49 protein-coding genes, 1 tRNA gene and 1 pseudogene (2 of these 51 running past the window's edge) are annotated in these 57,033 nt (G+C 62.3%); 23 read left to right on the top strand and 28 right to left on the bottom strand.

Going from position 1 to position 57,033, the window contains the following annotated elements; translation table 11 throughout:
• Both HV822_RS11025 and HV822_RS11030 read left to right on the top strand, forming a co-directional pair.
• On the top strand, positions 1–130 hold the 3' end of the coding sequence (locus tag HV822_RS11025; protein ID WP_238870035.1) for an FAD-binding oxidoreductase. The gene continues 1,034 nt to the left of window position 1, outside the view; only the last 130 of its 1,164 coding nucleotides appear in the window; the start codon falls outside the window, past its left edge; it ends in the stop codon at positions 128–130.
• A 62-nt stretch (positions 131–192) separates the two neighbouring features.
• Positions 193–1,863 (top strand): AMP-binding protein, encoded by a 1,671-nt coding sequence (locus tag HV822_RS11030; RefSeq protein ID WP_238870036.1) that lies wholly within the window; start codon positions 193–195, stop codon positions 1,861–1,863.
• A gap of 414 nt (positions 1,864–2,277) precedes the next feature.
• Here HV822_RS11030 and HV822_RS11035 read toward each other — a convergent pair whose 3' ends face one another.
• The 4 genes from HV822_RS11035 to HV822_RS11050 are packed head-to-tail and all read right to left on the bottom strand — an operon-like array spanning position 2,278 to position 5,546.
• Entirely contained in the window at positions 2,278–3,030 is a 753-nt protein-coding gene (locus tag HV822_RS11035; protein ID WP_238870037.1) for an SDR family oxidoreductase, read from the bottom strand.
• Positions 3,031–3,053: 23 nt separating this feature from the next.
• Positions 3,054–3,227 carry a hypothetical protein gene (locus tag HV822_RS11040; protein WP_238870038.1) on the bottom strand — a complete coding sequence of 58 codons (174 nt, stop codon included), beginning with the start codon at positions 3,225–3,227 and terminating at the stop codon, positions 3,054–3,056.
• A 1-nt stretch (position 3,228) separates the two neighbouring features.
• On the bottom strand, positions 3,229–4,296 hold the full coding sequence (locus tag HV822_RS11045; RefSeq protein ID WP_238870039.1) for a phosphotransferase family protein: 1,068 nt from the start codon (positions 4,294–4,296) through the stop codon (positions 3,229–3,231).
• The gene (locus HV822_RS11050; protein ID WP_238870040.1) at positions 4,293–5,546 is read right to left on the bottom strand and encodes an acyl-CoA dehydrogenase family protein; all 1,254 of its coding nucleotides are present in this window, start codon (positions 5,544–5,546) and stop codon (positions 4,293–4,295) included. The genes HV822_RS11045 and HV822_RS11050 overlap by 4 nt, the downstream gene beginning before the upstream one ends.
• A gap of 90 nt (positions 5,547–5,636) precedes the next feature.
• On the opposite strand from HV822_RS11050, the gene HV822_RS11055 reads away from it, so the two are divergent.
• Together HV822_RS11055 and HV822_RS11060 are read left to right on the top strand one after the other, a co-directional pair.
• Complete coding sequence (locus HV822_RS11055) at positions 5,637–6,557, top strand: LysR family transcriptional regulator (RefSeq protein ID WP_238870041.1); 921 nt, start codon at positions 5,637–5,639, stop codon at positions 6,555–6,557.
• A 12-nt stretch (positions 6,558–6,569) separates the two neighbouring features.
• Positions 6,570–6,910, top strand: a pseudogene (locus tag HV822_RS11060) (IS3 family transposase); the annotation flags it as partial.
• Between the two features lie 167 nt (positions 6,911–7,077).
• Here HV822_RS11060 and HV822_RS11065 read toward each other — a convergent pair.
• The 7 genes from HV822_RS11065 to rpsU form a co-directional block, all read right to left on the bottom strand.
• Positions 7,078–7,154 (bottom strand) — tRNA-Ile (locus tag HV822_RS11065).
• Positions 7,155–7,175: 21 nt separating this feature from the next.
• Positions 7,176–10,202, bottom strand: a complete 3,027-nt coding sequence (locus HV822_RS11070) for a bifunctional diguanylate cyclase/phosphodiesterase (protein ID WP_238870042.1) — start codon at positions 10,200–10,202, stop codon at positions 7,176–7,178.
• Between the two features lie 158 nt (positions 10,203–10,360).
• The gene (locus tag HV822_RS11075) at positions 10,361–12,712 is read right to left on the bottom strand and encodes a penicillin acylase family protein (RefSeq protein ID WP_238870043.1); all 2,352 of its coding nucleotides are present in this window, start codon (positions 12,710–12,712) and stop codon (positions 10,361–10,363) included.
• A 139-nt stretch (positions 12,713–12,851) separates the two neighbouring features.
• Positions 12,852–13,643 (bottom strand): helix-turn-helix transcriptional regulator, encoded by a 792-nt coding sequence (locus tag HV822_RS11080; RefSeq protein ID WP_238870044.1) that lies wholly within the window; start codon positions 13,641–13,643, stop codon positions 12,852–12,854.
• A gap of 86 nt (positions 13,644–13,729) precedes the next feature.
• Positions 13,730–15,589, bottom strand: a complete 1,860-nt coding sequence (gene rpoD, locus HV822_RS11085; RefSeq protein WP_238870045.1) for an RNA polymerase sigma factor RpoD — start codon at positions 15,587–15,589, stop codon at positions 13,730–13,732.
• Positions 15,590–15,677: 88 nt separating this feature from the next.
• Entirely contained in the window at positions 15,678–17,660 is a 1,983-nt protein-coding gene (gene dnaG / locus HV822_RS11090) for a DNA primase (protein WP_238870046.1), read from the bottom strand.
• Positions 17,661–17,856: 196 nt separating this feature from the next.
• On the bottom strand, positions 17,857–18,072 hold the full coding sequence (rpsU, locus tag HV822_RS11095) for a 30S ribosomal protein S21 (RefSeq protein WP_083725792.1): 216 nt from the start codon (positions 18,070–18,072) through the stop codon (positions 17,857–17,859).
• Positions 18,073–18,279: 207 nt separating this feature from the next.
• Between rpsU and tsaD the strand changes: the two genes are divergently transcribed.
• Positions 18,280–19,317 (top strand): tRNA (adenosine(37)-N6)-threonylcarbamoyltransferase complex transferase subunit TsaD, encoded by a 1,038-nt coding sequence (gene tsaD / locus HV822_RS11100; protein WP_238870047.1) that lies wholly within the window; start codon positions 18,280–18,282, stop codon positions 19,315–19,317.
• Here tsaD and plsY read toward each other — a convergent pair.
• A complete protein-coding gene (plsY, locus tag HV822_RS11105; protein WP_238870048.1) occupies positions 19,307–19,891 on the bottom strand; it encodes a glycerol-3-phosphate 1-O-acyltransferase PlsY in 585 nt (194 codons plus the stop codon). The genes tsaD and plsY overlap by 11 nt on opposite strands.
• A gap of 53 nt (positions 19,892–19,944) precedes the next feature.
• Here plsY and folB point away from each other — a divergent pair, with 53 nt between their 5' ends.
• Together folB and folK are read left to right on the top strand one after the other, a co-directional pair.
• Positions 19,945–20,307, top strand: a complete 363-nt coding sequence (folB, locus tag HV822_RS11110) for a dihydroneopterin aldolase (RefSeq protein WP_238870049.1) — start codon at positions 19,945–19,947, stop codon at positions 20,305–20,307.
• Positions 20,304–20,846 carry a 2-amino-4-hydroxy-6-hydroxymethyldihydropteridine diphosphokinase gene (gene folK, locus HV822_RS11115; RefSeq protein ID WP_238870050.1) on the top strand — a complete coding sequence of 181 codons (543 nt, stop codon included), beginning with the start codon at positions 20,304–20,306 and terminating at the stop codon, positions 20,844–20,846. Before folB ends, folK begins: the two co-directional genes overlap by 4 nt.
• Here the strand turns inward: folK and HV822_RS11120 are convergent.
• The 11 genes from HV822_RS11120 to HV822_RS11170 form a co-directional block, all read right to left on the bottom strand.
• Positions 20,825–22,063 carry a multifunctional CCA addition/repair protein gene (locus tag HV822_RS11120; protein ID WP_238870051.1) on the bottom strand — a complete coding sequence of 413 codons (1,239 nt, stop codon included), beginning with the start codon at positions 22,061–22,063 and terminating at the stop codon, positions 20,825–20,827. The two genes, folK and HV822_RS11120, sit on opposite strands and share 22 nt — an antisense overlap.
• Positions 22,064–22,384: 321 nt before the next feature.
• Entirely contained in the window at positions 22,385–23,938 is a 1,554-nt protein-coding gene (locus tag HV822_RS11125) for a SpoVR family protein (protein ID WP_238870052.1), read from the bottom strand.
• Positions 23,935–25,206: a YeaH/YhbH family protein gene (locus tag HV822_RS11130; protein ID WP_238870053.1), complete on the bottom strand. Its 1,272-nt coding sequence runs from the start codon at positions 25,204–25,206 to the stop codon at positions 23,935–23,937. Before HV822_RS11130 ends, HV822_RS11125 begins: the two co-directional genes overlap by 4 nt.
• A 186-nt stretch (positions 25,207–25,392) precedes the next feature.
• Positions 25,393–27,315, bottom strand: a complete 1,923-nt coding sequence (locus HV822_RS11135) for a PrkA family serine protein kinase (protein ID WP_238870054.1) — start codon at positions 27,313–27,315, stop codon at positions 25,393–25,395.
• Between the two features lie 782 nt (positions 27,316–28,097).
• Entirely contained in the window at positions 28,098–28,418 is a 321-nt protein-coding gene (glpE, locus tag HV822_RS11140) for a thiosulfate sulfurtransferase GlpE (RefSeq protein ID WP_238870055.1), read from the bottom strand.
• Between the two features lie 15 nt (positions 28,419–28,433).
• Complete coding sequence (locus HV822_RS11145) at positions 28,434–29,246, bottom strand: symmetrical bis(5'-nucleosyl)-tetraphosphatase (protein WP_238870056.1); 813 nt, start codon at positions 29,244–29,246, stop codon at positions 28,434–28,436.
• A 9-nt stretch (positions 29,247–29,255) separates the two neighbouring features.
• Positions 29,256–29,630: a Co2+/Mg2+ efflux protein ApaG gene (gene apaG / locus HV822_RS11150; protein ID WP_238870057.1), complete on the bottom strand. Its 375-nt coding sequence runs from the start codon at positions 29,628–29,630 to the stop codon at positions 29,256–29,258.
• Entirely contained in the window at positions 29,627–30,436 is an 810-nt protein-coding gene (gene rsmA / locus HV822_RS11155; protein WP_238870058.1) for a 16S rRNA (adenine(1518)-N(6)/adenine(1519)-N(6))-dimethyltransferase RsmA, read from the bottom strand. The genes apaG and rsmA overlap by 4 nt, the downstream gene beginning before the upstream one ends.
• On the bottom strand, positions 30,433–31,428 hold the full coding sequence (pdxA, locus tag HV822_RS11160; protein WP_238870059.1) for a 4-hydroxythreonine-4-phosphate dehydrogenase PdxA: 996 nt from the start codon (positions 31,426–31,428) through the stop codon (positions 30,433–30,435). Before pdxA ends, rsmA begins: the two co-directional genes overlap by 4 nt.
• Complete coding sequence (surA, locus tag HV822_RS11165) at positions 31,425–32,714, bottom strand: peptidylprolyl isomerase SurA (protein WP_238870060.1); 1,290 nt, start codon at positions 32,712–32,714, stop codon at positions 31,425–31,427. The genes pdxA and surA overlap by 4 nt, the downstream gene beginning before the upstream one ends.
• Positions 32,704–35,382, bottom strand: a complete 2,679-nt coding sequence (locus HV822_RS11170; RefSeq protein WP_238870061.1) for an LPS-assembly protein LptD — start codon at positions 35,380–35,382, stop codon at positions 32,704–32,706. The genes surA and HV822_RS11170 overlap by 11 nt, the downstream gene beginning before the upstream one ends.
• 114 nt (positions 35,383–35,496) lie before the next feature.
• Here HV822_RS11170 and HV822_RS11175 point away from each other — a divergent pair, with 114 nt between their 5' ends.
• The 3 genes from HV822_RS11175 to HV822_RS11185 are packed head-to-tail and all read left to right on the top strand — an operon-like array spanning position 35,497 to position 38,020.
• Complete coding sequence (locus tag HV822_RS11175; RefSeq protein WP_396264854.1) at positions 35,497–36,567, top strand: aminoglycoside phosphotransferase family protein; 1,071 nt, start codon at positions 35,497–35,499, stop codon at positions 36,565–36,567.
• Positions 36,564–37,229, top strand: coding sequence for an N-acetylmuramate alpha-1-phosphate uridylyltransferase MurU (gene murU, locus HV822_RS11180; protein ID WP_238870062.1), 666 nt, complete (start codon positions 36,564–36,566; stop codon positions 37,227–37,229). The genes HV822_RS11175 and murU overlap by 4 nt, the downstream gene beginning before the upstream one ends.
• A 2-nt stretch (positions 37,230–37,231) precedes the next feature.
• Entirely contained in the window at positions 37,232–38,020 is a 789-nt protein-coding gene (locus HV822_RS11185; protein ID WP_238870063.1) for a DnaJ domain-containing protein, read from the top strand.
• Between the two features lie 21 nt (positions 38,021–38,041).
• Here the strand turns inward: HV822_RS11185 and HV822_RS11190 are convergent, their stop codons facing one another.
• The gene (locus HV822_RS11190; protein ID WP_238870064.1) at positions 38,042–39,004 is read right to left on the bottom strand and encodes a DUF3530 family protein; all 963 of its coding nucleotides are present in this window, start codon (positions 39,002–39,004) and stop codon (positions 38,042–38,044) included.
• A 137-nt stretch (positions 39,005–39,141) separates the two neighbouring features.
• Between HV822_RS11190 and rpe the strand changes: the two genes are divergently transcribed.
• The 8 genes from rpe (at position 39,142) to HV822_RS11230 (ending at position 45,966) form a co-directional block, all read left to right on the top strand.
• The gene (gene rpe / locus HV822_RS11195) at positions 39,142–39,816 is read left to right on the top strand and encodes a ribulose-phosphate 3-epimerase (protein ID WP_238870065.1); all 675 of its coding nucleotides are present in this window, start codon (positions 39,142–39,144) and stop codon (positions 39,814–39,816) included.
• A 1-nt stretch (position 39,817) separates the two neighbouring features.
• Positions 39,818–40,498 carry a phosphoglycolate phosphatase gene (locus HV822_RS11200; RefSeq protein ID WP_238870066.1) on the top strand — a complete coding sequence of 227 codons (681 nt, stop codon included), beginning with the start codon at positions 39,818–39,820 and terminating at the stop codon, positions 40,496–40,498.
• A gap of 175 nt (positions 40,499–40,673) precedes the next feature.
• Positions 40,674–42,152, top strand: coding sequence for an anthranilate synthase component I (gene trpE, locus HV822_RS11205; protein WP_238870067.1), 1,479 nt, complete (start codon positions 40,674–40,676; stop codon positions 42,150–42,152).
• A 12-nt stretch (positions 42,153–42,164) separates the two neighbouring features.
• The gene (locus HV822_RS11210; RefSeq protein WP_238870068.1) at positions 42,165–42,761 is read left to right on the top strand and encodes an aminodeoxychorismate/anthranilate synthase component II; all 597 of its coding nucleotides are present in this window, start codon (positions 42,165–42,167) and stop codon (positions 42,759–42,761) included.
• An 18-nt stretch (positions 42,762–42,779) separates the two neighbouring features.
• Positions 42,780–43,826 (top strand): anthranilate phosphoribosyltransferase, encoded by a 1,047-nt coding sequence (gene trpD / locus HV822_RS11215; protein WP_238870069.1) that lies wholly within the window; start codon positions 42,780–42,782, stop codon positions 43,824–43,826.
• Positions 43,823–44,617, top strand: coding sequence for an indole-3-glycerol phosphate synthase TrpC (gene trpC, locus HV822_RS11220; protein WP_238870070.1), 795 nt, complete (start codon positions 43,823–43,825; stop codon positions 44,615–44,617). The genes trpD and trpC overlap by 4 nt, the downstream gene beginning before the upstream one ends.
• 201 nt (positions 44,618–44,818) lie before the next feature.
• A complete protein-coding gene (locus tag HV822_RS11225) occupies positions 44,819–45,394 on the top strand; it encodes a cytochrome b (protein ID WP_238870071.1) in 576 nt (191 codons plus the stop codon).
• The gene (locus HV822_RS11230) at positions 45,391–45,966 is read left to right on the top strand and encodes a YceI family protein (RefSeq protein WP_238870072.1); all 576 of its coding nucleotides are present in this window, start codon (positions 45,391–45,393) and stop codon (positions 45,964–45,966) included. The genes HV822_RS11225 and HV822_RS11230 overlap by 4 nt, the downstream gene beginning before the upstream one ends.
• 195 nt (positions 45,967–46,161) lie before the next feature.
• On the opposite strand, the gene HV822_RS11235 is transcribed toward HV822_RS11230, so the two are convergent.
• Positions 46,162–47,070 carry a LysR family transcriptional regulator gene (locus tag HV822_RS11235; RefSeq protein ID WP_238870073.1) on the bottom strand — a complete coding sequence of 303 codons (909 nt, stop codon included), beginning with the start codon at positions 47,068–47,070 and terminating at the stop codon, positions 46,162–46,164.
• Between the two features lie 307 nt (positions 47,071–47,377).
• Between HV822_RS11235 and HV822_RS11240 the strand changes: the two genes are divergently transcribed.
• Positions 47,378–48,562, top strand: coding sequence for an acyl-CoA dehydrogenase (locus HV822_RS11240; protein WP_083725755.1), 1,185 nt, complete (start codon positions 47,378–47,380; stop codon positions 48,560–48,562).
• Between the two features lie 207 nt (positions 48,563–48,769).
• On the top strand, positions 48,770–49,948 hold the full coding sequence (locus HV822_RS11245) for a CaiB/BaiF CoA transferase family protein (RefSeq protein WP_238870074.1): 1,179 nt from the start codon (positions 48,770–48,772) through the stop codon (positions 49,946–49,948).
• On the opposite strand, the gene HV822_RS11250 is transcribed toward HV822_RS11245, so the two are convergent.
• Complete coding sequence (locus HV822_RS11250) at positions 49,938–50,714, bottom strand: GntR family transcriptional regulator (protein ID WP_238870075.1); 777 nt, start codon at positions 50,712–50,714, stop codon at positions 49,938–49,940. The genes HV822_RS11245 and HV822_RS11250 overlap by 11 nt on opposite strands.
• Positions 50,715–50,918: 204 nt before the next feature.
• Here HV822_RS11250 and HV822_RS11255 point away from each other — a divergent pair, with 204 nt between their 5' ends.
• The 3 genes from HV822_RS11255 (at position 50,919) to dld (ending at position 55,555) form a co-directional block, all read left to right on the top strand.
• Positions 50,919–52,613, top strand: a complete 1,695-nt coding sequence (locus HV822_RS11255; RefSeq protein ID WP_238870076.1) for an L-lactate permease — start codon at positions 50,919–50,921, stop codon at positions 52,611–52,613.
• A gap of 69 nt (positions 52,614–52,682) precedes the next feature.
• On the top strand, positions 52,683–53,822 hold the full coding sequence (lldD, locus tag HV822_RS11260; protein WP_238870077.1) for an FMN-dependent L-lactate dehydrogenase LldD: 1,140 nt from the start codon (positions 52,683–52,685) through the stop codon (positions 53,820–53,822).
• The gene (gene dld / locus HV822_RS11265) at positions 53,819–55,555 is read left to right on the top strand and encodes a D-lactate dehydrogenase (RefSeq protein ID WP_238870078.1); all 1,737 of its coding nucleotides are present in this window, start codon (positions 53,819–53,821) and stop codon (positions 55,553–55,555) included. The genes lldD and dld overlap by 4 nt, the downstream gene beginning before the upstream one ends.
• Positions 55,556–55,578: 23 nt before the next feature.
• Here the strand turns inward: dld and HV822_RS11270 are convergent, their stop codons facing one another.
• Together HV822_RS11270 and HV822_RS11275 are read right to left on the bottom strand one after the other, a co-directional pair.
• Positions 55,579–56,241, bottom strand: coding sequence for a lysophospholipid acyltransferase family protein (locus HV822_RS11270; RefSeq protein WP_238870079.1), 663 nt, complete (start codon positions 56,239–56,241; stop codon positions 55,579–55,581).
• 7 nt (positions 56,242–56,248) lie between these two features.
• A protein-coding gene (locus HV822_RS11275) for a phosphatidate cytidylyltransferase (RefSeq protein WP_238870080.1) crosses the window boundary here: on the bottom strand, positions 56,249–57,033 show its 3' portion. 172 nt of this gene lie beyond the right edge of the window; the window shows 785 of its 957 coding nt (coding positions 173–957); the start codon falls outside the window, past its right edge; its stop codon occupies positions 56,249–56,251.

Consider the following 57,033-nt stretch of genomic DNA (forward strand, 5'->3'; position numbering starts at 1 on the left):
TCGGGTCAAGCTGGTGACGGGCTCTGTGTTCAACCCGCAAGAGGCGCACCTGCGCAAATCCGACCGCGACTTCGGCTGGATCTATTCCTGCGTGGCGTTTCCCACCGGCGATATCGAAGTCCTGCTCTGAGCAGGCGCGGGCGGTGTTTATTCCGCCCGGCGTTCCCTACTACAACAATCAGGAGAATGAGCATGAGCACTGCCCACCGTTGGGAAAAACACTATCCGCCGCACCTGCATGGCTACCAAATCAACACTGAGTCGCTGCCAGACAGTCTCGCGGTTTTTGCTCGGGAGAGTGCGGAGCGTTTTGCTGGCGCGCCAGCATTTACCCAAGTGCTGCCCGACGGGCTGCATGCCGATCTGTCCTTTGTCGACATTGACCGGCTGTCCAGCGCCTTTGCCGCCTACCTGTTGCATGAGCAGGGGCTGCAGGTCGGCGAGGTGGTGGCCTTGCAGTTGCCGAACAGCTTGCATTACCCAATCGCTGTTTTAGGGGCCTGGAAGGCTGGTCTGATCGTCACCAACGTCAACCCGATGTACACCGAGCGTGAGCTCGATGCGCAGCTGGCCGACAGTGGTGCCAAGCTGCTGGTAGCGTGCGATCTCTTTGCCAAACGCGCTGAGCCCGTTGTCGCACAACGTGGTGTCGCGCTGGTGCTGACCAGCCTCAGTGACTTTTTCCCGGAGCCGATTGCCAAGGCCATTCAGCAGAAGCTCGCAGAACAGGCAGGTGATGATCTGACGCCTGAGGTGGCGTTTGCGCGTTTCGCGCAGGCTTTGGATATTGGCCAGCAACTTGATCTGGGTGAGGAGCGTTTCCACCCTGTTGCTTTGTATCAGTACACCGGTGGTACCACAGGGCGCAGCAAGGGGGCGGTACTGACCCATACCAACCTGTTGTCGGTGTTGCGCATGGCCGAGGATTACGTCAACGCTTTCGACGCCCACGTAGAGCCGGGCGATGTCATCGCCACCATCCCGCCGCTCTATCACATCTTCGCCTTCACCTTTAACTTTCTGCTGTTCTTCCGTAGTGGCGCGCGCAACTTGCTGATCCCCAATCCGCGGCCTCTGGCTAACGTATTCCCGGCTTTTGACAAGTTTCCGGTGCGCTGGATGAGCGGCGTAGACACGTTGTATGCCGGCCTGCTGGCCGAGCCCTGGTTCCAGGCCAACCCGCCCAAACTCAAGCTCGCCGTATCCGGCGGCACGTCCCTACGGCCGGTGACCGGCGAGCGCTGGCGCGCGACTGTTGGGCAGATTCTCGAAGGTTACGGTCTGACCGAGAGCTGCTGCTTTGTGGCATTCAATCCACCAGGCCCCAAGGAGCGAGCCGGCACTGTTGGCTTGCCGCTGCCCGGCAGCGAAGTGCGTATCGCGGATGCCGACGGGCGTGAACTGCCACCCGGTACTCCAGGCGAACTGCTGGTGCGTGGGCCGCACATCATCGAGCGCTATCTCAATCGTCCGGATGAAACCCGTGAGGCGTTCGTTGACGGCTGGCTCTGTACCGGCGATATCGCGGTGATGGACGAAGAGGGTTATGTCCGCATCGTCGACCGCAAGAAGGACATGGTTCTGGTTTCCGGCTTCAACGTCTATCCCAATGAGGTGGAAGACGCGATTGCCGAGCATCCGGATGTCAGCGAAGTGGCGGTGATCGGCATCGCCGACGATGTCACGGGCGAGGCGCTGTGTGCCTTTGTCGCACTGCACCGGCCGGGCCTCGACGGTGAGGCGATCATTCGTCACTGCCGCGAGCGGTTGACGGCCTATAAGGTGCCCAAGCGTATCGAGTTCCGCGAGCAGCTGCCCAAGTCGCCCATCGGCAAGATACTCAGGGCGCAACTGCGGGCGTAAAGTCCGCAGCTTGCCTCTTTCCGATTGCTCGGCTCGGGCCGGCCATATGCTGTCCTGCTGGATAGCGTATAGCCGCCTGGCGGATAGGGTCGGGGAGCATCGCTCGATTGGGCGTCAGCATCGATTATGCGATTTTCCGGCTTTGCGGGATGGTCGAGGCGACAGCCGACCATCCCGTTTTTTTTGTACTGGGAGGGCGCCATGGCCAAGCTGCAACCCGCTACCGGTGCTCAATGCCAAGGATGATCGGTCTGCGTACTGGGCAATGTGCGTGACCACCAGCAGGCCATGCCGCGCACGAGGCAGGCGGTCACTGCGCCTGCCTGTCCGGCCTCGGCGCCCCTTGCTGGGCGCGTCGACTGGCGGCCGACCACTCGCAGGCGCGGTATTGCGGTACTTAGCGGGAGTCCTAGTTTAGTTGAAGCGTGCCACCAAGCGCAGTGGCAGAACCTTCATCACCACACCCATCAGCGCCCAGGGCCAGCCCGGCACGCAGGCTTTGGCGGGCTGGCGCTCAATGGCCTTGACCAGGTACTGGCAGCCCAGCTCTTCGGGAATCTCGAAGGGCAGCTTTTTCGCTCCGGCGTTGAGTTCTGTGCGGATATAGCCAGGGTAGAGAGTGCTGACACGGATCGGCGTGTGCAGCAGCTCGGCGCGGATGCCCTCGGCCAAGTGGGCCACGGCGGCCTTGCTGGCGGCATAGGTGGTCAGGTGCTTGGGCAAGCCACGCATCGCACTCATGGAGGAGATAACCACCAGATGCCCACTGTTCTGTCGGCGGAAGATGGTCACGGCAGCTTCGCACTGGGCCAGGGCGGCGACGAAGTTGGTTTCGGCGGTGCGCTTGTTGGTGGCGAAATGGCCGCTGCCGATGCGCCGACCCTCACCGATGCCGGCATTCACGATGATCCGGTCGAGGTGGCCAAAGCGCTGGGCGAAGTCTTCAAATACGGCGAACACCTGCTCGTGGTCGTTGACGTCCAGCGCCAGCACTTCGACCTGTACGCCATAGGCTCCGCTCAGCTCCGCTTTCAGTTCCAGCAGCCGTTCGGTGCGTCGGGCGCAGAGGGCCAGGTGGTAGCCGCGTGCGGCGAACTGGCGGGCCATGCCGGCGCCCAGCCCGGAACTGGCGCCGGTGATCAGCACAGTCTTGCGTGATTGAGTCATGTAGGTCTCTTCGTATCCCGCGCTCAGCGCCAGGTCAGCAGATGGTGGTGGTGCCCGCGAAAGTGCGAGTGTTCATTGCGGCTCAGCAGGTGCTGCTTGCCGATGCGGCCGGCCTGCTCGTTTCCCGTGATCGACAGGCAGTCGTAGTCGACAGCGCCGAGCGACTGGGCACGGCGGGCCGGAATCAGGTGCGCCATGTCAGCCTCTCGCGCTTTGGCGTATCAACTGTCGGCAGCGCAGGTGTAAGGCATGCACCATCAGCCAGAAGCGTTTGAAAGCCGGATTGTCGGTTTGGCCATGGTGATAGCGATAGTAGATCTGCTGGACTATGACCGCCAGGCGGAACAGCCCAAAGACCTCGTAGAACACCCAGTTCTCGGCCTTCATCCCGGTTTTTTCAAGGTAGTAGTCGATTACCTCCTGGCGTGTCAGCATGCCAGGCAGGTGCGTGGGCTGACGCCTGGCCGAGCGCAGCACGACGTTGTCATCGGCCTGCACCCAGTAGGCCAGCATGGTGCCCAGGTCCATCAGCGGATCGCCCAGCGTCGCCAGCTCCCAATCCAGCACGCCGATCACCCGGGTCGGTTGCTGGGCAGACAGCACCACGTTATCGAAGCGCCAATCGTTGTGAATGAGGCAGGTGCGGCTGTCCTCTGGGATGTTGTCTTTTAGCCAGGCGCGCACCTTGCGAAATCGCGGTACGTTCCAGGTCAGGCTCTTCTGGTAGCGACCATCCCAGCCTTCGACCTGACGCCGGCAGTAGCCGTCGCCCTTACCTAGCGATTCGAGGCCGGCGGCGCGGTAGTCTGCCTGATGCAAGGCGATCAGTTGATCCAGTACGTTCAAACACAGCTCGCGCACGCGGGGCTCGGTGAAGGCTAGCTCGCGGGGTAAGTTGGCTCGCGGAATGATGCCGCTGATGCGCTCCATGACGTAGAAGTCGCATCCGATCACAGACGGATCCTGACACAGCGCGACCATGCTCGGCACCGTTGGGTAGACAGCCTTGAGACGCGCCTGGAGGTTGTATTCGCGTGCCATGTCGTGCGCCCCCGCCGCCTTGGTTCCGGCCGGAGGGCGACGTAGGATCAGGTCACGATTGTCGTATTCCAGGCGATAGGTCCAGTTGGAGGCACCGCCTGAATACTGGGTGATTCTGGGTGTGCCGACGAGCGAGCCCTCCTGCTGCTTCAACCAGTGATCCACGGCCGCGATGTCGAGTTCCTCACCGGGGCGCACCGCGCCCCCCTGATCGATGACTGTCATGCTGGTTTCTTGCCTTCTGAGCGGGTGTGGCTGCGTTTGGCCAGTTCCATCTTGGCGATGACGCTCTTGTGCACTTCGTCCGGGCCATCGGCAAGACGCAGGCTGCGGGCTTGGCAGAAGAAGGCTGTCAGCGGCACGTCGCGGCTGACACCAGCGCCACCATGAATCTGGATGGCAAAGTCGACCACCTGCTGCAGTACGTTGGGAGCAACCACCTTGATTGCGGATATCTCGGTCATGGCGGCGAAGGTGCCTACGCTGTCCATTTTCCAGGCGGCGTAGAGGGTCAGCAGGCGGGCCTGGTCAATGGCGATGCGCGCCTCGGCGATGCGCTCGCGGTTACCGCCCAGACTCATCAAGGGCTTGCCGAAGGCCACGCGCTGCATGCCACGGTCGATGGCTAGCTCAAGGGCCTTCTCCGCAGCACCGATGCAACGCATGCAATGGTGAATGCGGCCTGGGCCGAGGCGGCCCTGGGCAATCTCGAAGCCCTTACCGGGGCCGGCGATGAAGTGGTCAAGCGGCACCCTTACATTGTTGAAACTGACCTCGCCGTGACCGTGCGGCGCGTCGTAGTCGCCGAACACTGGCAACATGCGTTCGATCTGCACGCCTGGTGCATCCAGCGGTACCAGTACCATGGAGTGCTGGTGGTGGCGATCCTTGCTGGCATCCGGGGTGTGGGCCATGAAAATCGCCACCTTGGCATGTGGGTCACCGATGCCGCTGGACCACCACTTGCGTCCGTTCAGCACAATCTCGTCGCCTTCGACTATCGCGGTGGCCTGCATGTTGGTGGCATCGGAGGAGGCCACTTGCGGTTCTGTCATGCAGAACACCGAGCGGATCTCACCGGCCAGCAGCGGCATCAGCCAGCGCTGCTTCTGCGCTTCGCTGCCATAACGCCAGAGCACCTCCATGTTGCCGGAGTCCGGTGCGTTACAGTTGAACACGGTGGGGGCCAGCAGGCTGCGGCCGGTCTGCTCGGCGATCAGCGCGTAGTCCTTGATCGACAAGCCAGCACCCAGGGTTTCGTCGGGCAGGAACATATTCCACAAGCCTTGGGCACGCGCCTTGGTCTTGAGCTCTTCGAGGATCGCTGGTACCTGCCACTGGCGCCAGTCTCCGTCGGGGCAGGAGGCGGCCACTTCGCTCCAGAATTCGGCTTCGACGGGCTCGATTTCGTTTTTGATGAAAGCCCTGACGCGATTGAGATAATCCTGGCCCTTGGGGCTGAGATCAAAATGCATGGCGATACTCCAGTGTGAGTGGCCTATGGGGTAACGCGAGCCTAGGGTGTGCTGTATGATGAGTGAAGTGATATATCTTCATCTCAGGTTATGAATAAAGATAATGTCTTCGATCACATTGCTCGGCTCGACCTAAACCTGTTTCGGGTTTTCGCCGTGATCTACCGGGAACGTAATCTGACCCGCGCGGCAGAGCGACTGTGCATCAGTCAATCGGCGGTTAGCCATGCGCTGGCGCGTATGCGTCAGCAACTGGACGATCCATTGTTCGTTCGGGAGGCACAAGGCGTGGTGCCGACCGCCCTGGCCATGAAGATGTGGCCGGATATCGAGGATGGGTTGAGCTTCTTCGAGCGCGCCGTCGATCGTGGGGCCAGCTTCGACCCTGCCCGCGACATCGAGCAGGTCATCCTGGCGATGAATGACGAGATCGAGCCTATCCTGCTTCCGGTGTTTGCGGCCGGCCTTCAGCGCGAAGCGCCAGGTTTGCGGATCGCCAGCGTGCGGGTCAACCGACCGACCCTGCGCGCGGACTTAGCCACTGGTCGGCTGGACTGTGCTATCGACGTGGCGCAGGCTGCAGAGGAGTCATTGCAGCATGCGCCGCTAACCAGAGATGAGTTTGTGGTGCTTAGTAGCACGGCAGCTCCTATCGACCGTGCGGCCTATCTTGCGGCTGGTCATGTCACCGTCTCGGCCCGCCGCACCGGGCGTAGTCTTGAGGACTGGGAGCTAACCCGCCAGGGTATCGAGCGCCGCGTGCTGGCGCGTTGTCAACACTACCAATCGGCTTGCCACCTGGTTGCCGCTGGCGACCTACTCCTGACCATTCCGCGCAGCCTTGCGCTCGCTGCCAATGCGCTGACCGGAAATCATATTCATCCGTTGCCGATCGCTATCCCAGCGGTCGAGCTGCACCTGTTCTGGCATCGGGAGCGAGAGAAGAGTCCTGCCAATAGCTGGCTGAGAAATACGTTGCTTCACACGCTTGGCAAAGGGCCAAAAAGTTGAATGCTGGCTATAGAACTGGGCCAAGTGACCAAGGAGCGTGACTCTTTAAAAGACGCGGCAGCGTACTTTGTCAGGGCGTCATCGAACGGCACTCGGTGATCCAGCGCTGCTGCAACGAGTACCCAGCCCGACTGATGTGCGGTTGTTTGAAGGTGTCTGCCAGTGGCTATTACGACTGGCAGGCTCGCGAGCCAAGTCCACGCACTGAGGATAATGCGCGCCTGATAAAGCGTATTCGTGAGATGCATGGGGATAGTCGCGGTGCAATAGGTGCACCGCGCATGCATGAGGATCTTCTATCCGAAGGTGCAACCGCCAACCATAATCGCGTTGCTCGCTTGATGGCAGCAGAGCTGATGATAGCGGGAGCTGTCCGCGGTTGACGCTATTCATCTGCTTGGGCGGCAGCGCGTTGGGAAGCAGGCGGGTCGGTCAACTGAGGTCGCGATTGTTACCATAGTGTGGCCAAGGCGGCCAACCTATGGGTGCAAGAACATGTGGGAGGAAACAGCAGGGGAAGTGGTGGGCCCACCAGGACTTGAACCTGGGACCAAGCGATTATGAGTCGCCTGCTCTAACCAACTGAGCTATAGGCCCTTGCTTTTATAGCGCGATGGATTATACGGGCTGTGACGGCTGGTGACTAGGCGCCTGACTCAGGAAGCGGGCGGCAAGCTCGTCGGCCGGCAGCGGTGGGCTGATCAGGTAACCCTGGATACTGTCACAACCCTGATCGCGCAGTAGCAAACGCTGTTCTTCCGTCTCCACGCCCTCTGCGATCACGGCCATGCCCAGGTTGTGTGCCAGCACAATGATGGTCTGGCTGATGGCGGCGTCGTGATGATTGTCCGGCAGGCCCGAGACAAAGCTGCGGTCGATTTTCAGGGTGTCCAGCGGCAGCGCCTTGAGGTAGGCGAGCGAGGAGTAGCCGGTGCCAAAGTCATCGATCGCCAGTTTTATGCCCATGTCGCGGAACAGCTCCAGCAAGCGGATGGCGTCGCGGTTCTGGTTCATCACAAAGTCCTCGGTGATTTCCAGTTCCAGCAGACTGGCGGGGATAGCGTGGCGGGACAGCGCCCGTCGCAGGTCGCCGACCAACTGAGTGCCGACCAGCTGTACGCCTGACACATTGATGGCGGTGGGTGGCAGCTGCAACCCGGCCTGACGCCAGGCGGCGATCTGGGCGCAGGCCGAGTCGAGAATGTTGCGGCCGAGGTCCACGATCAGCCCGGTTTCTTCGGCTAGCGGAATAAACTGGTCGGGCTCCACCAGGCCGCGTTGCGGGTGCTGCCAGCGTACCAGCGCTTCGAGGCCGTTGAGGCGGTCGCTGCCCAGATCCTGTTTGGGCTGGTAATAGAGGATGAATTCGCCGCGCTCCAGCCCGCGGCGCATGTCGTTCTCCATTTCCATGCGACGCTGGGCGGCGGCGGTCAGGTCCTTGGTGTAAAAGGCGTAGCGATTACGGCCCTGATTCTTGGCCCGATACATGGCCGCATCGGCATGCTTGATGAGGCTGTTGACGTCATTGGCATCGCCGGGGAACAGGCTGATACCGATACTGGCGCTGACAAAGAACTCGTGGGCAGCACACAGGAAGGGGCGGCGGAATACCGCCAGCAGCTTGTCGGCGATGGCCGCCGCGTCGTCGTCGCTGTGGAGCTTGGGTAGCAGCACAATGAACTCGTCGCCGCCGTGGCGCGCGACGGTATCGAAGTCTCGCAGTACCGAGCACAGGCGCTGGCTGACGGATTGCAGCAGACTGTCGCCGACCGGGTGGCCAAGACTGTCGTTGATCTGCTTGAAGCGGTCCAGGTCGATAAACAGCAGCGCGCCCATGCCGTTGTGTTCGTCCAGTTGCTGGGTGTGCAGGGCATCGCGCAGGCGGGCTTCAAATAGCGTGCGGTTGGGCAGGCCGGTCAATGGGTCGTGATGCGCTTGGTGGTCCAGTCTGGCCTGGGTCTGTTTCAGGGGCGTGATGTCGCTGAATACCGCGACCAGGTGGTTGAGAGAACCATCGACGTTGAGCACCTGGCTTATATTGACCCAGGCGGCATATAGCTCGCCGTTGGCGCGGCGGTTCCAGGTTTCCCCTTGCCACTGGCCGTGTTCGGCCAGTGCGAGTGTGGCCTGCTCGATGACCTGCTGGTCTTCGGTAGTGCCGGCCAGCACGCTGAGGGGGTGGCCGAGCAGCTCCTCAGCGGGATAGCCGGTGATGCGGCTGAAGGCTTGGTTGACGGCGACCACGCGCGCCTCATCGTCGGTAATCAGAACACCTTCGTTGGTGTTTTCAAACACCGTTGCGGCTTGTCGCAGTGAGCTTTCCATCGCCAATCGCTCGGTGACGTCGCGAGCGATGCTGAGCATGCACTCCTGATTGTCCACGCTGATCGCCTCGGTACTGATCTCTACCTGACGCACCTCGCCGTTGGCGGTGGTGATTTGCGAAAGCATGTTGCGCACCCGGCCGTCTCGGCGCAGGGTCTCGAGCATCTGCCCGCGGTCGGCGCTATCGCGCCACAGATGCAGTGACAGGCTAGAGCGCCCGACGGCTTGCGCACGGCTATACCCGGTGATGCGGGTAAAGCCTTCATTGACGTCCAGCAGCATGCCGTCGCAGGCGCGGCTGATCAACAGCCCGTCGGGCGAGGCGTGGAAGGCGCGGGAGAACTTCTGCTCCGACAATCGCAACTGCTCCTGCGTCAGCTTGAGGGCGGAGATATCGCGCATGATCACCACCAGAATGTCCCGCTCTTCCAGGCTGACCGGTTTGGACGACAGCAACCCGACAAATTCGTCGCCGTCCGGGCGACGGAAACAGACTTCCAGATTGCTCCCGGCGTGGCTGTTGAGGTGTTTGAGCTGCCGTGGGCCGCTGCCTGGTTCTGCCCAGAGGCCCAGTTCTGTCGCGGTCTTGCCGATGGCGTCCGCTGTGGCAATGCCGAACTGATCTTCAAAGGTGTGGTTGACCGACAGCAAGCGGCCATCCCGGGCATCGGCCAGCACGATCACATCCGGACAGTTGTGAAAAACCGAGGCAAACTTGTGCTGTGAGGTGCGCAGCGCCTGTTCGGTGTGTTTCTGCTCCTGAATGTCGATCAGTAGTCCCTGCAGCGCCAGCGCTTCGTATTCCTCGCTGCTGATGCTGTTGACCACTGCGCGTACCCAGCGCGTGCTGCCGTCCTGGTGCAGCAGGCGGCACTCAAAGTTATGGCCCTGTCCGCAGCACGCCTGCTGCTTGAGTTGTGCGTGCACGCGCGCGCTGTCGTCCGGATGCACATGGCGTGCAAGGAAGTCTGGCTCCAGCCAGTCGCTGGCAGGCACGCCAAGCAGGTCTGCTGCGTGCGGTGAAACGTAGGTAAAGCGTAGAGACGGGAACGACATTTCCCAGGTGACCACATGCAGGTTCTCGACCAGGCTGCGGTAGCGCCGCTCCTGATGGTCCAGCAGTTGCAAGGCGTTGCGGTGTCGCTGCTCGGCCCGTCGACGCAGCTGGTTGAGCCCATGCGCGGTCAGCAACAGCAGGCACGACAACAGCAGCATGCCCACCTGGGATACCGGCAGATTCTGGGCTGGTGCGGCGACGGCGGTCTGACAGCCAGCGCCAGCAATAACCAGGAGGGCGATACGTCCTGTAGCGGCGTTCATTCAGCGGAGACCCTGCATCCATGGCGTAGCGATATTAGTTTGCTAGTTTAGTCCGCCACAGGGACAAATGCCCAGCCGACCGACTGGGCGCAGTGTCAGGTTGCCGGGAGCAAGGCTGGCGGTGTTTGCCATCCTCCAGTCTTGACCCGGTCAGATGATTACTCGCTGATCTGCATGCTGCTCTGCAGGTTGGCAGCAATATCGTCTGCGGTATAGGGGAAGGCCAGCCACTGCTTGTCAGCGTAGGCCTGGGTGTAGTCTGCGTAGTACGGGCTGGTCGGATCAGTCGACTGGGCGTGGCTCAGCAGCGTGAAAGCCCTGACCGGTTCGCCGTCCGGAAACTCCACAATATGCATGTAGGAGTTGCGCAGCACCGTGAAGTAGCCCTCATTGCCTTCGCCGCCATATTGCGGAATCTGCTCGCCGGGCTTGAGGTAGAACTGCACCTCGCGCAGTGGCGCATTGAGCGCAATGTTGCGGCTCTCAAGGTCGGCCAGCGTCTCGGTGAAGGCGACTTTGAGCTGATCGTGCAGCGTGCTGTCGGCACTCAGGCCGTCGGGTGTGTTGATCGGGTCGTTGGCGTCAAACGGCGTGGCGTACAGGTCGAGGTCTTCGATGCGACTCCACAGCGCAGTCCAGATATGCGCACCCACGGTGTCGAGGTTGCCGGTATCGTTCCAGCTGGCGAGAATCTGACAGGCCTGTTGTTCGCGCTCCGGGCCATTGGCATCACACACCACGCCAAGCACGCTGTCCTTCAGGCGTTCGGCGCTGTAGACCCGACTGTTGAGCACGATCTGCCGCAGGTTCTCGCTGGAGGCCAGAAACCCATTCAAGCCGTCGGCCGCGTTCAGGCGGTCACGCACCAGCGTGTGGCCCATGCGGGTACGCAGGCTCTGCTCATAATCCTCACGACCGATGATGCCGGCGTAGCCGGTCAGCGGGCTCTCCGGGTTGCTGAGCCAGTAGCTGTCGTTCATGTTGGCGACGTAGTCGCGGCTGAACAGGCTGGGCAGGTTGTCGGGGCCAAAGGCGCCAGGCTGCGCCGAGTCGGCATCGGTCTGCCAGTCGCAGGCGGCGCGACTGCCGTCCAGCAGCGGTAAGCCGGGTGCCAGTGCCATGACGGCTTGACCCAGACCCGGTACCAGGCAGTTGGCCAGCATGCTGTCCGGTACGTTGGGCACCACGGTGATGTCCGAATACAGCGCGCGTGGGTCGCCGCGCCCAATGGCCGTGGTGTTGACCCAGGGAATGCCCACGTGCTCGCGGGTGATGTTGTAGAAGTCGTCCAGCGACTCGGCCTGGTCCCAGGCGAAGAAATTCTGGAAGGCGCGGGTGTTTTCCAGGTTGGCGTCCCGCAGGGTATAGGCGACCTGATTTCCCCAGGCAGGCAGGCCGAGCCCGCTCAGGTTGATCATGGGGCCATACTCGGAGCGGTACAGGGTGCGCGTGACCGGCAGCAGGTTGCCGTCATCCTGCTGCACCTGCACGGTGATCTCTACCGGTGTCATGGCGACGTTCTGGCCGTCTTGCACGTAGCTGGTCGGATCGCCGCTTGCCAGTTGCAGCTGGTACAGCGTAAAGCGCCGGGCGGTAGACACGGTATGTGCCCAGGCCACGTTGTCGTTGAAGCCCATCAGCACCATGGGGGCGCCCATGATGGCGGCGCCGGAGATATCCATGACGCCCGGCACGGTCATGTGTACCTGATAGAAGCGGTCAACGCCCAGCAGATACCAGTGCGGGTTGGCGAACAGCAGGCTGCCGCCGGATTCGGTGGCGTCGGCGCCAAAGGCAAAGGTGTTGCTGCCGATGCCGGCCTCGCGGCCGAGCAGGAAGCGGTCCGACTCGATTTCCAGTTCATCGCTGGGCAGGCTGCGCAGCATGCGGGCAGCGGCCGCTGGCGGTTGGGCGCTGGCGATTTCCTCAACCCAGTTGGCGCTGCTGGCGGCCAGATTGAGCGCTACCAGACGGCGCAGTACGTCGGCCTCAGTGATGCTGGTCAGCCACTCGGCGTTACGGCAATCCAGATGGCGGTCGGGGTGCTGGCCGTCCTGAATCTCCTCGACGTAGCGACTGTAGCCAGCGGCAAAGCCTGCGCTCAGCTCCAGCAGGTCGTCAGGTTGCGCGGTGGTGAAGTTGTCCAGTTGCTGCTCGTCGAGCAATAGGCGGAAGAAGAAATCGGCTTCCAGATTGGTCGGCGTACCAAAGGTGCCCATGATGGCGGCCTGTTCGTCCGGGCCGAAGTAGCGCGAGCGCTCGCCATTGAAGGTCACGTAGGCGTCGGCCAGCACGCACAGGTTGTCCTCGGCAATGGCATAGCCATGGCCATAGCCGGCGCTGCCAATGGTGTCGGCGCTGATGTGCGGAATGCCGTAGGTGGTGCGTTCGATGGTGGCGCTGTACGAGGGGGGGCTGTCGTTGTCACTGTCTCCGCCACTCCCTCCAATCTTGCAGCCAGACACAAGCAGGGCGGCCGCCAACAGGCAGGCCGATCGGGTGTACTGCATAGTCACGTCCTCTTGTTTTTATTGGTTCAGGCGGATGCCTGTGCACCACATTAGGGCGGTTGCGCACGCAGGACTTGAACGCAGCGGCTATTTGCTGTGGTAAAGCCCGGCAGGAAACGATGGGTGAGGTAACCGCCCGTCACAGCATGTGCACGTGCACAGCCTTGGCGACGTAGGAGGGGGTCAGGCCAAAGAACTGCTTGAGGGTGCGGGTCAGGTGCGCCGAGTCGGCAAAACCGACGTCGTAGGCCACTGCGGACAGGGGCTCACCCTGGGCGATCAGCTCGACTGCCCGGCGCATGCGGGCCCAGAGGATGTAGCTTTTGATCGACAGCCCCAGTTTTTCAGAGAACAGGTGAGACAGGCGGTCGGCAGACAGGCCGACCTCGTCAGCCAGCTCGGCAACGGTGCTGGTCAGGGGGAGTTCGCGCTTGATCTTCTGGGCGATATGCAGCGCACGTATGTCCATGTTGAAGCTGATCGGCTGGTAGCCGCTGATGGCCCTCGGCACGCGGGTGGTCAGGCGGAACAGCAGGTCCCGGCTGCAGGTGCCCTGGCCAATACGACACAACTCATTCTCACGCAGGCTGCCTGGCTGCAGAATCACCGGCCTGACTGATTGCTTGCCGAGAAAGTGTGACAGGGCGTGAAATTCGTAGCTTTGCGGGTCGTAATTCAGCGAAAGCAGGGCGGAGTCGAGCGTTTCCAGCGAGCGCGAGGTTTGCCGCGAGACCAGAGCTGCCTGGTAGCGTTGGCGACGGCCGTTGCCGTCACCGAGTACAAAGCCGGGTGAATCAAGGGCGATCAGCAGGGTCACGGTATGACGCTGGGTCAGATCCGATGCCATGCCGGCAGTAATGTAGAGAAAGCGGTCGTCCCAGACGTACAGATGGTTCTGATGGCGCATATCCTGATGCTCACAAGCCGACATGGTTGTTCTTGGCTGTGGCACTGTAGCAGAAAGCACAAACAAAACGCCCGGCTCAAGGCCGGGCGTTGTAACCGCATACTGTGCGCTTACTCGTCGAGGAAGCTGCGCAGGTGATCGCTGCGGGTGGGGTGGCGCAGCTTGCGCAGCGCCTTGGCTTCGATTTGACGAATCCGCTCACGGGTAACATCGAACTGCTTACCAACCTCTTCCAGCGTGTGGTCGGTGTTCATGTCGATGCCAAAGCGCATACGCAGGACCTTGGCTTCACGGGCTGTGAGGCCGGACAGGACATCGCGTGTCGCTTCCTTGAGGTTTTCCACGGTGGCCGAGTCGATCGGCGATTCCATGGTGCCGTCTTCGATAAAGTCGCCCAGATGCGAGTCTTCATCGTCACCGATGGGGGTTTCCATCGAGATCGGTTCCTTGGCGATCTTCAATACCTTGCGGATCTTGTCCTCAGGCATTTCCATGCGCTCGCCCAGCTCTTCCGGGGTCGGCTCGCGACCCATCTCCTGCAGCATCTGGCGGGAGATACGGTTGAGCTTGTTGATCGTCTCGATCATGTGCACCGGAATACGGATGGTGCGCGCCTGGTCGGCAATCGAGCGGGTGATCGCCTGACGGATCCACCAGGTAGCATAGGTCGAGAACTTGTAGCCGCGACGGTATTCGAACTTGTCCACGGCCTTCATCAGACCGATGTTGCCTTCCTGGATCAGGTCAAGGAACTGCAGGCCACGGTTGGTGTACTTCTTGGCGATGGAGATAACCAGACGCAGGTTAGCCTCGACCATTTCCTTTTTGGCGCGGCGGGCACGGGCTTCACCGATGGACATGCGGCGGTTGATGTCCTTGATCTCGGAGATGGTCAGACGAGACGCTTCTTCCAGCTCGGCCAGCTTCTTCTGCGCGCGCAGGATGTCGCCCTTGAGTGCTTCGAGACCTTCGCTGTAACGCGGCTTGTCGGCCAGCAGTTCGTCCACCCAACCTTCGTTGATTTCGTTGCCGGGGAAGCTGCGCAGGAAATCGGCACGCGGCATACGGGCATCGCGCACACACAACTGCATGATGGCACGTTCTTGCTGGCGGACCTGATCCTGGGCGCCACGCACGCGGGTCACCAGCGCTTCGTATTGCTTGGGAATCAGCTTGATCGGCATGAACAGGGTCGCCAGGGCTTCCTGCTCGGCAACCACTTTGGGGTTGTTGCGCGGGTGCTTCTTCAGCACCTTGTGCAGCTTCTGCAGTTGCTCTTCGATCGCGCCAAAACGCAGACGGGCTACTTCCGGGTCCGGGCCGCCGTCGCCTTCGTTGTCGTCATCGCTGTCATCGTCGCTGTCGTCTTCATCCTCGTCGTCGTCCTCGGACTTTTTCTGGTCCTTGGCTTTGGCGGCGGGGATTTCGGCGTTGTCGGTGCCGGACATGCCATCGTCATCGGGGTCGATATAACCGCTGAAGATATCCGACAGACGGCCACCTTCTTCGACCACGCGAGCGTAGTCGGCGAGGATGTCGTCGACCGTGCCGGGGAACATGGAGATAGCGGCCATGACCTCGCGAATGCCTTCCTCGATGCGTTTGGCGATTTCGATCTCGCCTTCGCGGGTCAGCAGTTCGACGGTACCCATCTCACGCATGTACATGCGCACCGGGTCAGTGGTGCGGCCGATGTCGGTTTCAACGGCGGCGAGGGCGGCAGCGGCCTCTTCGGCAGCAGCTTCGTCGGCGTCATTGTCAGCCAGCAACAGCGCATCGGCGTCAGGTGCTGCTTCGAACACCGTGATGCCCATGTCGTTGATCATGCGGATAATGTCTTCCACCTGCTCCGGATCGGAGATATCCTCGGGCAGGTGATCGTTGACCTCCGCATAGGTCAGATAGCCCTGTTCGCGACCACGCGCGATGAGCTCTTTGAGACGGGATTGCTGTTGCGCTTTTCCGGACATAACAACCCTTGTGGATGCCTTGGTGTGCAAAAAAGTAAGCTGCGGATTATACCCTGATTTCAGCTGCCGACGCCACTTGAAGAGGCTGTCAGCTGTCGCCTTTCGCCATGTTGCGGCTGTTCAGAAGGTCCCGTAGCTGTTGCTTTTCCTCGTTGCTGAGCGGTTCTTGGACCGATTTGTCGAGGAGCTGTTCGATGCGTCGCTCGGATTGTCGAGCGGATAATCTGTTAATGGTGTCGAAAAACTGTTGTTCAAGGTTGGCGCTGGGAATATTCAGCAGCCACTCCTGTTCCGCCAGGCGGTTCAGCTGCTCGCCGAGGGCGGTGCCGTGCCAGCGCGCCAGTAGCTCAATTGTAGTCAGCCCTGGCTGTTTCTGCGCTGCCTCGATCAGTGCAACCAATAGTCGCGCTTCGTCTTCGTTCTCATCTGCCAGCTGATTGGCCTGCTGCACGTGCGCCGCCAGATGCGGGTGATGCAGCAGTGTGCGCACTGCTTGCAGTAGTGGGCTGTCAACTGCGCGGCGTGGTCCTTTGTGTCCTTCCGGCCGGGCATCGCGCGGGCGATCTTTGCGCCATTTCTGGCGGCCTTCACCCCAGTCCTTGCTCTTGCCTTTGCCCTGCTGTGGCGGTGGCGGGCTGCCCATGTCTTCGGGCAGGTAGTAGTCCTGGTCCGGTGCCTCGCGTTCGCTCCAGTCATCCCAGGCGCCGGCAGGCAGGTCGTCGTAACTGGGGGCGTCCTGGGTGGCTGCTGGCGCCTCGTCCGGCAGGCTGGCCGGTATGACGTCATCGAGGTCGACGCCGGTCTGTTGTTGCAGTGACTGACGCAGCAGTCGGCGCAACAGGCTGCCAGGCACCTGCTCGATCAGTGGCAGCGCCAGGGCGGCCATGTGGGCCTTGCCTTCCAGGCTGTCGGCGCCGGCCTCTTCGGCCAGGTGCCTGAACAGGTAGTCGGTCAGCGGCTGCGCGTCGCGGCTCAGGCGGCGGCGGAAGGCGTCGGTGCCTTCTTCGCGGATCATGCTGTCCGGGTCCTGTCCGTCCGGCAGGAACAGAAAACGCACATGACGGCCGTCTTCCAGTACCGGCAGGGCGGCGTTCAGGGCGCGCCAGGCTGCCTGGCGGCCGGCGCGGTCACCGTCAAAGCAGAACACCACGCTGTGAACCAGGCGGAACAGGCGCTTGAGGTGGTCTTCACTGGTCGCTGTGCCGAGGGTGGCAACGGCGTTGGTGACGCCGTGCTGGGCTAGGGCAATGACGTCCATATAGCCTTCGACCACCAGAATGTCTTCTAGCTGGCGATTCTGCTGCTTGGCTTCAAACAGGCCGTACAGTTCCTGGCCTTTGTGAAATACCGTGGTCTCGGGCGAGTTCAGGTACTTGGGCTTTTCGTCGCCCAGCACCCGGCCGCCAAAACCGATGACCCGGCCGCGACTGTCGCGGATCGGGAACATGATGCGGTCACGAAAGCGGTCGTAGCGCTTGCCGCTATCCGGATTCTCGACCACCAGGCCGGCCTCGATCAGCGCCTTTTCCTCGCTGGTGTCGCGGGCCAGATGTGACATCAGATTGTCCCAGCCAGGTGGTGCCAGGCCGAGGTCATACAGTTTGGCGATCTGGCCGGACAGGCCGCGCCCTTTCAGGTAGCCCACCGCGCGCTGGCGCTGCGGGTGCTGACGCAACTGCTGGCGGTAGTAGGCTGCAGCTTGTTCAAGCAGGGCGTAGAGCGGGTTGTCCTTGCGTGGCGTGCGCGGACCCTGTCGCTTGTCGCTGCGCTCTTCGTACTGCACTTCTACGCCAGCCTGGCGCGCGAGTTCTTCTACCGCCTGGGGGAATTCCAGGCGATCGAAGTCCATCACGAAGCCGAGCGCGTTGCCGCCGGCCCCGCAGCCAAAGCAGTAGTAGAACTGTTTGTCGGGGCTGACGCTGAACGACGGCGACTTTTCGTTATGGAACGGGCACAGAGCGGAGTAGTTTTTGCCGGTCTTTTTAAGCTTCAGGCGCGAGCCGACCGTCTCGACAATGTCGGTACGGGCGAGCAAGTCGTCAATGAAGCCTTGCGGGATAAGTCCGGCCATCTACCTGTCTGTCCTGTGCGGCAGCGCGGTCTGGTAGGCGCGCGACGCTCAAGTGGACCATAAACGCAAAAATCCAGCCAGTTCCTTGCGGAAGGCCGGACAGATGCGTGTTCCAGTCGAAAATCAGTCTGCCCGAAAGGCCTTGTCGGCAATCGGTGGGCCTGCAATCAGGCCCGGCAGAACTGAGGAATGGAACTCAGTACAGACGCTCGCGGCGACGTTGCTCGCGCTGGATCTTCTTGGCGTGACGCTTAACAGCGGCAGCAGCCTTGCGCTTGCGCTCGGTAGTGGGCTTCTCATAAAACTCACGACGGCGTACTTCAGCCAGAACACCGGCTTTTTCGCAGGAGCGCTTGAAACGACGCAGAGCCACGTCGAAGGGTTCGTTCTCTTTAACTTTGACGGCAGGCATGTCGTACCTTTCTCAAACGTTGGTAATCATTGCCCCAGGCGATTGGCCTGTGGCGATTGCATTTCAAGGGACGCGGATGTTACCGCCTAAATTGGATAAATGCAAAGCCTATGGCGACCATAAAGGCAAAAAACTGGCCTGCAGCCGCCGGGCTGATTATGATGCGCGGCTTATGGCATAGATGTGAAGTGAGGCACAGGTTAAATCATGCGCGTCTTGGGTATTGAAACCTCCTGCGATGAAACCGGTATCGCGCTGTACGACAGCGAGCGCGGCCTGCTGGCCGATGCGTTGTTCAGTCAGATCGATTTGCACCGGGTGTACGGCGGCGTGGTGCCCGAACTGGCCTCGCGTGACCACGTTAAGCGCCTGGTGCCGTTGATGCGCGAGGTCTTTGCCAAGGCCGGGCTGCAGCCGGGCGAGGTGGATGCGGTGGCCTACACCGCTGGCCCTGGCCTGGTGGGAGCGCTGCTGGTGGGTGGCGCCTGCGCCCGCGCACTGGCCTTTGCCTGGGGTGTGCCGGCGCTGGGCGTGCATCACATGGAAGGGCACTTGCTGGCGCCGATGCTGGAAGAAACGCCGCCTGAGTTTCCCTTTGTCGCCTTGCTGGTTTCCGGTGGTCATACCCAGTTGGTGCGCGTAGATGGCATTGGTGAGTACGAACTGCTGGGCGAGTCGCTGGATGACGCGGCTGGCGAGGCCTTCGACAAGACCGCCAAGCTGATGGGGCTGCCGTATCCGGGCGGCCCGGAGATCGCCAGGCTGGCCGAGCAGGGCCGCCCGGGTACGTTTGTGTTCCCGCGTCCGATGACCGATCGCCCCGGCCTGACCTTCAGTTTCAGCGGGCTGAAAACCGCTGTGCTGACCGCCTGGCAAGCCTGCGCCGCACAGGGCGAGCCGGATGCGCAGACGTTGGCTGATATCGCGCTGGGGTTTGAGACCGCCGTGGTCGAAACGCTCACCATCAAGTGCCGCCGCGCGTTGAAGCAGACGGGTTTGAAGCGGCTGGTGATTGCCGGCGGCGTAAGCGCCAATCGGCGCCTGCGCCAGCAGCTGGAAAGCATGACGGCCGAACTCAAGGGTAATGTGTTTTACGCGCGTCCGGCCTACTGCACCGACAACGGCGCAATGATCGCCTACGCCGGTTGCCAGCGACTGCTGGCAGGCCAGCAGGACGAAGGCGGGATTGAAACGCGCGCCCGCTGGCCCATGGAGCAGTTGCCGCCGATTGCGGTCAAGGCCTGAAGCGGTTTTCAACGCCAGCCAGCAGGCGACCAATATTCAGACGATGGCGCAGCAGGATCAGCAGCACCATCAGGGTCACCGGAATGAGCAGGCTGGGTGCCAGCCACGCGAGTGCCGGCGGCAGTGACAGCGCCGCCAGCAGGGACGCCAGCGAGGCGATGCGCTGCCAGTAGAAGGTGGCTAGCCAGAGCGTGGCGGCGATCAGCGCGGCAGGCCAGCAGAGCACCAGCATGACGCCGGCGGCGGTGGCAACGCCCTTGCCACCCTGCAGGCGATGGAAGATGGGCAGGATATGGCCGCATACGGCGGCGAGTCCGACCCAGCCCTGTTGCAGGCTGGACAGCTCGGCGTGACGGGCCAGAGCGACGGCGAGCGCGCCTTTGCCAAGGTCACCGGCCAGGGTGGCCAGGGCCAGGGAGCGATTGCCCAGGCGCAGCATGTTGCTGGCGCCGGGGTTACCCGAGCCGAGCTTGCGCGGGTCGGGCAGATGGCGCGCACGGCTGATCAGCACGGCGAAGGACACCGAGCCGAGCAGGTAGGCGATGATCAGCCAGAACGCAAAGTGGGTATGCATGCAGCTGCCCCGGGCAAAATGACGTTTGATTGTAGTCGACACGGGAGCGTGCTGTGGACCAGGTTTTTATCAGAGGGCTGGCGGTGGACACGGTTATTGGTGTCTACGACTGGGAACGCACCATCACCCAGCGGCTGGTCTTCGATCTTGAGATGGGCTGGGATATTCGCCCGGCGGCTGCTGAGGATGAGTTGGCGCATACGCTCAACTATGCTGCGATCAGCGAGCGGTTGCAGGCCTTTGTCGGCCAGAGCCGCTATTTGCTGGTGGAGACCCTGGCCGAAGAACTGGCTGCGCTGTTGATGACCGAGTTCGGCATTCCCTGGCTGCGCCTGCAGGTCACCAAACCGGGCGCCGTGCCGGCAGCCGCGGGCGGGGTTGGCGTGATTATTGAACGGGGAGTCAAAACGGCGTGACCAGGGTTTATCTGGGCATTGGTTCCAACACGGGTCGTGAACACCATCTGGCGCGCGGTCTTGATGCACTGAGCGAGCTGTGTGGCGGGCTGCAGTTGTCGCCGTTGTTCGAGAGCGAAGCTGTTGGGGTGCTGGGCACGCGTTTTTACAACATGGTGGTCGGGCTGGAAACCCACCTGAATCTGGCTGATCTGAATGCGGCGCTCAAGGCAATCGAAGCCGCCTGTGGCCGCCGGGAGTCACCGCTGCCGGGGCGCATCACCCTGGATATCGACATTTTGTGCTATGGCGATTTGAGCGGCGTGCATGAGGGTATTGTGCTGCCGCGCCCGGAGGTCACCCGCAACGCCTTTGTACTCTGGCCGCTGGCGCTGCTGGCGCCGCAGCAGCGCTTGCCGGGAGCCGAACAGACCTTTGCACAGCTGTGGGCGGGCTGGCAGGGCAGCCAGTCACTGTGGCCAGTGGCGTTCAGTTGGCGTGATCGCGAGCTGACGCCTGCGCATCTGCTGGCGAGCTATCAGCCGCGCGAGGCCTTGTAGTCGCTGAGCGCCTCCAGCCGCGCCTGTTCCAGCGCGCGTCCCATCTCTGCACCCTGTAACCCCTTTTCCAGCAACGGTCGAATGTCCACGCCGCGTGCGGCCTCTGCCGCGCCGCGCAGGTAGTCCGCCTGTGGGTAGGGGCGCGTCTCAAACCCGGTGCGACCTTGCGCATCGGCAATGCACACCGCCAGAAACTGCTCGAAGCGCTCGCCGCGGCGGTAGATATCCAGCGCCTTGAACAGCTTGAGCAGCGTTTGTGGGCGCAGCTCCAGCGCCCGATGGCAATGGGTGTGGTACTCGCAGGCCAGCAGCGCCAGTTCCTGACAGTCGCGCGGTGCCTTGCAGCGCTTGTTGACGGCTTTCACCGCCTTCAGTCCGCTGGTCTCGTGGCCGTGGTGCTTGGGCCAGTGTGCTGGCGGCGTCAGGCCTTTGCCCAGATCGTGCAGCAGGCAGGCCCAGCGGGCGGGCAGTGGTAATTGATCGCGGGCGGCGATGTGCAGTACCTGCAGTACGTGCACGCCGGTATCAATCTCCGGGTGATGGGCTTCGGGTTGCGGTACGCCAAACAGTGCGTCGACCTCCGGCAGCAGTTCGGCCAGCGCGCCGCAGTCACGCAACACCTGAATGAAAACCTCCGGGTTCGGCTCCATCAGCGCGCGGCTGATTTCCATCCAGCTGCGTTCTGCTGTCAGCGTTTTCAACTCGCCCGACTCGCTCAGCTGGCGCATCAGTGCCATGGTGTCATCGGCCACCCGAAAGCCCAGACGGGCGTAACGCGCGGCAAAGCGGGCGACGCGCAATACGCGCAGCGGGTCTTCGGCAAAGGCGGGGGAGACGTGGCGCAACAGCTTGTTGTCGAGGTCTTGCTGACCGCCGTAGGGGTCGATGATCTGGCCGTCTTCGGCCTGCGCCATGGCGTTGATCGTCAGGTCGCGGCGGATCAAGTCTTCTTCCAGTGTCACGTCCGGGCTGGTGTGAAACACAAAGCCGCCGTAGCCGACACCGCTCTTGCGCTCGGTGCGTGCCAGGGCATATTCCTCGCCCGAGGTCGGGTGTAGAAACACCGGAAAATCCTGCCCCACCGGCCGAAACCCATCGCGCTGCAGCTGCTCCGGCGTCGCGCCAACCACCACCCAGTCGCGGTCTGTCACAGGCAGACCCAACAATCGGTCACGGACGGCGCCGCCGACTAGGTAGGTGGAATAGGGCTCGGACATGGGGGCTCGCGGTCAGTTGTTTGTGGGGGTAGAGCTTGCAGCTTGCAGCAGATGGCTGCAAGGGGCTTGAGGCTGGAAGCTTGAAGCAGTCCGAGGTGTTACGGACATTGGCTTTTTGCCCATCAGCGTCTTTGATTCGCAGCCGACCTCGTTGGCGACTGGAGGTATGTCGCGTCCGTACAGCAGGTCGCGTTCAGGCTGCAAGTCAGATGTTCGGTTTTCCCGCAGACTCCGCGTGACAGGATTTTGGCCGGCCCCACCCTGATTAAGCCTCCAGCCTCCAGCCTCCAGCCTCCAGCCTCCAGCCGGCGCGCAGCGCCGTCAGATGGGCGGTATATTCAGATCAAACTTGGGTATCCGTTCTTCTTCGGGCTCGGGGCGGGGTGGGATGTGGGCTTCGCTGACCACGTGGTTACCGTCGAGGCTTTGCAGGTGCACGTCAAAGCCCCACAGCCGATGCAGGTGACGGAGCATTTCTTCGGTTGAATCGCCGAGTGGTTTGCCCTGGTGACGCTGATGGCGCAGGGTGATGGAGCGGTCGCCGCGGCGGTCCACCGACCAGACCTGGATGTTCGGCTCGCGGTTGCCGAGGTTGTACTGCGCGGCCAGCAGCTCGCGGACGGCGCGATAGCCGCTGTCATCGTGAATCGCGGCGACCTCCAGGTGGTCGTCGGCTTCGTCATCGACGATGGCAAACAGCTTGAAGTCGCGAATCACCTTGGGCGACAGGTACTGCAGGATGAAACTTTCGTCCTTGAAGGTGCGCATGGCGAACTTGAGAGTTTCCAGCCAGTCACTGCCGGCAATGTCGGGGAACCAGCGGCGATCTTCCTCGGTTGGGTGTTCGCAGATGCGGCGAATGTCCTGCATCATGGCAAAGCCCAGCGCGTAGGGGTTGATGCCGCTGTACCAGTTGCTGTCGAACGGTGGCTGGTAGACCACGCTGGTGTGCGACTGCAGAAACTCCATCATGAAACCGTCGGTCACCTTGCCCTCGTCGTACAGGTGATTGAGCAGGGTGTAGTGCCAGAAGGTCGCCCAGCCCTCGTTCATCACCTGGGTCTGGCGCTGCGGATAAAAATATTGGGCGATCTTGCGCACGATACGCACCACTTCGCGCTGCCAGGGCTCGAGCAGCGGCGCGTTTTTTTCGATGAAATACAGCAGATTTTCCTGTGGCTCGCTGGGGTAGCGCGCGGTGTCTTCGGCTTCGGCGTGGTGGTGCGGGTTGACCGGAATGGTGCGCCACAGCTCGTTTACCTGTCGCTGCAGGTGCTCCTCGCGCTCGCGCTGGCGTTGACGTTCCTCGGCGGCGGAGATGGGGTAGGGGCGTTTGTAGCGGTCCACGCCGTAGTTCATCAGGGCGTGGCAGGAGTCGAGCAGGTCTTCTACCGCGTCGATGCCGTAGCGCTCTTCGCACTCGGTGATGTACTGCTTGGCGAACACCAGGTAGTCGATGATGGCGCTGGCGTCGGTCCAGCTGCGAAACAGGTAGTTGCCCTTGAAGAAGGAGTTGTGCCCGTAGCTGGCGTGGGCGATCACCAGTGCCTGCATGCACATGGTGTTCTCTTCCATCAGGTAGGCGATGCAGGGGTCGGAGTTGATGACAATTTCGTAGGCCAGCCCCATATGGCCGCGGCGGTAGCCCTTTTCGGTGGCCAGAAAGTGTTTGCCGTAGGACCAATGGTGATAACCCAGCGGCATGCCGACCGAGGCGTAGGCGTCCATCATCTGCTCGGCGGTAATGACCTCGATCTGATTGGGGTAGGTGTCCAGCCCATACACCTCGTGGGCGATCCGGCCGATCTCCTGGTCGTATTCGCGGATCAGCTCAAAGGTCCACTCCGAGCCGGTGGAAATGGGCGTGCGGCTCATGTCGCCATCCTCTTCTGGAACAGCTTGCGGAACACCGGGTAGATGTCACCGGCGTCGACGATCTGCTGCTGGGCGAAGCTGTCGGCAAAGTGCTCGGCTACCGCCTCGTACTCGTGCCAGAGCGTTTGATGCTCGCGCGGGGTGATCTCCACATAGCAGTAGTACTGCATCGCCGGCATGATCTGGCGCACCAGCAGATCGCGGCAGATGGGCGAGTCATCGTTCCAGTTATCGCCGTCGGAGGCCTGGGCGCAGTACAGGTTCCACTCGCCCGGCGGGTAGCGCTCCTCGACGATCTGCTGCATCAGGCGCAGGGCGCTGGAGACGATGGTGCCGCCGGTTTCGCGCGAGTAGAAAAACTCCTCCTCATCCACCTCCTTGGCGCTGGTGTGGTGGCGGATGAAGATCACGTCGATACGCTCGTAGTTACGCTGCAGGAACAGGTAGAGCAGGATGTAAAAGCGTTTGGCCAGGTCTTTGGTGGCCTGGGTCATAGACCCGGAGACATCCATCAGGCAGAACATCACGGCCTTGGATGATGGCGTTGGCTGTTTGACGATCAGGTTGTAGCGCAGGTCGAAGGTATCCAGGAAGGGGATGCGCTCGATGCGGTTACGCAGCGCAGAAATTTCCTCCTGCAGGCGCTGGATACCGCTGAGATCATCCGGGTGCTCAAGCCTGAGCTGCTCCAGCTCAGCGCGGGCCTCACGCAGCCGCCTGCGGCTGCCGCCGCCCAAGGCGATACGGCGAGCCTGGGCGGCGCGCATGGAGCGAACGATGTTGATGCGCGAGGGGTTGCCCTGCTGGCTGATGCCGGCGCGCACCGGCTTGAAGCTGTCGGTGTCGGTCAGCTGGCGTTTGACCAGGTTGGGCAGGGCGAGGTCTTCAAACATAAAGTCCAGAAACTCGTCCTGGGTGATCTGAAAGACGAATTCGTCCATCCCCTCGCCGCTGTCGCCAGCCTGGCTGCCACCCCGTCCGCCGCCACCGCCCTGTGGCCGGGCGATGCGGTCGCCGCTGGCGAACTCGCGGTTGCCCGGATGCACCTGAGTCTGGCGGCCGCCCTTGCCGTGATGAAAGATGGGTTCGTCGATATCGCGATTGGGGATGCTGATGCTTTCGCCGTGCTCGATATCGGTGATCGAGCGCCGCCCGACAGCGTCTTCGACCGCCTTTTTGATATGTGATTTGTAGCGCCGCAGAAACCGCTGGCGGTTCACGGTGCTCTTGTTCTTGCCGTTCAGACGGCGGTCAATCACGTAGCTCATTCAGGGCCCTCCGGGCCAGCACCTTTCAGGCAGCTGCAAGCGACAAGCTTCAAGCTGCAAGTAAAAGCGCTGGCGCTGCCGATCTCTTCGTGAGCCTCAAGCCATAATGCGGCGCAGGCCAGCTTGCCGCTTGAAGCTTGCCGCTTGAAGCTTGCCGCTTGAAGCTGCCCAGCGACGGCGCAGCCGTCACTGGGCTTTACGCACCCGCAGGTACCATTCCGACAGCAGGCGCACCTGCTTCTCGGTGTAGCCGCGCTCGACCATGCGGTGCACGAAGTCGTTGTGTTTCTTCTGATCCTCGGTAGAGGCTTTGGCGTTGAAGCTGATGACCGGCAGCAGGTCTTCGGTGTTGGAGAACATCTTTTTCTCGATTACCACGCGCAGCTTTTCGTAGGACAGCCAGCTGGGGTTTTTGCCGTTGTTGTTGGCGCGGGCGCGCAGCACGAAGTTGACGATCTCGTTGCGGAAGTCCTTCGGGTTGCTGATGCCGGCGGGCTTTTCGATTTTCTCCAGTTCCTCGTTGAGCGAGGCGCGGTTGAGGATCTCGCCGGTTTCCGGGTCGCGGTATTCCTGGTCCTGGATCCAGAAGTCGGCGTACAGCACGTAGCGGTCGAAGATGTTCTGGCCGTATTCGCTGTAGGACTCGAGGTAGGCGGTCTGGATCTCCTTGCCGATGAACTCGACGTAGCGTGTGGCCAGATACTCCTTGAGAAAGCGCAGATAGCGCTCGCTGACCTCGTTGGGGAACTGTTCCTGCTCGATTTGCTGCTCCAGTACGTAGAGCAGGTGCACCGGGTTGGCGGCCACCTCGGTGGTGTCAAAGTTGAAGACCTTGGACAGGATCTTGAAGGCAAAGCGGGTAGACAGGCCGTTCATGCCCTCGTCCACACCTGCGGTGTCACGGTACTCCTGAATGGACTTGGCCTTGGGGTCGGTGTCTTTCAGGTTTTCGCCATCGTAGATGCGCATCTTCGAGTAGATGTTGGAGTTGTCCGGCTCCTTCAGGCGTGAGAGCACGGTGAACTGGGCCAGCATCTTCAGGGTGTCGGGGGCGCAGTGGGCGGCGGCCAGCGAGCTGTTGGTCAGCAGTTTTTCGTAAATCTGAATCTCGTCGGTGACGCGCAGGCAGTAGGGCACCTTGACGATATAGATACGGTCGATGAACGCCTCGTTGTTCTTGTTGTTGCGGAAGCTGTGCCATTCCGACTCGTTGGAGTGAGCCAGAATCACGCCACTGAATGGGATCGCGCCCATGCCCTCGGTGCTGTTGTAGTTGCCTTCCTGGGTCGCGGTCAGCAGCGGATGCAGCACCTTGATCGGTGCCTTGAACATCTCGACAAATTCCAGCAGGCCCTGGTTCGCGCGGCACAGACCGCCGGAGTAACTGTAGGCATCCGGGTCGTTCTGCGGGAATTCTTCCAGCTTGCGGATATCCACCTTGCCGACCAGTGAGGATATGTCCTGGTTGTTTTCATCGCCGGGCTCGGTCTTGGCGACGGCGATCTGCTGCAGGACCGAGGGGTAGAGTTTCACAACCCGGAACCGGGAAATGTCGCCGTTGAATTCGTGCAGGCGCTTGACCGCCCAGGGTGAGATGATGCTGTTGAGGTAGCGCCGCGGTATGCCGAAGTCCTCTTCGAGGATGGCGCCGTCTTCGGTGGCATTGAACAGCCCGAGTGGCGACTCGAACACCGGTGAGCCTTTGATGGCGTAGAACGGCACCTGCTGCATCAGCTCCTTGAGTTTCTCTGCCAGCGAGGACTTGCCGCCACCCACCGGGCCCAGCAGATAGAGGATCTGTTTGCGCTCCTCCAGTCCCTGCGCGGCGTGTTTGAAGAAGGAGACAATGTGCTCAATGGCGTCTTCCATGCCGTGAAAGTCAGCGAACGCCGGATAACGCTTGATGATCTTGTTGGAGAAAATCCGCGACAGGCGCGAGTCCAGAGAGGTATCGATCAGCTCGGGCTCGCCGATAGCCATCAACAGGCGTTCAGCGGCGGTGGCGTAGGTGGTCGGGTCGGTTTTGCACAACTCCAGGTATTCCTGAAGGCTGTACTCTTCCTGCCGGGTAGCTTCAAAGCGGTTCTGAAAATGACTGAAAATGCTCATGACTCGACCTCGCAGCAGCTGAGGCCGCACCCGCCCGTGGCGCAAGTCAGGTGGGTACAGACCCTCGGGATGAGGTCTGGCGCTTCCGGGCAGCAGCCCGCACGACGCGCTTTACCGGGCGACGGCATGTCCTGATGCGTAAATCCCCCAAAACGCAACCGCGAGCATGGTCAGGAGTCTGTCGGAGGCGCCGGGCGGCCAATCGGTGACTGGTCGGACGGTGGATCCGGCAGGCTCCCGTGTTTATCGGAAGCCGGCAGACCGACGTTCTCTTTCTTGATTCGCCTGAGTTCAGGATAGATGCAAATGCGCGGTGTAACAGGAGTTTTCTCAGGATTTTTTGCTGCAGGAGTGCGAAGGCACGGCTGGCGGGGCTTGCGGGCACATCGGTGCAAGAGGCTCTGCTTAGATTCTTACCAACGCTCTGGCTAGCTGCAGGTGAAGCATACGGATTCGTGCCGTCGATGCGTCAGCTTTTCGCCTTTTACGGCGAGCCAAGGGGGGGGCTGCTTGTCCAGCCCCCCTTAGCGATCCCCCGGGGCACCCGACTACGCGGCCCTGCGGGTTCGCTGCGTTGCCCGGTCTGACGGGGGGGGGCGGCGAGGTGCCGGCAGAACTCGTCGCTGCGCTCCTCAAACATGCTGCCGTCCTATTTCCCGTCACCCCTGCGCTACTCGCCGCGTAAGCGGGGTTGACCAGCCGTGCACGCTGCACCATTGGGTTTATTCCCGAATCGGTTTTCCCTGCGTCGGAATACCAAGAAGCCAGCAACGTTGGCGGTGTTATTCGGCGCTGACGCGCTCCGGATAGGTCTGGCGCCACAGGTCAAAACCGCCATCCAGGCTGTAGGCCTCGGCAAAGCCGATGCTGGCCAGGTAGGCGGCGGCGCCCTGGCTGGAGTTGCCGTGGTAGCAGCAAACGATCAAGGGCGCCTGCTGGTTGGCGTTGGCGACGAAGTCGGCGAGGTTGTCGTTGTCCAGGCGGATGGCGCCCGGAATGTGGCCAAAGTCGAAGCTCTGCGGGTCGCGGATATCAACCAGTTGGGCGTTGTTGTCCAGCAACTGGCTGGCGGTGTGCGGGTCGATACGTTTGAAATCGCTCATGGTTTTCTCGCCGGGTCAGTGATCGCAGTCGCAGTGATGCAGCTCGCGGGTATCCAGGTTCATCAGCGTCATCCGGCCGCCCCAGACACAGCCGGTGTCCAGTGCATGCACGCCTTGGGTGCCGGTGCGGCCTTCAATGGCTGCCCAGTGGCCAAAGATAACCTGAATGTCCGGATCCTGGCGTGGGTAGCGAAACCAGGGTGCATAGCCCTTGGGCATGCTGTCCAGGCCTTCCTTTGATTTGAATTCCAGGGTGCCGTCGGGCTTGCAGAAGCGCATGCGGGTCAGGTAATTGGTGATCGCGCGCAGACGGTCTATGCCTTTGAGACTCGGCTTCCAGCGCGCCGGTTCGTTGCCGTACATCTCGTCCAGATAATCCGGCAGGCGCTTGTCGTTGCGCAGTACCTGCTCCACCTCGCCAGCCAGTGCCAGAGTCTGTTGCACACTCCAGATGGGCGGGATGCCCGCGTGGGTCATGACAAAGCCCAGCTCGGCGTCAAAATGCGCCAGCGGGCGTTGGCGCAGCCAGCCCAGCAGACTGTTGCGGTCGTCCGCTTTGAGCAGGGGCTTGAGGGTATCGGACTTGCGCACCCTGCTGCCGTTGCGACTGGCCGCCAACAGGTGCAGGTCATGGTTACCAAGTACCGCGATGCAGGCGTTGTCCAGCTTTTGCAGAAAGCGCAGGGTGCCGAGCGAGTCCGGTCCACGGTTGACCAGGTCGCCAACGGACCAGAGCACGTCGCGGGAGGGGTTGAAGTCAACCTCGGCGAGCAAACATTGCAGGGGCTTGAGGCAACCTTGCAGGTCGCCAACGGCATAGGTGGTCATAAAACGGTGTCAATTCAGTGCGTGTGGCTGTGCCAGACGAAAGCGGGCGATGTCCGCGCTGAACGTATGTCCGTCACTGGCGCGCATGTCGTAACTGCCTTCCATGGTGCCCACTGGCGTCTCCAGCAGGCAGCCACTGGTGTAGGTATGGCTGGCGCCGGGTGCGATAACCGGTTGCTCACCTACCACGCCAGGACCATCCACCCGTTGTTGCTTGTTGTTGCCGTCGGTAATCAGCCAGTGACGATACAGTAGCTGGGCGTCGACGCAGCCCTGGTTGGCAATGGTGATGGTGTAGGCAAAGGCGAAGCGCTTTTTCTGCGGATCCGACTGCTCGGGCAGGTAGCGGGTTTGCACGTCTATGGCGATCAGATAGTCGTTCATGCCTCGGCACTCCGCTTGCGAGCCAAGCGGTTGGCCAGGCGTACAAAGCCGGCCAGGTCGACTTGCTCGGGGCGGGTGCCGGGGTCGATGCCTTCGGCTTCGATCTCCTCGGCGCTGAGCAGCGCTTTCAGCGTGTTGCGCAGGGTCTTGCGGCGCTGGTTGAACGCATCGCGAACCAGTACCTCCAGTACCCCAACGTCATCGGCGGGATGCGGCAGGGTCGCGTGGGGCACCAGGCGGACGATGGCCGAGTCGACCTTGGGCGCCGGGTTGAAGGCGCCGGGGCCGACGTCGAACAGATGCTCTACGCGGCAGTGATACTGGACCATGATGCCGAGCCGGCCGTAGTGATTCATGCCGGCGGTGGCGGCCAGCCGCAGTACCACTTCCTTCTGCAGCATGAAGTGCATGTCGTCGATGCAGTCGGACTGCTCCAGCAGGTGGAACATCAATGGCGTGGAAATGTTGTACGGCAGGTTGCCGACCACGCGCAGCTTGTCGTCGCCCGTGACCAGTTGGCGGAAGTCAAACTTCAGCGCGTCGCCCTTGTGCAGGCGGAAACGGTCAAGAAAGCCGAATTGGCCCATCAGGATCGGGTGCAGGTCCTTGTCCAGCTCGACTACGTCCAGCTGTGCGCCGCTGGCCAGCAGGCCAGAGGTGATGGCGCCCTGACCCGGGCCGATCTCGACCAGGTGATCGCTTTCACGCGGACGGATGGAGCGGATGATGCGGTCGATCACGCCTGCATCGTGCAGGAAGTTCTGGCCAAAGCGCTTGCGCGCCTTGTGTTGCGGAAACTGACTCATACTGCCCTCCGGGCGGCGATCATCTGGATGGCGGTATCGAGAGCAACCTGCAGGCTGCCCGGGTTGGCCTGGCCGGTCCCGGCCAGGTCCAGGGCGGTGCCGTGATCAACCGAGGTACGGATGATGGGCATGCCCAGCGTAATATTGACGGCGTTGCCGAAGCCTTTGTGCTTGAGCACCGGCAGGCCCTGATCGTGATACATGGCCAGCACCGCATCGGCCTGATCAAGGTGCTTGGGGGTGAACAGGGTGTCGGCGGGCAGCGGCCCGATCAGCTGCATACCCTCAGCGCGCAGACGCTCCAGCGCCGGGATGATGATATCCAGCTCTTCGCGCCCCAGGTGCCCGTCTTCACCGGCGTGCGGATTCAGGCCGCAGACCAGAATGCGTGGTGCGGCAATGCCGAACTTGCTCAGCAGGTCGTTGTGCAGGATGCGCACTACACGTTCGATCAGCGGGCCTGTGATGGCGTCGGCGACCTGCCGCAGCGGCAGGTGAGTGGTCGCCAGGGCCACCCGCAGGCCGGGACAGGCAAGCATCATCACCACCTGCTCGGTGGCGGTCTGCTCGGCGAAGAACTCGGTATGCCCGGAAAAGGGCACGCCGGCGTCGTTGATGATGCCCTTGTGTACTGGCGCGGTAACAATGGCGTCAAAGGTGCCGTTGAGTGCGCCAGCCCCCGCCAGCCGCAGGGTTTCCAGCACGTAGCCGGCGTTTGCGCGGTTCAGTTCGCCCGGCCGGCATTGAGCGGCCAGCGAAACCGGCAATACGCTAAGCTGACCGGCCGCCTGAGCTGCCGACAGGGCATCCGGGTCAAAGGGGCGTAGCTCTACGCGCAGTCCAAGCTGGGCGGCGCGCTGTTCCAGCAGCTGCGGGTCGGCAATCACCACCCGCTCGCAGCTGGTGGGCTGCTGGGCCAGCATCAGGCACAGGTCGGGACCAATACCCGCCGGCTCGCCGGCGGTGATGGCCAGGCGTGGTGCCGGATTCACCCGTTCTTGATCTCCACGTAGGCTTCGTCGCGAATCTGCAGCAGCCAGGTCTGCAGCTCTTCTTCGTACTTGCGGCTGCGGATCAGGTTGGCTGCCTGCTGTTCGCGCATGTCGTCGGTCATATCGACGTCGCGGGTGCCCAGCACTTCCAGAATGTGCCAGCCGAACTGGCTCTGGAACGGCCGGCTCAGGGTGTTTGGCGGAGTACTGGTTACCATCTCGCCAAACTCGGGAGTCATCGCATCAGGCGTGACCCAATTCAGGTCGCCGCCGTTCAGTGCGCTGCCCGGGTCTTCCGAGTAAGACTTGGCCAGGGTGGCAAAGGATTCGCCGCCCTTGATGCGGTCATAGATGCGCTGGGCCAGTTGCGCGGCCTCGCCGTCGGTACGGATTTCGCTGGGCTTGATCAGGATGTGACGGACATGGAATTCCTCGATCACCTGACCTTCACCGCCACGGCGGTCCAGCAGCTTGAGGATGTGAATGCCGGCGGGGGAGCGCATGGGCTGGGTGATTTCGCCAACCTGCAGGGCATCGACTGCCGAGGCAAAGGGGCCGGGCAGCTGAGCGGCCTTGCGCCAGCCCAGCTCGCCGCCTTCCAGCGCGGTGTCACCGGCGGAGCGACTGGCGGCCAGGGTGTTGAAGTCGGCACCCTGACGCAGCTGGTTGTAGATGTCGGTTGCCGCGCGGCCAACCTTTTCGACGTCGGTGCTGCTGGCGTTTTCGGCCAGTGGCAGCACGATCATCGCCAGGCGGAAGTCGGCAGACGTCTGGTAGCGGCCGACGTCGGAGTTGAGGAAGTTGCGCACTTCCTGATCGCTGACCTGGATGTTGTCGCGGACCCGGCGCTGACGCACGCGGTTGATGATCATCTCGCGGCGAATCTGCTCACGTGCCTGCTGGTAGCTGATGCCGTCGCGCTCAAGGGCTGCGCGAAACTGGTCCAGGGTGACGCCGTTGCGCGCGGCGATCTGCTGCATGGTCTGGTTCAGTGATTCGTCGTCGATCTGCATACCGGCGCGCTCACCCATCTGCAGCTGGATGCTCTCCAGAATCAGGCGGTCCAGCACCTGGGAGCGCAGTTCGCTCTCCGCCGGGGCTGCGGCGCCGTTTTGCGCCAGCTGCTGGCGTACCGAGGCCATGCGTTCATTGACCTGGCTGGCCATCACTACGTCGTTGTCGACAATCGCGGCCACGCGGTCCAGCGGTTCGACGGCCGCCTGACTGGCGGCAGTGAACAGGAGGCCCGCGCACAGGCTCAGGGCTGTAACAAACTTAAAATGCATTTTCTTCACGCTCTCTGTAACCGGGGATGCCATCATCAAGAAGGCTGTGTACTTCGTTGCCGCTGACGCTGCCAAGGCCCTTCAGGACCACCTGCAGGAAGATACCGCGGTTGGATTCGTCGCGGGCGACGGATTCGAACTCGTTGTAGTCGACCCAGTAGCGGTTGATGACGCGCAGCTTCCAGCAGCAGCTGTCGTACTCCAGACCGCCAAAGGCTTCGAGGGTTCGATCTTCGGCAAAGTCATGCTGCCAGCGGCCGATCAGGCTCCACTGCGGGTTCAACGGCCACATGAACGAGAGGTCGGACTGGTCGATACGGCTGTCCGGGTCGCGCTGGAAGGTGCCGGTCAGCGCGTTGTAGGTGTTGACGTTGTTGCGGTAGCGATAGCCCATGTTCAGCACCTTGCGCGGCTCGGGCTGGTAGTGGGCGAAGACGCTGCCAGCGTCGCTGCTGCTGTCGTCCGGATCCCAGATGATGTCGCTGTTGACGCGCCAGGCATCGCTGACCCGGTACATCAACTCCGCGGCGTACGCTGAGGAGGAGGAGGTGTCGGCGCTGCGCGCTACACCGTTGGCGTCGAGCATCTGCACTTCACGGTCGCGGAAGTACAGCACCTGGCCGAAGCTGGCGCGGGCGCGCTCGGTGCCGTCGGCTTCCAGCGCGCGGCTGGTCACACCGAGCGACAGCTGATTGGCATCGGCCACGCGATCCCGGCCGCTGAAGCGGTTGTCGCGGAACAGCGAGCTGTAGCTGAAGGTGTTCTGGTTGGTGTCGAACAGCGGCTGGTCGTTCTGGTCTTCGTGCGGCGCGTACAGGTAGAAGGCGCGCGGCTCCAGGGTCTGGCGCAGGCCCTTGCCGAACCAGCTGGTGTCGCGGTCGAAGTACAGGCCGGCGTCCAGCGCCGCCACCGGCACCGTGCTGGATGGCGTGGTGTTGGCATCGGCGTAGTTGAAGCCATCGGCGCGCGCGTCGAAGTCCAGATCATAGTAGGTGCTCTGGGTGCGCACGCTGGGCGTGACAAAGGCCCAGCTGTTGCGCCAGGGGTAGCTGAGCTTGGGACTCACGCTGACGCGGTGGCCGGTGGCGCGCTGCAACCCGGTCAGGTTCTCGTCCGGGGTCAGGATCGGGTTGCCTAGGGCGTCAAGCTGAATACCGTCCTGGCCAGTGATAAAACCGTTGTCCAGGTCTCGGTCGAAGTAGACATACTCAAGGTCGTAGCCGAAGCGCAGACCGCTGTCACCCAGCCAGTTGGCGCCGTCCAGGCGCAGTTGCGGCAGGCGCTCGTACGGCGTCAGCGAGGTGATGGTGGCCAGCTCGTAGGCGTGTACTCCAGCGCGGAAGCGCCAGCCATCGCCACGATAGGTGATACCGGCTCGCTGGTTCACGTAGGTATCCGAGCGGGCTTCCAGGGCAGTGTTCAAGTCCTGGAAGTAGAAGGGGTCGCTGATATCGACGTAGTTGACATCGGTACTCCAGCGGCTCTGCAGACCACCCTGGTGCTGCCAGCCGTAGAGCCAGCGATTTTCGTTGTACTCGCTGTCGTTCAGGAAGGCGGCGGTCAGGCTGCCTTCGTTGTCCGGCTTCTTGTAGCGGAATTCGCCTTCCATCTGCAGGCCGCGCTCAGACAGGTAGCGCGGGTACAGGGTGGCATCGTAGTTCGGCGCCAGGTTGATGTAGTAGGGTGTCTCGATCTCGGTGCCGTTGTCGGTCGAGTGGCTGAAGCTCGGTGGCAACAGGCCGGTCTGGCGACGGTCGTCGATCGGGAAGTAGATGTACGGGGTGTAGAACACCGGTACGTCCTTGACCCGCAGGGTAACGTGACGCGCCTCGCCCCAGCCCTTCTCGCGGTCCAGCTCGATGTCGTCGCCATGCAGCGCCCAGCTGTTTTGGCCGGGTTCGCAGGTGGTGTAACTGCCGTCGCTGATGACGATGACAGCGTCGTCACGGCGCATCAGCCGGCTGGCGGTGCCCCGGGCGCGAGCATCGTGAACCACGTATTGGACGCCATCGATACGGGTTTCGCCGTTGTCGATGCGCATGCTGGCCTGGTCGCCCAATACCAGAACGCCCTGGTCGCGCAGGCGTACATTGCCTTCGAGCATGGCCTGGGCGTTGGCCTGGTCAAAACTCGCCTGGTCAGAACGGGCCTGCAGGCGGCCCTGGCGCAGCAGCACGTCGCCCTCCAGCACCCCGGTCTGGTTGCCTTGCTCGAAACGACTGCTGTCGGCTGAGGCGTAGACCGGCAGTTGGTCAAAGGGCGTGGCATCGTCGCGACCGGTGCGTTCCGGCTCAATGTAGGCGCCGCCACAATAGGGGGCAATGGCGGCTTGCTGCTCAGCACTGAGTTGTTCACGTGGGACCCAGTCCAGCTGGCTGAAATCAGTGCTGCCGGTGGCGCGGCTGGCCGCAGCGGCTGCGGCGGCGCCAGCGCTGACCGCCACGGCGCTCTCTGCGACCGGGGCGGGATTCGGGGCCGGGGCGGGTGCGGCTTTTGGCGGTCTGGGTGGCAGCTCGCCACGGGCTTGCAGTGGCTCGCAGGCCCAGCTGTTGCCCGCCGGGCGGCATTGCACCTGGTTGGCAGCGGCGCTTAAGGGCTGGACCAGCAGCAGTGAGCTGGCCAGCAACATGGGAAAGGAGGAGCGAAACGGTGGAGTGCGGTAGGCCATTATGTCGTTATCCGGGCTTCCAGTCGGTGCGTGCTCGTGACGCCTTGTACGAGGAGAGTGCAATCTGCATGCTGTGTCAGTCGAGCAAGATAACGGATAATAAAGCATTGGGCGATGCCTGAGTACGAATTGGCACGGCAACTGACAGGCGAGATTGGGATATTGATGGATTCACGACAGCAACAAATGCACGAGTGGTTGGCAGGTGCGCTTGCGCAAGCTGCTGCAACCCTGCACTGGGGGGATTTGCCCAAGGGTGAGCTGGCGCCGGCCAGCGCCGATGCCAGTTTTCGACGCTATTTTCGCTGGCAGGCGGGCGGACACAGCCTGATCATCATGGATGCGCCGCCGGAGCACGAGAACAGCGAGCCTTTTGTGCGTATTACCGGCTTGCTGCAGGATGCCGGTGTGCGGGTGCCGCGCATTTTCGCCCAGGATCTGGGGCAGGGCTTTCTGTTGCTCGAGGACATGGGCGCCCAAACCTACCTGCAGTACATCCAGCAGGGCGTTAGCGACGACGAGCTGGAGCGCCTGTTCAGCGACGCTATCGCCAGTCTGATCCGCTGGCAGCGGGCCAGCCGCCCTGGCGTACTGCCTGAGTACGATGAGGCGGTGCTGCGCCGTGAGCTGGCGCTGTTTCCAGACTGGTACGTGGCGCGTGTGCTGGAGCGTGAGCTGACGCCAGAGCAGCGACGCCTGTGGGATAGGGTGCAGCAGCTCGTGCTGGACAGCAACCTGGCTGAGGCGCAGGTGTACGTGCACCGTGATTACATGCCGCGCAACCTGATGGTGGCTGCCGGCGAGCCTGGAGTGCTGGATTTTCAGGATGCCCTCTATGGCCCGATCAGTTACGACGTGACCTCGCTGTTTGCCGATGCTTTTTTCAGTTGGCCGGTGGCCGAGCGACGCCAATGGCTGCAGCGCTACTGGCAGCAGGCTGTCGCGGCTGGGTTGCCGGTGCCGGCGCAGCTCGGCGACTTTCTGGATCAGGCGCGGCTGATGGGCGTGCAGCGCCACCTCAAGGTTCTGGGGATCTTCGCGCGTATCTGTCACCGCGACGGCAAGCCCCATTACCTGGCCGATGCGCCGCGCTTTGTCGGTTATCTGCGTGAGGCCTGCGCCGAGGATGTGCGGCTGCAGCCGCTGGTCGAGCTGCTTGATAGTCTGGGGATACCTGCGGCATGAAGGCGATGATTCTGGCGGCGGGCAAGGGCGAACGCATGCGCCCGCTGACGTTGCACACACCCAAGCCGCTGCTCAAGGTTGGCGACAAGCCGTTGCTGCAGTGGCATATCGAGGCGCTGGCGGCAGCGGGGCTGCGTGAACTGGTGATCAACCACGCCTGGCTGGGCGAACAGATCGAAGCCTTCTTTGCCGATGGCGCAGCGCTGGGCGTGCGGATTGCCTGGTCGGCTGAGGGCGAACCGCTGGAAACCGGCGGCGGTATACGTCGGGCGCTGCCGCTGCTGGGCGATGGCCCCTTTGTGCTGGTTAATGGCGACGTCTGGACAGATTTTGACTTTACCGGTTTCAGCTTGCCGCCCGGCAAGTTGGCCCATCTGGTGTTGATCGACAATCCGGCGCATAACCCCAATGGCGACTTTTTGCTGCAGGGTGAACAGGTAGGCAACCCCAAGGCAGGCGAGCAGGGCCTGACCTACAGCGGTATCGCGGTGCTGCATCCGGGGTTGCTGGCTGACCAGTCGCACGGCGCCTTTGCCCTGGCGCCGCTGCTGCGCCAGGCGGCCGACCTGGGACGTGTCAGTGGTGAGCATTTTCGTGGCCAGTGGATCGATGTGGGTACGCCGCAGCGGCTGGTCGACGCTGATCGGCAGGCGAGGGCTTAAGCGTGCTCTGGCCGGTCACGGTGATGGGCGCGCTGGTTGGAGGGCTGGGCGGCGCGCTGCCAGGTGCGTTGCTGGGGGCGGTAGTCGGACATGCGCTGGATCGGTATTGGCAGCTGCGGCGTTGGCGCGACTTGCCGATACGCTTGGCGGAGCTGCGCACTGGCCCCGCCGACTTCGAGCGTGTGTTGTTTTTGTGCCTCGGCAGGCTGGCCAAGGCCAGCGGGCGAGTCAGTCAGGTGCACCTGCAGTTGGCGCGTGATCTGATGCAGCTGTATCGGTTGGACGAGGCCGCGTGCCTGCGCGCCATGCACGACTTCAATCAAGGCAAAACGGCGGCCGATCTTCGCCCCTTGGTGCGCGCCCTGCGCAAGCGCGAGCCAGCCCGCGCTGCGGAATTGCTCGACAGCTGCTGGCGCATGGCGGTGGTGCCGGGGCAACTGAGCGACGAGGTTCGCACCCTGCTGGCCGACTGGGCGGCAGAGGCCGGCTTGGCGCAGTCCGAGCAGCAGCGCATGCATCAGCGTCATCAGCGCACCCAGGCGCCGCCGCGCAGTCGCTCAGCGGTACCGCGTCAGGATGCCCTGCGGCGCGCCGCCAGTCTGCTCAAGGTCGATCTGGCTGATTCGCCAGAGGTGATCAAGCGTGCCTACCGTCGGCAATTGAGCTTGCACCATCCCGACAAGCTGGCAGCTCGGGGCGCCGGCAATGTGGAGCAGGGCAACGCCGGGGAGCGCATTCGGCAGATTCAGGAGGCGTATGAGCTGCTGCGCCGACACAAGGGGTTTCGCTAAGCTCTGCCGTGGGGCTGCTCTTCAGGGTGTCTCGCCCGTCTCGGGTGTGGGCTGGGCTGGCCGGTAGTTGGCTTCCAGCCAGCCTTGCAGGCGCTTACCAATTATCTCTTGCGCCACCGCCGAGCGCTGTATCGGTGCCAGGTCCAGTTGGCGATAGGCGTTGTGGCCGGCGCGGCGGGCGACGCGCAGGTGGTCGGCGGCTTGCGCCTGGCCCAGCGGGCTGTCTCGGTCGAGCATTTCCAGCATGGGCTTGTCCCAGCCCTCCAGCAGGCTGCTCAGGCTCGGACGCTCGGCTGCGGCGGGCTGGCGCGCCTCGAAGAGCACCATGGCCTGCGGCGGCTGCTCCGGTGGCGTGCTGTCGGTCGCCAGCAGGGCCCAGTAGCCGGCGTCGCGACGGGCGACCAGGCTGATCTGCTCGGCCCCCTCAGCCTGCAAGACCTGTAGCGCGGCGGTGATCAGGCCGCCGGCAGCCGTGCCGTAATCCAGGCTAACGGCTGGCGCTGGGTCGTCGGCAGGCTCGCTGCCGGCCAGCATGGCGGGGTCGGCGCCAGGTTCGGCTTCGGCAGGCGGCTGGTTGGCTGGATCGGCGATGGGCGGACTGATGATGGTAGGGCTGTCGGGCGCATCGGGCAGGGTGATGGCCAGCGTGTGCCAGCCGGCGTCGCTCAACTGGCGCCGCGCCGGGCCGATCAGTTCGGGCCAGTCGGCGTGCTCACCGGCCCCCGCAATCAGCAGCACGCCGCCCAGTGGTTCAGGCCTGGCGGCTGGCAGAAACAGGCCAAATAGCGACTCGCCGTTGAACTCCAGCTGTCGTTGCTCCTCGGTTGGCGTTTCGCGCTGTAGCACGTCGCGGTACAGGGCGCTGCGTGACAGAGCATCGACGCGTTCGCTCGGCGTGCTGATCGCACCGGCATCGGGCTCAGGCTCTTGGGCGGCGGCGTGGTTGGCGAGGCAGAGCAGCGCAATCAGGGCTGGCAGGCGCATGGGCAGGTTCCGTCGGGCGGTTGACATGTCATCCGGCTGGGCTAGGCCAGCGGGCGCTCGGGTCTGCGCCGAGTATAACAGCGGCGGATGGGGTACACTGGCGGCCTTTTCCGTGTTCGTTTCTGTTGAGGTTTGCCATGCCTGATTACGCCATCGCGCCGTCCATTCTGTCCGCCGATTTTGCCCGTCTTGGTGAAGACGTCGACCGGGTGCTGGCAGCGGGTGCCGATATTGTTCACTTTGATGTCATGGACAACCACTATGTGCCCAACCTGACCATTGGGCCGATGGTGTGCACTGCGCTGCGCAAGTATGGCGTGACCGCGCCGATCGATGTGCATCTGATGGTCAAGCCGGTCGACCGCATTATTGGCGACTTTCTCGAAGCCGGTGCCAGCTATATCACTTTCCACCCGGAAGCCTCCGAGCACATCGACCGGTCATTGCAGTTGATCAAGGACGGCGGCGCCAAGGCTGGCCTGGTATTCAACCCGGCGACGTCGCTGGATGCGCTCAAGTACGTGATGGACAAGGTCGATATGGTGCTGCTGATGAGCGTTAACCCTGGCTTTGGCGGCCAGAAGTTCATCCCGGGTACGCTGGATAAGCTGCGTGAAGCTCGTGCTCTGATCGACGCCAGCGGCCGTGAGATTCGTCTGGAAATCGATGGTGGCGTCAACGAGCAGAACATCCGCGCCATCGCCGAAGCGGGCGCCGATACCTTCGTTGCCGGCTCCGCCATTTTCAACAAGCCGGACTACAAGGCAGTCATCGACAGCATGCGTGCGGAGCTGGCGCAGGTAAAACGCTGAGATGTCGTCGCTGCGCGAGTTGTTTGCTGGCGAGCTGCCAAAGTTGGTGATGTTTGACCTGGACGGCACCCTGATCGACTCGGTGCCGGATCTGGCGGGTGCGGTTGATGTCATGCTGGATCAGCTGGGGCGCGCGCCGGCGGGCGTCGACAAGGTGCGTCATTGGGTGGGTAACGGCGCGCGGGTGCTGGTGCGCAGAGCGCTGGCCGATGACATCGAGCATGCGTCCATCAGCGAAGGCGATACCGAACAGGCGCTGGCGCTGTTTCTTGAGGCCTACGCCGGTGATCATTCGCGCAGCACGCTGTACCCGGGTGTGCGTCCCCTTCTCGATGCGCTGCAGCAGGTGGGCGTGCCGCTGGCGCTGATTACCAACAAGCCGAGCCGCTTCGTACCGGAGCTGCTCGCCGAAAAACAGCTCGATGGTTACTTCCGCTGGCTGGTGGGTGGCGATACTTTACCGGTACAAAAGCCTGATCCTGCGGCCTTGAACTGGGTAATGCAGCAGGCGGGCGTGGTGGCCGGGCAAGCATTGTTTGTCGGCGACTCGCGCAGTGATGTGCTGGCTGCCAAGGCCGCAGGGGTGCCGGTGGTGGCGGTCAGCTACGGCTACAATCACGGCCAGCCGATTGCCGCTGAAAACCCGGACCTGCTGGTTGATTCGCTAGACGCGCTCATATAGGCTTGCCCGAGTATCCCCTCCAGTGATGGATCAGCCGTGTTTGTCAGCAATCGCAAACTGATGAGAGTTATCAAGGCGCTCGCCCGCTGGCGTTGGCGTACCTGAACTGTCTCGCTCGCCCCTGAGTGCGAGCACCCCTGTTTGCGTGTGACTTACCCTGCCTTTGAGGCTGATCATGACCCGAGACGAATTCCTTCGCCTGGCTGCCCAGGATTGCAACCGTGTACCTGTTGTTCGCGAGGTGCTGGCAGACCTTGAAACCCCGCTGTCCACCTATCTGAAACTGGCCGATGGCGCCTACTCCTACTTGCTCGAATCGGTGCAGGGCGGTGAAAAGTGGGGGCGTTATTCCATTATCGGCCTGCCGGCGCGTACCGTGCTGCGCGTCGATGGCCACACCGCCACCGTGCTGGTTGATGGCGTCGAGCAGGAGCGTCACGAGTGTGCCGATCCGCTGGATTTTGTCGAAACCTTCAAGGCCCGTTACCGGGTGCCGAGCATTCCCGGCTTGCCGCGTTTCAATGGTGGCCTGGTTGGCTACTTCGGTTATGACTGCGTGCGTTACGTCGAGCCACGCCTGGCGGCCACCGTCAATCCGGATGTGCTGGGCACGCCGGACATCCTGCTGATGGTGTCGGATGAAGTGGTGGTGTTCGATAACCTCGCCGGCAAGCTGCACGCCATCGTGCTGGCCGACCCGAGCGCCGACGGTGCCTTTGAGCAGGCCAACGCCAGGCTGGATCAACTACTTGAGCAGCTGCGTCAGCCGACGCCGCCGCGTAAACTGCTGGACCTCGCCGCACCAGTGGACATTGATCTGGATTACCGCGCCAGTTTCACCCGCGACGATTACGAGCGGGCGGTCGACACCATCAAGGAATACATCCTCGCCGGTGACTGCATGCAGGTGGTGCCGTCCCAGCGTATGAGCATCGACTTCAAGGCCGAGCCGATTGATCTGTACCGCGCCCTGCGCAGCCAGAACCCCACGCCTTATATGTACTTTTTCAACTTCGGTGACTTCCACGTGGTTGGCAGCTCGCCCGAAGTGCTGGTGCGTGTCGAAGAGGGTGAAGTTACCGTGCGCCCGATTGCCGGTACCCGTCCGCGCGGTGCGACCGAAGAAGCGGACCTAGCGCTGGAGCAGGACCTGCTGTCCGACGCCAAGGAAATCGCTGAGCACCTGATGCTGATTGACCTGGGCCGCAACGACGTGGGTCGCGTGGCTGAGATCGGCAAGGTCAAGGTGACCGAGAAGATGGTTATCGAGCGCTACTCCAACGTCATGCACATCGTCTCCAACGTGCAGGGCCAGCTCAAGCCGGAGCTGACGGCAATGGACGCGCTGCGCGCCATTCTGCCGGCCGGCACGCTGTCCGGTGCACCGAAGATTCGCGCGATGGAGATCATCGACGAGCTGGAGCCGGTCAAGCGCGGTGTCTACGGCGGCGCGGTTGGCTACTGGGCGTGGAATGGCAATATGGATACCGCTATCGCGATTCGCACCGCGGTGATCAAGGATGGCGAGCTGCATGTGCAGGCCGGTGGCGGTATTGTTGCCGACTCGGTGCCCGCGCTGGAGTGGGAAGAGACCATCAACAAGCGTCGCGCCATGTTCCGTGCGATTGCGCTCGCTGAACAATCGGCCCGGTAAAGGAGAAAAGCCATGCTGCTGATGATCGATAACTACGACTCCTTTACCTACAACGTGGTGCAGTACCTCGGTGAGCTGGGTGCCGACGTCAAGGTGGTGCGCAACGACGAACTGACCGTCGCCGAGATCGAAGCCCTCAACCCCGAGCGCATTGTTGTATCGCCCGGCCCGTGTACGCCTAATGAGGCGGGTGTCTCGGTGCCGGTGCTCAAGCACTTTGCCGGCAAGCTGCCGATTCTCGGCATCTGCCTCGGCCACCAGAGTATTGGTCAGGCCTTTGGCGGTGATGTGGTGCGTGCCCGTCAGGTCATGCACGGCAAGACCAGCCCGGTCTACCATGAAGAGCTGGGTGTGTTTGCCGGCTTGAACAATCCGCTGACCGTGACCCGCTATCACTCGCTGGTCATCAGCCGTGACACGCTGCCCGATTGCCTGGAGCTGACCGCCTGGACCCAGCATGACGACGGCAGCGTCGATGAAATCATGGGCGTACGTCACCGCGAATACATGATCGAGGGTGTGCAGTTCCATCCCGAGTCGATCCTGTCAGAGCAGGGGCACGAGATGCTCGCCAACTTCCTCAAGCAGCAGGGCGGCTTGCGCCGCTGATCAGCAAGGAGAGACGGTATGGATATCAAGACAGCCCTCGGCAAGGTGGTCGAGCAACTGGATCTGTCCACCGAGGAAATGCAGGATGTGATGCGCCAGATCATGACCGGTCAGTGCACCGACGCACAGATCGGCGGCTTTCTGGTCGCCCTGCGCATGAAAAGCGAAACCCTGGATGAAATCACCGGCGCGGCCATGGTCATGCGCGAGCTGGCCTCTGGCGTGCAGATCAACGCTGAACGCCTGGTCGACACCTGCGGTACCGGTGGTGACGGCGCCAATATCTTCAACGTATCGACCGCCGCGGCGCTTGTCGTTGCTGCTGCCGGCGGCCGGGTCGCCAAGCACGGCAATCGCGCCGTGTCTGGCAAGAGCGGCAGTGCCGACCTGCTGGAGGCGGCCGGCGTAAACCTGAACCTGACGCCCGAGCAGGTAGCGCGCTGCGTGGAAAGCGTTGGCGTGGGCTTTATGTTCGCGCCCGCCCATCACGGCGCCATGAAGCATGCCATCGGCCCGCGCCGCGAGCTGGGTATGCGCACTATCTTCAATATGCTCGGCCCGATGACCAACCCGGCCGGCGTCAAGCATCAGGTTATTGGCGTGTTTTCCCAGGCCCTGTGCCGGCCGATTGCCGAAGTGCTCAAGCGCCTGGGCAGCGAGCACGTGCTGGTGGTGCACTCCAAGGACGGTCTGGACGAGCTTAGCCTGGCGGCGACCAGCCATATTGCCGAGCTGAAAGACGGCCACATTCGCGAGTACGACGTCAGCCCGGAAGAACTGGGCATCAAGAGCCGTTCGCTGATCGGTCTGACGGTTGAGGATGCGGCAGCCTCGCTCAAGCTGATCCGCGATGCGCTTGGCAAGCGCGAAACTGAGGCCGGAGAAAAGGCCGCCGATATCATCATTCTCAACGCTGGTGCTGCGCTGTACGCAGCAGATCATGCCACCAGCCTGGTCGAAGGCGTCAAGCTTGCCTCCGACGCGCTCTACTCAGGGCTGGCGCGGGAAAAACTCAACGAACTCATCGCCTTTACCGAGGTATTCCGGGAGGAAGCAGCACAATGAGCGTGCCGACCATCTTGCAGAACATCGTCGCGCGCAAGCACGAGGAAGTGAAAGATCGTCTTCAAAGTCGCAGTCTGGCCGAGCTGGAACAACTGGCTGCGGCGGCATCACCAACCCGTGGTTTTGCCAAGGCAATTCAGGACGCTGCGGCAGCGCGCCACCCTGCGGTGATTGCTGAGATCAAGAAGGCGTCGCCCAGCAAGGGCGTGCTGCGCGAGGACTTTCAACCTGCCGAGATCGCCGCCAGCTACGAGGCCGGTGGTGCAGTCTGCCTGTCGGTACTGACTGACGTGGACTTCTTTCAGGGCCACGATGATTACCTGCAGCAGGCGCGTGCCGCCTGCTCGCTGCCGGTGATTCGCAAGGACTTCATGGTTGACCCGTATCAGATCGTCGAAGCTCGCGCCCTCGGTGCCGATTGCGTGCTGCTGATCGCCGCCTGTCTGGATGACGTGCAAATGGCGGAGCTGGCGGCCACTGCCAAGCAGCAAGGGCTGGATGTACTGGTTGAAGTGCATGACGCGGCGGAGCTGGAGCGCGGCCTCAAGCTGGAGACACCCTTGATCGGCATCAACAACCGCAATCTGCACACCTTTGAGGTCACGCTGGATACCACGCTGGAGCTGCTGCCGCAGATCCCTCGCGACAAGACGCTGGTGACCGAAAGCGGCATTTTGAACCGAGCCGACGTAGAGCTGATGCTGGCGCATGAGGTCTATGGCTTTCTGGTTGGTGAGGCCTTTATGCGAGCGGCCAAGCCGGGGCAGGAGTTGAAGCGCCTATTTTTCTGAGAAGGTTGCAGGGCGGGTGTGGTGATCCCCCTGGGCGCGGCACGCCATGTCTCTGTGGAGGTGCGCCAGCGCCCTCTTGTTGCGCGCGAGGGCGTGCGAACCGGCTGAAATATCGAGAAACCTGTTGGGTGGGAACCAATAATTGCGCTTTTTATCTCATTCAGTCGATGGGATCATTTTTCCATTGAACGCGAGGTGGCGATGCAGTGGCGCAACAGTAACGACAGATTTGGCTGGATAACGGGTAGCCTGCATTGGCTGATGGCGCTGCTGGTAATCGGCCTGACCGCACTTGGCCTGTGGATGACCAGCCTTACCTATTACAGCCCTTACTACACCAGTGCACCCTTCTGGCATAAGAGCCTCGGGCTGGTGTTCGCCGCGTTGCTGTTACTGCGTCTGATTTGGCGGGCGGCTACCCCATTCCCTGAGCATCTGACCACTCACCAGCGCTGGGAGCGCCAACTCGCGACCGCTGCCCAGTGGCTCATGTATGCCGCCATGCTGCTGATCGTTGTCAGCGGGTATCTGATTTCCACTGCCAAGGGCCGCGGTGTCAGCCTGTTTGGCTGGTTTGAGGTGCCGGCGCTGGTCAGCAATCTGCCGGGTCAGGCGCAGCGAGCCGGTGCTCTACACTATTGGCTGGCCCTTGGCTTGCTGGGAGTGGCCGGTATACACGCGCTCGGCGCCCTCAAACATCACGTGCTCGATAAGGACAACACCCTGCGGCGCATGCTCGGCATGCGGCTGCTCAACGCAACGGAGAAAGGCAAATGAAAAAACTGATTGCAGCGACGACTCTGGGCAGTCTGATGATGGCGGCCGGTCTGGCTCAGGCGGCTGACTATCAGATCGACAAGCGTGGCCAGCACGCTTCGGTCAACTTCAAGATCAGCCACCTGGGTTACAGCTGGATCTACGGACGTTTTAACGACTTTGACGGCACCTTCAGCTGGGACGCCGACAAGCCCGAGGCCAGCAGCATCAACGTAACCGTCAACACCGACAGTGTGGACACCAATCACGCTGAGCGCGACAAGCACATCCGTAGTGACGACTTCCTCAATGTTGAGGAGAATGGAACCGCTACCTTCGCCTCCACCGGCATTGAAGTGACCGGTGACAGCAGCGCCAAGGTGACCGGCAATCTGACCCTGAACGGTGTGACCAAGCCGGTGGTGTTGGATGCCAACTTTATCGGTGAAGGCGAAGACCCTTGGGGCGGCTACCGCGCTGGTTTCGACGCCACCACCACGCTGAAACTGGCCGACTTCGGCATCGATTACAACCTGGGCCCGGCCTCGGAAACCGTCGAGCTGATCATCACGGTCGAAGGCGTGCGTCAGTAATCGCAACAAGCCTCATGTGTGCTCAGGGGCCTTCGGGCCCCTTTTTTAGCTGCAAGCGGCAAGCTTCAAGCTGCAAGTAAAACCCGCGCGGTTGCACATCGCGCGGTTTTCTTTTGGCTGAGATAGCGACTGGACGTCTGTAGAAACACCTGGGGGGCGTCCAGCCGAACCAGCTTGAAGCTTGGAACTTGCGGCTTACAGCTTGCCGCTTGCGGCTCTATAGGTCTGCGCCTGCTGCAGAATCCAGTCGCGGAATGCCAGTAGCGCAGCCGATTCTGCCTTGCGCTCCGGGATCACCAAATAGTAGCCGTTGTCGGTTTCAAAGCTGCGCGGACAGGGGCTGATCAGTCGGCCGTCGGCCAGCTCCTGACGAATCAGAAACGGCGGGATCAGCGCGACGCCCATGCCGTGCATCGCCGCCTGCGCCAACATCGAGAACAGCTCCAGTCGGGTGCCGTTAAGGTCGTGTTCAACGCGCATGTCGGCGGCGGCAAACCACTGGCGCCAGGCGTAGGGGCGGGTGGTTTGCTGCAGCAGGGGCAAGCGGGCGATGTCTTCTGGCGACAGGTCGCTGGCTGGCGCAATCAACGCCGGACTGCAGACCGGAATCGGCGACTCGGGCATCAGATAGTGGGTCTGGGTGCCGGACCAGTCGCCGTCGCCGAAGTAGATCGCCGCATCAAACTCGGTATCGGCAAACAGGAATGGCCGCGTGCGGTTGGTCAGGTTGACCGTGATCTGTGGATGCTGGCGCAGAAAGTGGCTGAGCCGTGGCAGTAGCCATTGCGTGCCAAAGGTCGGCACCAGCGCCACCTCCAGCGTCGCAGTACCCTGGTTGCCCATCACCGACAGGGTGTCGCGTTCCACCGCGTCCAGCCGACTGGCGATGCGGCGGCTGTAGATTTGCCCGGCGTCGGTCAGCTTCACCCCACGGCGCGTGCGGCGGAACAGCTGAATATCGAGAAAGGCTTCCAGGTTGGCGATCTGTCGACAGACCGCGCTTTGCGTCAGCGACAGCTCCTCAGCGGCCTTGGTGAAGCTCTCATGGCGAGCGGAGGACTCGAAGCAGACCAGGGCTTGGGTCGGGGGGATCTTGCGGCGCATGGAGGGCATCCTTTGGATGGCTTGAGGCGGAAGGCTGTAGGCTGGAAGTCCAGCCTCTCAGCGGTCGTCATTGCTGTGCGTGGGCTATGCTCTGGAAGTTAGCCACTCACGCTGGGCTTTGGCTTCCAGCCTCCAGCTTTGAGCCTACAGCCTCCGACCAAGCCTGCGGCTTGTTCGGAGTTCCAATTTAGCACAGGTGTCTGCATAAAAGACGCTTGTTTGCGGTGTTTTCTGTGCGTAGAGTCGCTGGCAACTTATGGTTCCCCGTCGGAACCTGCCCCCCAACAAATCGAATACCGGAGAGCTCATGGCCGCATCCAAGGCAAGTTTCAACTGGGAAGATCCGCTGCTGCTGGATCAGCAACTGACTGAAGAAGAGCGCATGGTGCGTGACAGCGCACGCCAGTACTGCCAGGACAAACTCATGCCGCGGGTGCTGAACTCGTTCCGTAATGAGCAGACCGATGCGGAGATCTTCCGTGAAATGGGCGAGCTGGGCCTGCTGGGCGCAACCATCCCCACCGAGTACGGCGGCAGCGGCCTGAACTATGTCTGCTACGGCCTGATCGCCCGTGAAGTGGAGCGCGTTGACTCCGGCTATCGTTCGATGATGAGTGTGCAGTCTTCTCTGGTTATGGTGCCGATCAACGAATTCGGTTCTGAGGAGCAGAAGCAGAAGTACCTGCCCAAGCTGGCCTCTGGCGAGTTTATCGGCTGCTTTGGTCTGACCGAGCCGAACCACGGCTCCGATCCGGGCTCCATGGTTACTCGTGCACGCAGCACCGAAGGCGGCTACCTGCTCAAGGGTGCCAAGATGTGGATCACCAACAGCCCTATCGCTGACGTCTTTGTGGTCTGGGCAAAGACCGATGATGACGTGATTCGCGGCTTCATTCTGGAAAAAGGCTGGAAAGGTCTGAGCGCGCCGGCCATCAAGGGCAAGGTGGGTCTGCGTACCTCCATCACCGGTGAAATCGTGATGGACGACGTGTTCGTGCCGGAAGAGAACATGCTGCCGCACGTAACCGGCCTGAAAGGCCCGTTCACTTGCCTGAACTCTGCCCGCTACGGTATCTCCTGGGGCGCGCTGGGTGCGGCCGAGTTTTGCTGGCACACCGCCCGTCAGTACACCCTGGACCGTCTGCAGTTTGGTCGCCCGCTGGCGCAGACTCAGCTGGTGCAGAAGAAACTGGCCGACATGCAGACTGAAATCACTCTGGCGCTGCAAGGCTGCCTGCGTCTGGGCCGCATGAAGGATGAAGGCACTGCTGCCGTTGAAATCACCTCCATCATGAAGCGCAACTCCTGCGGCAAGTCGCTGGACATCGCCCGCGTTGCCCGCGACATGCTGGGCGGCAACGGTATCTCCGACGAGTACGGCGTGATCCGCCACGTGGTCAACCTGGAAGTGGTCAACACCTACGAAGGTACCCACGACGTGCACGCGCTGATCCTCGGCCGCGCGCAGACGGGCCTTCAGGCGTTTTTCTAACGCCTGGTGCCTAGCGGCGGCTGGAAGCTGAAGGCCAGAAGCTGGAAGGTCGAGCGCAGTGCGCGCTTGGAGCGGTTACCGTGGTTGGGCATTGTCCAACCACACGCCGCGATTCAACCACCACGCCTGCCTATGTCTTCCAGCCTCTAGCGTCCAGCCTTAAGCCCCCAGGCCAGCCTGCTTGCCTGGCCTTCCGGAGCTCTCCTTATGTCTGCATTATCTAACCTGCGCGTCCTCGATCTCTCCCGCGTGCTGGCTGGCCCCTGGGCCGGGCAGATGTTGGCGGATCTGGGGGCGGATGTGGTCAAGGTTGAACGGCCGGGGGCGGGTGATGACACCCGCGCCTGGGGGCCGCCTTACTTGCGTGATGGCGACGGTCGCGACACCTCTGAGGCGGCGTATTTTCTGTCGGCCAACCGTAATAAGCGCTCGATCACCATCGACTTTACCCAGCCCGAAGGGCAGCAGCAGGTCCGTGAACTGGTGCAGCGTGCAGATGTGCTGATCGAGAACTTCAAGGTTGGCGGGCTGGCGGCCTATGGGCTGGATTACGCCAGCCTGCAGGCGCTTAACCCGCGTTTGATCTACTGCTCGGTGACCGGCTTCGGTCAGCAGGGGCCCTATGCCAAGCGGGCGGGTTATGACTTTATGATTCAGGCCATGGGCGGCCTGATGAGCATCACCGGCAAGGCAGACGATGAGGAAGGTGCCGGGCCGGTCAAGGTCGGCGTGGCGCTGACCGACATTCTCACCGGGCTGTATGCCAGTAACGCGATTCTCGCCGCATTGGCCGAGCGTGAGCGTAGTGGTGAGGGCCAGTACATTGATCTGGCGCTGCTGGATGTGCAGGTCGCTTGTCTCGGCAATCAGGCGCTGAACTACCTGACCACCGGGGTGCCACCCAAGCGGTTGGGTAACGCGCACCCGAATATCGTGCCGTACCAGGACTTCCCCACCGCCGATGGTGACTTCATTCTGACGGTGGGTAACGACGGCCAGTTTCGTAAGTTCTGTGAGGTGGCGGGGCGCCCGGAGTGGTCGACTGATCCGCGTTTTGCCAGTAACTCGGCGCGGGTGGCCAATCGTGCCGAGTTGATCCCGCTGATTCGTCAGGTCACGGTGTTTCGCACCACCGCCGAATGGATTGCCGCACTCGAGCAGGCCGGTGTGCCCTGTGGGCCCATCAACGATCTGGCACAGGTGTTTGCCGACCCGCAGGTGCAGGCGCGTGGCACCCGCATTCGCATGGCGCACCCGCTGGCTGGTGAAGTGGATCTGGTCGCCAACCCGATCCGGCTGTCACGCACGCCGGTCGATTACCGCCGCCCGCCGCCACTGCTGGGTGAGCACAACGCCGAGGTGCTGGCCGACTGGCTCAGCGACTGACCGGGCGCTCGCGCCGCTGGGCGCGGGCCAATCGGCGACTTTCTTCTTCCCTTTCTTCGAGTACGTCCTGCACGTAGCTGATGTGCTCGCTGGCGATGCGACGGGCATCGTCGGCGCGGCCCTGCATGATGGCGTCGAACAGTGCCTGGTGCTGCGCAATTAGCATGCGTCGGGTTTCGCTGCGCAGGGCGTACATACCGCCGATATTGGTTACCACGTTGCGTTTTAGCAGGTCGAACAGGCCTCGAATGGTGTGCAGCAGCACCAGGTTGTGGCTGGCCTCGGCGATCGCCAGATGAAAGCGCGCATCAGCTGCCCCTTCCTCTGCCCGCGATGCCTTACCCTCACGGGCGTAGCACGCCTGCAGGGCATCAAAGGCCGCCTGCAGGTGTTCACGGTCCAGGTCGGTGGCGCGCTGGGCGGCGTAGTAGGCGCAGTCGGCTTCCAGCGTGTGGCGAAACTCCAGCAGGTCGCGTTGGGCCTCGGGGCGCCCTTCCAGCAGGCTTAGCAGCGGATCGCTGAAGCTCGAGCCCAGCGTATCGCTGACATAGTTGCCGCCACCCTGGCGGCTGATCAACAGGCCCTTGGCAACCAGTTTTTGTACCGCTTCGCGCAGTGACGGGCGCGACACGCCGAACTGCTCGGCCAGCGCCCGCTCGGCGGGCAGGCGCTGGCCTGGCTGCAGTGTGCCCTCAAGAATCATGGTTTCAAGCTGTTCGACGATATTATCGGACAGCCTGCGTTGTTTGATCTGGCCTATTTCCACGCGGCGTTCCTTTGGTCTTACCAATTCTGTCGAAAGGGTAGCGGTCGGACAGGTACCGATCAACCTAGGTGTTGCCATCTATACCAAAGTCTACTGTCACAGGTTTGACATGCATCTGGTGCTTTTTTAATCTGGGCATCCATTTTTGTAAATTGGTATTACCAATTGGTGCTCGATCGCCAATAACAAGTACAGGAGCGCTTCATGTCTTCCGGTTTTCTTGCCTTGATGGCCTTTGCCCCGATTCTGCTGGCGGGCATCTTGTTGATTGGTTTGCGTTGGCCGGCACGTCGTGCCATGCCGCTGGTATACCTGCTCAGCGCCGGTATCGCGCTGTTCGTCTGGGATATGAGTTTCAACCGGGTACTGGCCTCGACCCTGCAGGGGCTGGTAGTCACTGTCGGCGTTCTGTGGATCATCTTCGGTGCGATCCTGCTGCTCAACACCCTCAAGCACTCCGGCGGCATTACGGCTATCCGCGCCGGTTTTACCACCATCAGCCCTGACCGCCGTGTTCAAGCGATCATCATTGCCTGGCTGTTCGGCTGCTTTATCGAAGGGGCCTCTGGTTTTGGCACCCCGGCAGCCATTGCCGCGCCGCTGCTAGTTGCCATCGGCTTCCCGGCGATGGCTGCGGTACTGATGGGCATGCTGGTGCAAAGCACGCCGGTGTCGTTTGGGGCAGTGGGTACGCCGATCATCGTGGGTGTGAACACCGGCCTGGACCATGCTGTGATTGGTGAGCAACTGGCGGCCGCCGGTTCCAGTTGGGAAGCCTATCTTCAGCTGATCACCAGTCAGGTGGCGATTGTGCATGCGTTGGTGGGCACTGCCATGCCGCTGGTGATGGTCATCATGCTGGTGCGCTTTTTCGGTCAGGACAAGAGCTGGCGCGCGGTGTTCGAAGTGCTGCCGTTTGCCCTGTTTGCCGGTGTCTCCATGACCATTCCCTATGTGCTGGGCGGTGTCTTTCTGGGGCCGGAATTTCCGTCGCTGATGGGTGGCCTGGTTGGCCTGGCGGTTGTCACCGCCGCCGCCCGCGCAGGCTTTCTGGTGCCCAAGCGTCAGTGGGACTTTGCACCGCGCGACAGCTGGCCCGCTGCCTGGATGGGCACCGTTGAGATGAAGCTGGAAGAGCTGACCGCGCGCCCCATGAGCAGCTTCCGCGCCTGGCTGCCGTACCTGCTGGTGGGTGTGCTGCTGGTGATCAGTCGGGTCTTCCCTGAGGTCACTGCCGCGTTCAAGGCGGTTGCCATCAACTTTACCGATATCCTGGGTGAGGCTGGCGTCAGCGCTGGCGTACAGCCGCTGTACCTGCCGGGCGGTATTCTGGTCATGGTGGTGATTGCGACCTTCTTCCTGCATCGCATGAAAGCCAGCGAGCTGGGCAAGGCGGCGGGCGAGTCTTTTGGCGTGCTGCTGAGCGCCGGCTTTGTACTGCTGTTCACCGTGCCGATGGTGCGTATTCTGATCAACTCCGGCGTCAACGCCGCCGAACTGCCGAGCATGCCGATTGTCATGGCGCGTTATGTTGCCGACAGCGTGGGCGGTATCTATCCGCTGCTGGCGCCGACTATCGGTGCGTTGGGTGCCTTCCTGGCCGGCTCCAACACCGTGTCCAATATGATGTTCAGTCAGTTCCAGTTTGGCGTGGCCAGCAACCTCGGCCTGTCCACGGCGCTTATCGTGGCGGCGCAGGCGATTGGCGCTGCGGCCGGTAACATGATTGCCATTCACAACGTGGTGGCGGCCTCGGCTACCGTTGGCCTGCTTGGCCGCGAGGGCACGACTCTGCGCCGTACTATCTGGCCGACCCTCTACTACGTGCTGATGACCGGCTTGATTGCGCTCTTTGCTGCCTATGTTATGGGTGTCCGCGACCCGCTGATGGCGGGCTGATACCCTACTGCTGTCGCCCCGGCCTGGTGCCGGGGCGTCGTCCGTTGACGATTCGATGGGAACTCCGTGATGATCATTTCTGCCTCGACCGATTACCGTGCGGCCGCCCAGCGCCGCTTGCCGCCCTTTCTGTTCCACTACATTGATGGTGGCGCCTACGCCGAGCACACGCTCAAGCGCAATGTCGCGGATCTGGCCGATATCGCCCTGCGTCAGCGGGTGCTGAAAGACATGGCGGAGCTGAGCCTGGAAACCCGCCTGTTCGACGAAACCCTGAGCATGCCGGTGGCGCTGTCGCCGGTCGGTCTGACCGGCATGTACGCCCGTCGTGGTGAAGTGCAGGCGGCGCGCGCCGCTGCCGACAAGGGCATTCCCTTTACCCTGTCGACCGTGTCCGTGTGCCCGATCGAGGAAGTGGCCCCGGTGATCAATCGTCCGATGTGGTTTCAGTTGTACGTGCTGAAAGATCGCGGCTTTATGAAGAACGCACTGGAGCGCGCCAAGGCCGCTGGTGTGACCACGCTGGTGTTCACCGTCGACATGCCGGTGCCGGGCGCGCGTTATCGCGATGCGCACTCCGGTATGAGCGGCCCAAATGCCGCCATGCGGCGTTATCTGCAGGCCGTCACGCATCCGCGCTGGGCCTTCGACGTGGGCCTGCTGGGCAAGCCGCACGATCTGGGCAATATCTCCGCCTACCGCGGCAACCCGACCGGCCTGGAAGACTACATGGGCTGGCTGGGCGCCAACTTTGACGCCTCTATCTCCTGGAAGGATCTGGAGTGGATTCGCGAGTTCTGGGACGGCCCCATGGTGATCAAGGGCATTCTCGACCCCGAGGACGCCCGCGACGCGGTGCGCTTTGGCGCCGACGGCATCATCGTTTCCAACCACGGTGGCCGCCAGTTGGACGGCGTGCTGTCCAGTGCGCGCGCGCTGCCGCCGATTGCCGACGCAGTAAAGGGCGAGCTGAAGATTCTGGTCGACTCCGGTATCCGCACCGGTCTCGATGTGGTGCGCATGCTGGCCCTCGGCGCGGACTGCACCATGCTCGGTCGAGCGTTCATTTACGCGCTGGCGGCCGATGGCCAGGCCGGTGTGACCAATCTGCTGGAGCTGATCGAGAAGGAAATGCGCGTTGCTATGGTGCTGACCGGCGCCAAGTCGATCAGCGAGATCAACGCCGATCTGCTGGTGGCGGCGCCATGAGTGCTGCGCAAACCCACCAGCGTGACGCCTTGCTGGAGCAGCTGCGCAGTCTGGTTGGCCGCCGCTATGTGCTGACCGGTGAGCAGCAGACCCGGCGTTTTCGCAAGGGTCACCGTACCGGCGAGGGCCAGGTGTTGGCCGTGATTCAGCCGGGCACCCTGCTGGAGCAGTGGCAGGTGCTGCGCGCTGCTGTTGCCGCCGATTGCATCGTGATCATGCAGGCCGCCAACACCGGTCTGACCGGTGGCTCTACCCCGGATGGCGATAACTACGACCGCGATATCGTGCTGATCAGTACGCGCCGTCTGGATGGCGTGCAACTGATCAATCAGGGCGAGCAGGTAGTGTGTCTGCCGGGTGCCACGTTGGACCGGCTGGAGCGCGAACTGGCGCCGCTGGGGCGCGAGCCGCACTCGGTGATCGGCTCCTCCTGCATCGGTGCCTCGGTGCTGGGTGGTGTATGTAACAACTCCGGCGGCGCCCTGGTGCGGCGCGGCCCGGCTTACACCGAGCTGGCGCTCTACGCGCAGGTGCAGGCCGACGGCACGCTCACGCTGGTCAACCACCTGGGTATCGAGCTGGGTGACAGCCCGGAAGAGATCCTGACGCGTTTGCAGCGTGGCGACTATCGGCCTGATGCCGTGCTCAACGAGGTCGCCAGGGCTTCGGATGCCGGCTACGCCGAGCACGTACGCGATGTCGATGCCGATACCCCGGCGCGTTTCAATGCTGATCCTTCGCGCCTGTTCGAGGCCTCCGGATCGGCTGGCAAGCTGTGTCTGTTTGCCGTGCGACTGGATACCTTTGTGAAGGAAGCCAGCACCGTGTTTTACATCGGCAGCAACGATCCGCAGGATCTGACCGACCTGCGTCGCCACCTGCTGACCAATCTGCCGAGCCTGCCGATTGCCGGTGAGTACATTCACCGTACAGCCTTTGATATCGGAGAGCGCTACGGCAAGGACACCTACCTGATCATCGACCGTTTTGGCACCGCCCGGGTGCCGGCAGCTTTTGCCATCAAGAGCCGCGTTGACGGCATCTTCGAACGCCTGGGCCTGCGCGGCGTCAGTGATCGCGTGATTCAGACGGTGATGAACCTGCTGCCCAGTCACCTGCCGGAGCGCATGCGCGAGTACCGTAATCGCTTTGAGCATCACCTGCTGTTGCGCGTGTCCAACGATACCGGAGCGCAGACCCGTGAGCACCTGAGCAGCTTCTTTGCCGGGCGCGATACCGGTGACTATTTCGAGTGTGACGAAGACGAGGGCCGGCGCGCCTTTCTGCACCGCTTTGCCGTAGCCGGTGCCGCGATTCGCTACCGTGAGGTGCACCGCCGCGAAGTGGAAGACATTGTGGCGCTGGATATTGCGCTGCGCCGTAATGATCGGGACTGGGTGGAGACGCTACCGGCCGAGCTGGAAAAGGACATGGTGCACAAGCTGTATTACGGGCATTTTTTCTGCCACGTTTTCCATCAGGACTACATCGTGCGCAAGGGCGTTGATCCGCTGGCGATGGAGCACCGCATGTGGGCGCTGCTGGATGAGCGCCGCGCCGAATACCCGGCCGAGCATAACGTTGGCCATCTGTATGTGGCCAAGCCGGCGCTGGCCGGCTTCTATAAGGAGCTGGACCCGACCAACAGCTTCAACCCCGGTATCGGCCACACCTCACGTCAGCGCGGCTGGGGTGAGTGTTGTGGTGGGCACGAGGAGTCGCACGGGCACTGATGCCCGCGCTGGCGGCCAGCTCGTTAATCCTCCCAGCGCGCGTCGCGGCGGGTGATGCAGGCCGCCAGCAGGCTTTCCAGTGAGGCCTGTAGCTGCTCCATAAAGGGCGCGCATTCCTGCTCGGCGCTCAGCGCCTCGCCGATGGCTACGTCGGCATTGAACGGCACAATCATCGAGCCACCCTTGGGCAGCGCGCGCCCCAGCCCGTGCATGGCGATAGGCACTACCTGCGTGCCTGCATGGCTGCGGGCCAGATGATAGATGCCCTTGCGCAGTGGCTGCAGCTCTTCTGCCTCGCCGCGGCTGCCTTCCGGAAACAGCAGCAGAATCTGGCCGTCGGCCAGGGCCTGCTGGCACTGTTCAAACACCTGCTCCTTGTCCACCTGGCCCTGCCGATCTAGCGGGATAATGCCGATCAGGTTGAGTGATAGCCAGGTAGTGAAGCGGTTGCGCAGGAAGTAGTCCGCCGCAGCCACCGGGCGTACCCGGTGCAGCTCGCCCAGCGGATACAGCGCCATCAGCACCAGCGTGTCCAGGTGGCTGTTGTGGTTGGCCGCCAGAATCGCCGGGCCGTGGCTGGGCAGGCGTTGCTTGTTATAAATATTCAGGCCAAGCAGCAGGTACACCACCGGCTTGACGATCAGCAGAAAGAACAGCTGTTTGGGCAGGCGCTTGATCAGGGGCATGGCGACCTCAATAGGTGGTGTAAACGAGGAAGTGGAAGAACAGCGGCGCGGTGTACATCAGGCTGTCGATACGGTCGAGGATGCCGCCGTGGCCGGGAATCAGCTGGCTGGTGTCCTTGATGCGCAGGTCGCGTTTGACCGCCGACACGGTCAGGTCGCCAATAAAGCCGGCCAGACCAATCAATAGGCCCGCGCCAAGGCCAAGCCACCAGGGCAGCGGCGTCAGCCAGGGTGCAAGCAGCGCGCCAAACAGGGTGGTGGTGGCCACGCCGCCGAGAAAGCCCGCCCAGGTCTTGTTGGGGCTGATGGCCGGGACAATCTTGCGGTTGCCGAACTTCTTGCCCCAAATGTACTGGGCAACGTCATTGAACTGGGTCAGGAACACCAGATAGATCACCAGACCAACCCCGCCGCCGGCCGGGTTTTCTTCGGCCGGCAGCATCAGCAGGTAGGCAACGTGGCTGATGGCAAACACCGTGGTCATGGTGGCCCACTGGTAGGAGCCGACTGCGCGGATGAAGCCCTTGGTCTCGCCCAGCATCAGCAGACCAAAGGGGATCAGCAGGAACAGGTAGACCGGAATAAATACGATGAACATGCCGTACCAGCCCATGCCGACCCAGTAGTATTGCAGCGGCACGGCCAGATACAGGGCGAGTATCAGGCGGCGGTCGGTAACCCGTACCGGCAGGATCGAGAAGAACTCGCGCAGCGCAATAAAGCTGAGGATGGTGAAGAAGATCAGCGACGCGGTGGGGCCGATCATCAGTGCGGTGAACACCACGCCGACCA

Origin of the sequence: Halopseudomonas maritima, assembly GCF_021545785.1 — a bacterium.
Lineage (GTDB): Bacteria > Pseudomonadota > Gammaproteobacteria > Pseudomonadales > Pseudomonadaceae > Halopseudomonas > Halopseudomonas maritima.

Bases quoted from the DNA above. Each gene is read 5' to 3' on its own strand.
- HV822_RS11030 (WP_238870036.1), top strand. From the start codon at position 193: ATGAGCACTGCCCACCGTTGGGAAAAACACTATCCGCCGCACCTGCAT.
- HV822_RS11035 (WP_238870037.1), bottom strand. From the start codon at position 3,030: ATGACTCAATCACGCAAGACTGTGCTGATCACCGGCGCCAGTTCCGGG.
- HV822_RS11040 (WP_238870038.1), bottom strand. From the start codon at position 3,227: ATGGCGCACCTGATTCCGGCCCGCCGTGCCCAGTCGCTCGGCGCTGTC.
- HV822_RS11045 (WP_238870039.1), bottom strand. From the start codon at position 4,296: ATGACAGTCATCGATCAGGGGGGCGCGGTGCGCCCCGGTGAGGAACTC.
- HV822_RS11050 (WP_238870040.1), bottom strand. From the start codon at position 5,546: ATGCATTTTGATCTCAGCCCCAAGGGCCAGGATTATCTCAATCGCGTC.
- HV822_RS11055 (WP_238870041.1), top strand. From the start codon at position 5,637: ATGAATAAAGATAATGTCTTCGATCACATTGCTCGGCTCGACCTAAAC.
- HV822_RS11070 (WP_238870042.1), bottom strand. From the start codon at position 10,202: ATGAACGCCGCTACAGGACGTATCGCCCTCCTGGTTATTGCTGGCGCT.
- HV822_RS11075 (WP_238870043.1), bottom strand. From the start codon at position 12,712: ATGCAGTACACCCGATCGGCCTGCCTGTTGGCGGCCGCCCTGCTTGTG.
- HV822_RS11080 (WP_238870044.1), bottom strand. From the start codon at position 13,643: ATGTCGGCTTGTGAGCATCAGGATATGCGCCATCAGAACCATCTGTAC.
- rpoD (WP_238870045.1), bottom strand. From the start codon at position 15,589: ATGTCCGGAAAAGCGCAACAGCAATCCCGTCTCAAAGAGCTCATCGCG.
- dnaG (WP_238870046.1), bottom strand. From the start codon at position 17,660: ATGGCCGGACTTATCCCGCAAGGCTTCATTGACGACTTGCTCGCCCGT.
- rpsU (WP_083725792.1), bottom strand. From the start codon at position 18,072: ATGCCTGCCGTCAAAGTTAAAGAGAACGAACCCTTCGACGTGGCTCTG.
- tsaD (WP_238870047.1), top strand. From the start codon at position 18,280: ATGCGCGTCTTGGGTATTGAAACCTCCTGCGATGAAACCGGTATCGCG.
- plsY (WP_238870048.1), bottom strand. From the start codon at position 19,891: ATGCATACCCACTTTGCGTTCTGGCTGATCATCGCCTACCTGCTCGGC.
- HV822_RS11120 (WP_238870051.1), bottom strand. From the start codon at position 22,063: ATGTCCGAGCCCTATTCCACCTACCTAGTCGGCGGCGCCGTCCGTGAC.
- HV822_RS11125 (WP_238870052.1), bottom strand. From the start codon at position 23,938: ATGAGCCGCACGCCCATTTCCACCGGCTCGGAGTGGACCTTTGAGCTG.
- HV822_RS11130 (WP_238870053.1), bottom strand. From the start codon at position 25,206: ATGAGCTACGTGATTGACCGCCGTCTGAACGGCAAGAACAAGAGCACC.
- HV822_RS11135 (WP_238870054.1), bottom strand. From the start codon at position 27,315: ATGAGCATTTTCAGTCATTTTCAGAACCGCTTTGAAGCTACCCGGCAG.
- glpE (WP_238870055.1), bottom strand. From the start codon at position 28,418: ATGAGCGATTTCAAACGTATCGACCCGCACACCGCCAGCCAGTTGCTG.
- HV822_RS11145 (WP_238870056.1), bottom strand. From the start codon at position 29,246: ATGACCACCTATGCCGTTGGCGACCTGCAAGGTTGCCTCAAGCCCCTG.
- apaG (WP_238870057.1), bottom strand. From the start codon at position 29,630: ATGAACGACTATCTGATCGCCATAGACGTGCAAACCCGCTACCTGCCC.
- rsmA (WP_238870058.1), bottom strand. From the start codon at position 30,436: ATGAGTCAGTTTCCGCAACACAAGGCGCGCAAGCGCTTTGGCCAGAAC.
- surA (WP_238870060.1), bottom strand. From the start codon at position 32,714: ATGCATTTTAAGTTTGTTACAGCCCTGAGCCTGTGCGCGGGCCTCCTG.
- HV822_RS11170 (WP_238870061.1), bottom strand. From the start codon at position 35,382: ATGGCCTACCGCACTCCACCGTTTCGCTCCTCCTTTCCCATGTTGCTG.
- HV822_RS11175 (WP_396264854.1), top strand. From the start codon at position 35,497: ATGCCTGAGTACGAATTGGCACGGCAACTGACAGGCGAGATTGGGATA.
- murU (WP_238870062.1), top strand. From the start codon at position 36,564: ATGAAGGCGATGATTCTGGCGGCGGGCAAGGGCGAACGCATGCGCCCG.
- HV822_RS11190 (WP_238870064.1), bottom strand. From the start codon at position 39,004: ATGCGCCTGCCAGCCCTGATTGCGCTGCTCTGCCTCGCCAACCACGCC.
- rpe (WP_238870065.1), top strand. From the start codon at position 39,142: ATGCCTGATTACGCCATCGCGCCGTCCATTCTGTCCGCCGATTTTGCC.
- HV822_RS11200 (WP_238870066.1), top strand. From the start codon at position 39,818: ATGTCGTCGCTGCGCGAGTTGTTTGCTGGCGAGCTGCCAAAGTTGGTG.
- trpE (WP_238870067.1), top strand. From the start codon at position 40,674: ATGACCCGAGACGAATTCCTTCGCCTGGCTGCCCAGGATTGCAACCGT.
- HV822_RS11210 (WP_238870068.1), top strand. From the start codon at position 42,165: ATGCTGCTGATGATCGATAACTACGACTCCTTTACCTACAACGTGGTG.
- trpD (WP_238870069.1), top strand. From the start codon at position 42,780: ATGGATATCAAGACAGCCCTCGGCAAGGTGGTCGAGCAACTGGATCTG.
- trpC (WP_238870070.1), top strand. From the start codon at position 43,823: ATGAGCGTGCCGACCATCTTGCAGAACATCGTCGCGCGCAAGCACGAG.
- HV822_RS11225 (WP_238870071.1), top strand. From the start codon at position 44,819: ATGCAGTGGCGCAACAGTAACGACAGATTTGGCTGGATAACGGGTAGC.
- HV822_RS11230 (WP_238870072.1), top strand. From the start codon at position 45,391: ATGAAAAAACTGATTGCAGCGACGACTCTGGGCAGTCTGATGATGGCG.
- HV822_RS11235 (WP_238870073.1), bottom strand. From the start codon at position 47,070: ATGCGCCGCAAGATCCCCCCGACCCAAGCCCTGGTCTGCTTCGAGTCC.
- HV822_RS11240 (WP_083725755.1), top strand. From the start codon at position 47,378: ATGGCCGCATCCAAGGCAAGTTTCAACTGGGAAGATCCGCTGCTGCTG.
- HV822_RS11245 (WP_238870074.1), top strand. From the start codon at position 48,770: ATGTCTGCATTATCTAACCTGCGCGTCCTCGATCTCTCCCGCGTGCTG.
- HV822_RS11255 (WP_238870076.1), top strand. From the start codon at position 50,919: ATGTCTTCCGGTTTTCTTGCCTTGATGGCCTTTGCCCCGATTCTGCTG.
- lldD (WP_238870077.1), top strand. From the start codon at position 52,683: ATGATCATTTCTGCCTCGACCGATTACCGTGCGGCCGCCCAGCGCCGC.
- dld (WP_238870078.1), top strand. From the start codon at position 53,819: ATGAGTGCTGCGCAAACCCACCAGCGTGACGCCTTGCTGGAGCAGCTG.
- HV822_RS11270 (WP_238870079.1), bottom strand. From the start codon at position 56,241: ATGCCCCTGATCAAGCGCCTGCCCAAACAGCTGTTCTTTCTGCTGATC.